Annotated in this window: 54 protein-coding genes and 1 tRNA gene; 24 read left to right on the top strand and 31 right to left on the bottom strand. The window is 63.6% G+C overall.

Going from position 1 to position 45,258, the window contains the following annotated elements; all coding sequences use genetic code 11:
* Positions 1-878 precede the first annotated feature (878 nt).
* From DES45_RS23535 to DES45_RS23550, 4 genes are all read left to right on the top strand, one after another.
* Positions 879-1,112 (top strand): hypothetical protein, encoded by a 234-nt coding sequence (locus DES45_RS23535; protein WP_114773210.1) that lies wholly within the window; start codon positions 879-881, stop codon positions 1,110-1,112.
* On the top strand, positions 1,096-2,211 hold the full coding sequence (locus DES45_RS23540) for an AAA family ATPase (protein ID WP_170151616.1): 1,116 nt from the start codon (positions 1,096-1,098) through the stop codon (positions 2,209-2,211). The genes DES45_RS23535 and DES45_RS23540 overlap by 17 nt, the downstream gene beginning before the upstream one ends.
* 127 nt (positions 2,212-2,338) lie before the next feature.
* On the top strand, positions 2,339-2,734 hold the full coding sequence (locus DES45_RS23545) for a hypothetical protein (protein WP_114773214.1): 396 nt from the start codon (positions 2,339-2,341) through the stop codon (positions 2,732-2,734).
* A gap of 43 nt (positions 2,735-2,777) precedes the next feature.
* Positions 2,778-2,987: a hypothetical protein gene (locus tag DES45_RS23550; RefSeq protein ID WP_114773216.1), complete on the top strand. Its 210-nt coding sequence runs from the start codon at positions 2,778-2,780 to the stop codon at positions 2,985-2,987.
* A 53-nt stretch (positions 2,988-3,040) separates the two neighbouring features.
* Here DES45_RS23550 and DES45_RS23555 read toward each other — a convergent pair whose 3' ends face one another.
* Positions 3,041-3,679, bottom strand: coding sequence for a hypothetical protein (locus tag DES45_RS23555; RefSeq protein WP_147282492.1), 639 nt, complete (start codon positions 3,677-3,679; stop codon positions 3,041-3,043).
* A gap of 250 nt (positions 3,680-3,929) precedes the next feature.
* Here DES45_RS23555 and DES45_RS23560 point away from each other — a divergent pair, with 250 nt between their 5' ends.
* The 8 genes from DES45_RS23560 (at position 3,930) to DES45_RS23600 (ending at position 10,513) form a co-directional block, all read left to right on the top strand.
* Positions 3,930-5,138: a phage portal protein gene (locus DES45_RS23560; protein ID WP_114773220.1), complete on the top strand. Its 1,209-nt coding sequence runs from the start codon at positions 3,930-3,932 to the stop codon at positions 5,136-5,138.
* 2 nt (positions 5,139-5,140) lie between these two features.
* Positions 5,141-5,680, top strand: a complete 540-nt coding sequence (locus tag DES45_RS23565; RefSeq protein ID WP_114773222.1) for an HK97 family phage prohead protease — start codon at positions 5,141-5,143, stop codon at positions 5,678-5,680.
* A 7-nt stretch (positions 5,681-5,687) separates the two neighbouring features.
* Positions 5,688-6,851 (top strand): phage major capsid protein, encoded by a 1,164-nt coding sequence (locus tag DES45_RS23570; RefSeq protein ID WP_245571869.1) that lies wholly within the window; start codon positions 5,688-5,690, stop codon positions 6,849-6,851.
* A 29-nt stretch (positions 6,852-6,880) separates the two neighbouring features.
* A complete protein-coding gene (locus DES45_RS23575; protein WP_114773226.1) occupies positions 6,881-7,258 on the top strand; it encodes a hypothetical protein in 378 nt (125 codons plus the stop codon).
* 361 nt (positions 7,259-7,619) lie between these two features.
* Positions 7,620-8,210 (top strand): head-tail connector protein, encoded by a 591-nt coding sequence (locus tag DES45_RS23585; protein WP_114773230.1) that lies wholly within the window; start codon positions 7,620-7,622, stop codon positions 8,208-8,210.
* A complete protein-coding gene (locus tag DES45_RS23590; RefSeq protein ID WP_114773232.1) occupies positions 8,210-8,527 on the top strand; it encodes a phage head closure protein in 318 nt (105 codons plus the stop codon). The genes DES45_RS23585 and DES45_RS23590 overlap by 1 nt, the downstream gene beginning before the upstream one ends.
* A gap of 26 nt (positions 8,528-8,553) precedes the next feature.
* A complete protein-coding gene (locus tag DES45_RS23595; protein ID WP_245571870.1) occupies positions 8,554-8,937 on the top strand; it encodes a phage terminase small subunit P27 family in 384 nt (127 codons plus the stop codon).
* Entirely contained in the window at positions 8,906-10,513 is a 1,608-nt protein-coding gene (locus tag DES45_RS23600; RefSeq protein ID WP_114773236.1) for a terminase large subunit, read from the top strand. The genes DES45_RS23595 and DES45_RS23600 overlap by 32 nt, the downstream gene beginning before the upstream one ends.
* Before the next feature lie 33 nt (positions 10,514-10,546).
* Here the strand turns inward: DES45_RS23600 and DES45_RS23605 are convergent, their stop codons facing one another.
* The 5 genes from DES45_RS23605 to DES45_RS25320 form a co-directional block, all read right to left on the bottom strand.
* Positions 10,547-11,494 carry a DUF4339 domain-containing protein gene (locus DES45_RS23605; protein ID WP_114773239.1) on the bottom strand — a complete coding sequence of 316 codons (948 nt, stop codon included), beginning with the start codon at positions 11,492-11,494 and terminating at the stop codon, positions 10,547-10,549.
* 86 nt (positions 11,495-11,580) lie between these two features.
* Entirely contained in the window at positions 11,581-12,138 is a 558-nt protein-coding gene (locus DES45_RS23610) for a hypothetical protein (protein ID WP_147282493.1), read from the bottom strand.
* A 643-nt stretch (positions 12,139-12,781) separates the two neighbouring features.
* On the bottom strand, positions 12,782-13,597 hold the full coding sequence (locus DES45_RS24890; protein WP_147282494.1) for a short-chain dehydrogenase: 816 nt from the start codon (positions 13,595-13,597) through the stop codon (positions 12,782-12,784).
* A gap of 212 nt (positions 13,598-13,809) precedes the next feature.
* The gene (locus DES45_RS23620; protein ID WP_114773245.1) at positions 13,810-14,583 is read right to left on the bottom strand and encodes a hypothetical protein; all 774 of its coding nucleotides are present in this window, start codon (positions 14,581-14,583) and stop codon (positions 13,810-13,812) included.
* Positions 14,580-14,738: a hypothetical protein gene (locus DES45_RS25320; protein ID WP_170151619.1), complete on the bottom strand. Its 159-nt coding sequence runs from the start codon at positions 14,736-14,738 to the stop codon at positions 14,580-14,582. The genes DES45_RS23620 and DES45_RS25320 overlap by 4 nt, the downstream gene beginning before the upstream one ends.
* A 134-nt stretch (positions 14,739-14,872) precedes the next feature.
* Between DES45_RS25320 and DES45_RS23625 the strand changes: the two genes are divergently transcribed.
* The 5 genes from DES45_RS23625 (at position 14,873) to DES45_RS23645 (ending at position 18,133) form a co-directional block, all read left to right on the top strand.
* Positions 14,873-15,628, top strand: coding sequence for a hypothetical protein (locus tag DES45_RS23625; protein WP_114773247.1), 756 nt, complete (start codon positions 14,873-14,875; stop codon positions 15,626-15,628).
* A gap of 198 nt (positions 15,629-15,826) precedes the next feature.
* Positions 15,827-16,528, top strand: a complete 702-nt coding sequence (locus DES45_RS23630) for a hypothetical protein (protein ID WP_147282495.1) — start codon at positions 15,827-15,829, stop codon at positions 16,526-16,528.
* Positions 16,525-16,722 carry a hypothetical protein gene (locus DES45_RS23635; RefSeq protein WP_114773251.1) on the top strand — a complete coding sequence of 66 codons (198 nt, stop codon included), beginning with the start codon at positions 16,525-16,527 and terminating at the stop codon, positions 16,720-16,722. The genes DES45_RS23630 and DES45_RS23635 overlap by 4 nt, the downstream gene beginning before the upstream one ends.
* Positions 16,723-16,986, top strand: a complete 264-nt coding sequence (locus tag DES45_RS23640; protein WP_114773253.1) for a helix-turn-helix transcriptional regulator — start codon at positions 16,723-16,725, stop codon at positions 16,984-16,986.
* A 1-nt stretch (position 16,987) separates the two neighbouring features.
* On the top strand, positions 16,988-18,133 hold the full coding sequence (locus DES45_RS23645; RefSeq protein ID WP_245571871.1) for a tyrosine-type recombinase/integrase: 1,146 nt from the start codon (positions 16,988-16,990) through the stop codon (positions 18,131-18,133).
* A gap of 6 nt (positions 18,134-18,139) precedes the next feature.
* Here the strand turns inward: DES45_RS23645 and DES45_RS23650 are convergent.
* Positions 18,140-18,224 (bottom strand) — tRNA-Leu (locus DES45_RS23650).
* 152 nt (positions 18,225-18,376) lie between these two features.
* Between DES45_RS23650 and DES45_RS23655 the strand changes: the two genes are divergently transcribed.
* Positions 18,377-18,958 carry a YqaA family protein gene (locus DES45_RS23655; RefSeq protein ID WP_114773259.1) on the top strand — a complete coding sequence of 194 codons (582 nt, stop codon included), beginning with the start codon at positions 18,377-18,379 and terminating at the stop codon, positions 18,956-18,958.
* An 11-nt stretch (positions 18,959-18,969) separates the two neighbouring features.
* Positions 18,970-19,455 (top strand): disulfide bond formation protein B, encoded by a 486-nt coding sequence (locus tag DES45_RS23660; protein WP_114773261.1) that lies wholly within the window; start codon positions 18,970-18,972, stop codon positions 19,453-19,455.
* Positions 19,456-19,468: 13 nt separating this feature from the next.
* Here DES45_RS23660 and DES45_RS23665 read toward each other — a convergent pair whose 3' ends face one another.
* Entirely contained in the window at positions 19,469-20,038 is a 570-nt protein-coding gene (locus DES45_RS23665; protein WP_114773263.1) for an HNH endonuclease, read from the bottom strand.
* A gap of 207 nt (positions 20,039-20,245) precedes the next feature.
* Between DES45_RS23665 and DES45_RS23670 the strand changes: the two genes are divergently transcribed.
* Entirely contained in the window at positions 20,246-20,743 is a 498-nt protein-coding gene (locus tag DES45_RS23670) for a DedA family protein (RefSeq protein WP_114773325.1), read from the top strand.
* Here DES45_RS23670 and DES45_RS23675 read toward each other — a convergent pair.
* The 11 genes from DES45_RS23675 to lptM form a co-directional block, all read right to left on the bottom strand.
* Positions 20,740-21,747 carry a c-type cytochrome gene (locus tag DES45_RS23675; protein ID WP_114773265.1) on the bottom strand — a complete coding sequence of 336 codons (1,008 nt, stop codon included), beginning with the start codon at positions 21,745-21,747 and terminating at the stop codon, positions 20,740-20,742. The genes DES45_RS23670 and DES45_RS23675 overlap by 4 nt on opposite strands.
* 191 nt (positions 21,748-21,938) lie before the next feature.
* The gene (locus DES45_RS23680) at positions 21,939-22,820 is read right to left on the bottom strand and encodes a 3-hydroxybutyryl-CoA dehydrogenase (protein ID WP_114773267.1); all 882 of its coding nucleotides are present in this window, start codon (positions 22,818-22,820) and stop codon (positions 21,939-21,941) included.
* Positions 22,821-22,901: 81 nt separating this feature from the next.
* Positions 22,902-23,846, bottom strand: a complete 945-nt coding sequence (locus DES45_RS23685) for an electron transfer flavoprotein subunit alpha/FixB family protein (RefSeq protein WP_114773269.1) — start codon at positions 23,844-23,846, stop codon at positions 22,902-22,904.
* A gap of 15 nt (positions 23,847-23,861) precedes the next feature.
* Complete coding sequence (locus tag DES45_RS23690) at positions 23,862-24,611, bottom strand: electron transfer flavoprotein subunit beta/FixA family protein (RefSeq protein ID WP_114773271.1); 750 nt, start codon at positions 24,609-24,611, stop codon at positions 23,862-23,864.
* A 105-nt stretch (positions 24,612-24,716) separates the two neighbouring features.
* The gene (locus tag DES45_RS23695; RefSeq protein WP_114773273.1) at positions 24,717-25,424 is read right to left on the bottom strand and encodes a rhomboid family intramembrane serine protease; all 708 of its coding nucleotides are present in this window, start codon (positions 25,422-25,424) and stop codon (positions 24,717-24,719) included.
* Positions 25,425-25,434: 10 nt separating this feature from the next.
* Entirely contained in the window at positions 25,435-26,010 is a 576-nt protein-coding gene (locus DES45_RS23700) for a cob(I)yrinic acid a,c-diamide adenosyltransferase (protein ID WP_114773285.1), read from the bottom strand.
* 26 nt (positions 26,011-26,036) lie between these two features.
* A complete protein-coding gene (locus DES45_RS23705; RefSeq protein ID WP_114773287.1) occupies positions 26,037-26,630 on the bottom strand; it encodes an acyloxyacyl hydrolase in 594 nt (197 codons plus the stop codon).
* Positions 26,631-26,732: 102 nt separating this feature from the next.
* Positions 26,733-26,924, bottom strand: a complete 192-nt coding sequence (locus tag DES45_RS23710; protein ID WP_114773327.1) for a twin transmembrane helix small protein — start codon at positions 26,922-26,924, stop codon at positions 26,733-26,735.
* Between the two features lie 75 nt (positions 26,925-26,999).
* Positions 27,000-29,612, bottom strand: coding sequence for a TIGR02302 family protein (locus DES45_RS23715; protein WP_114773289.1), 2,613 nt, complete (start codon positions 29,610-29,612; stop codon positions 27,000-27,002).
* A gap of 185 nt (positions 29,613-29,797) precedes the next feature.
* A complete protein-coding gene (gene lysA / locus DES45_RS23720) occupies positions 29,798-31,066 on the bottom strand; it encodes a diaminopimelate decarboxylase (protein WP_114773291.1) in 1,269 nt (422 codons plus the stop codon).
* A 9-nt stretch (positions 31,067-31,075) separates the two neighbouring features.
* On the bottom strand, positions 31,076-31,315 hold the full coding sequence (gene lptM, locus DES45_RS23725; protein ID WP_114773293.1) for an LPS translocon maturation chaperone LptM: 240 nt from the start codon (positions 31,313-31,315) through the stop codon (positions 31,076-31,078).
* 224 nt (positions 31,316-31,539) lie between these two features.
* Here lptM and tlpA point away from each other — a divergent pair, with 224 nt between their 5' ends.
* Positions 31,540-32,199: a thiol:disulfide interchange protein TlpA gene (gene tlpA / locus DES45_RS23730; protein ID WP_170151620.1), complete on the top strand. Its 660-nt coding sequence runs from the start codon at positions 31,540-31,542 to the stop codon at positions 32,197-32,199.
* Positions 32,200-32,252: 53 nt separating this feature from the next.
* Here tlpA and DES45_RS23735 read toward each other — a convergent pair whose 3' ends face one another.
* The 8 genes from DES45_RS23735 to purC all read right to left on the bottom strand — a co-directional run bounded on the left by DES45_RS23735 (position 32,253) and on the right by purC (position 38,079).
* The gene (locus tag DES45_RS23735; RefSeq protein ID WP_114773297.1) at positions 32,253-32,579 is read right to left on the bottom strand and encodes a hypothetical protein; all 327 of its coding nucleotides are present in this window, start codon (positions 32,577-32,579) and stop codon (positions 32,253-32,255) included.
* A gap of 189 nt (positions 32,580-32,768) precedes the next feature.
* Positions 32,769-33,104, bottom strand: coding sequence for a Grx4 family monothiol glutaredoxin (gene grxD, locus DES45_RS23740; RefSeq protein ID WP_114773299.1), 336 nt, complete (start codon positions 33,102-33,104; stop codon positions 32,769-32,771).
* Between the two features lie 44 nt (positions 33,105-33,148).
* Entirely contained in the window at positions 33,149-33,385 is a 237-nt protein-coding gene (locus DES45_RS23745) for a BolA family protein (RefSeq protein ID WP_114773301.1), read from the bottom strand.
* A gap of 14 nt (positions 33,386-33,399) precedes the next feature.
* Positions 33,400-35,610 carry a phosphoribosylformylglycinamidine synthase subunit PurL gene (purL, locus tag DES45_RS23750; RefSeq protein ID WP_114773303.1) on the bottom strand — a complete coding sequence of 737 codons (2,211 nt, stop codon included), beginning with the start codon at positions 35,608-35,610 and terminating at the stop codon, positions 33,400-33,402.
* A gap of 22 nt (positions 35,611-35,632) precedes the next feature.
* A complete protein-coding gene (purQ, locus tag DES45_RS23755; RefSeq protein WP_114773305.1) occupies positions 35,633-36,328 on the bottom strand; it encodes a phosphoribosylformylglycinamidine synthase subunit PurQ in 696 nt (231 codons plus the stop codon).
* A gap of 7 nt (positions 36,329-36,335) precedes the next feature.
* Positions 36,336-36,575 (bottom strand): phosphoribosylformylglycinamidine synthase subunit PurS, encoded by a 240-nt coding sequence (gene purS / locus DES45_RS23760; RefSeq protein ID WP_114773307.1) that lies wholly within the window; start codon positions 36,573-36,575, stop codon positions 36,336-36,338.
* A gap of 67 nt (positions 36,576-36,642) precedes the next feature.
* Positions 36,643-37,179 carry a hypothetical protein gene (locus tag DES45_RS23765; protein ID WP_114773309.1) on the bottom strand — a complete coding sequence of 179 codons (537 nt, stop codon included), beginning with the start codon at positions 37,177-37,179 and terminating at the stop codon, positions 36,643-36,645.
* A gap of 111 nt (positions 37,180-37,290) precedes the next feature.
* Positions 37,291-38,079, bottom strand: coding sequence for a phosphoribosylaminoimidazolesuccinocarboxamide synthase (gene purC / locus DES45_RS23770; protein WP_114773311.1), 789 nt, complete (start codon positions 38,077-38,079; stop codon positions 37,291-37,293).
* A gap of 235 nt (positions 38,080-38,314) precedes the next feature.
* Here purC and DES45_RS23775 point away from each other — a divergent pair, with 235 nt between their 5' ends.
* Both DES45_RS23775 and DES45_RS23780 read left to right on the top strand, forming a co-directional pair.
* The gene (locus DES45_RS23775; protein WP_114773313.1) at positions 38,315-38,638 is read left to right on the top strand and encodes a DUF1476 domain-containing protein; all 324 of its coding nucleotides are present in this window, start codon (positions 38,315-38,317) and stop codon (positions 38,636-38,638) included.
* A gap of 86 nt (positions 38,639-38,724) precedes the next feature.
* On the top strand, positions 38,725-39,495 hold the full coding sequence (locus tag DES45_RS23780; protein ID WP_114773329.1) for an HpcH/HpaI aldolase family protein: 771 nt from the start codon (positions 38,725-38,727) through the stop codon (positions 39,493-39,495).
* Between the two features lie 4 nt (positions 39,496-39,499).
* On the opposite strand, the gene DES45_RS23785 is transcribed toward DES45_RS23780, so the two are convergent.
* Together DES45_RS23785 and DES45_RS23790 are read right to left on the bottom strand one after the other, a co-directional pair.
* Positions 39,500-40,180, bottom strand: coding sequence for an alpha/beta hydrolase (locus DES45_RS23785; protein WP_114773315.1), 681 nt, complete (start codon positions 40,178-40,180; stop codon positions 39,500-39,502).
* Between the two features lie 45 nt (positions 40,181-40,225).
* Positions 40,226-40,876 (bottom strand): DNA-3-methyladenine glycosylase family protein, encoded by a 651-nt coding sequence (locus tag DES45_RS23790; RefSeq protein ID WP_114773317.1) that lies wholly within the window; start codon positions 40,874-40,876, stop codon positions 40,226-40,228.
* Between the two features lie 14 nt (positions 40,877-40,890).
* Between DES45_RS23790 and gluQRS the strand changes: the two genes are divergently transcribed.
* The gene (gene gluQRS / locus DES45_RS23795) at positions 40,891-41,796 is read left to right on the top strand and encodes a tRNA glutamyl-Q(34) synthetase GluQRS (protein ID WP_114773319.1); all 906 of its coding nucleotides are present in this window, start codon (positions 40,891-40,893) and stop codon (positions 41,794-41,796) included.
* Here gluQRS and DES45_RS23800 read toward each other — a convergent pair.
* Together DES45_RS23800 and DES45_RS23805 are read right to left on the bottom strand one after the other, a co-directional pair.
* Positions 41,775-42,692, bottom strand: coding sequence for an AEC family transporter (locus DES45_RS23800; protein WP_114773321.1), 918 nt, complete (start codon positions 42,690-42,692; stop codon positions 41,775-41,777). The genes gluQRS and DES45_RS23800 overlap by 22 nt on opposite strands.
* A gap of 3 nt (positions 42,693-42,695) precedes the next feature.
* Positions 42,696-44,732, bottom strand: coding sequence for a M23 family metallopeptidase (locus DES45_RS23805; protein WP_114773323.1), 2,037 nt, complete (start codon positions 44,730-44,732; stop codon positions 42,696-42,698).
* Positions 44,733-45,258 lie beyond the last annotated feature (526 nt).

Consider the following 45,258-nt stretch of genomic DNA (forward strand, 5'->3'; position numbering starts at 1 on the left):
GACCATGAAGTCATAGTTGTCGAGCTTGAACGTGTCGTTGTCGTAGGTGGTCGGCTGCCACTGCGATGCAGAGAATGTCATGCGTTTGCCCCTTCATGAACCCTCTCTGAATGGAGGGTATTGATGAAGTATAATTGCAGGTAATTCTGTCTTTTCGGCCTGTATGAAAGGACTGCTTTTAGGATTTTTTCTTTGTAGGCCGAGGTGGGGTGCGTTCTTTCGATCTACGTCTTAAGAACAGGGATTCGAATACACATGGCCAAGTCGGCCTGTCTTGTGATATGAAGACAGATCCTTGCCAATTCAGGCCATGTTGTTCGCATGCTTAAGGTCTGTGGTTAAACCTTGGCGTAAATCATAAGTAAATGTGGCGTCAGCTTGGCAATAGAGCGATGAAGATCATGGAAGCATATGGCCAAGATTAGAAAATACGCTTTCGGCCCCTATGATCGGGCGTGCTACCAGCGGCGATTCGCTTGCGACTACGTCAGGTGACGTAAAGGCCAAAGTTCGCGCAGGTCCGTCAGGGCTTCTCTCCTGAAGGCGCGCAACGACATCACTTTTTGCGGATCGTCGGAATGGTGCCCCTGGCCGGGGCAGGTCAAACGAGAAAAAACAACAACTTACGGACAGTGGGACAGTCCAAATCTCCCACACGGTTCAAAGGCTTTTTGGCACGGTTGTCCCACCGTCGGATCCTCTAGTGGGCCCCCAAAAGAAAACCGCCGCACCGGCTGGACCCCGGAACGGCGGCGAAAAACCCCGGAAGCAAGATAGAACTTCCAAGGCCGAACATAGGGCCAAGGCTCCCCATCTGGCAAGTCTCATCCCGATTTGGAGTGACGACCGGCGCCACTTCCAAGGCTGGGAGGTGGCTTATGGCTAATCATATCAGCCACGGCACACCGGCCGCCTATCGGGAGTTCATCGCGGAAAGCCTGTCCATGGCACGGATCCAGGCCGAGCTCGGGGCGACCTACGCCGAGATCGGAGACGACGCCGGGCTCGAATATGCCATCCGGCGCATGGTGGCCTACACCCGCGCCGCCCTTGGCACCCTCAAAGACCTGAAAACCGAAAAGCATGGAGGGGCCGATGAACGCGCCGCTTAAGGACGACCCCTTCGCCGATATCGACCTCGGCCCTGTGGAGGTGGACGATTGGGCGCCAAGGCAAGCCGAAAAGCCTGCCAGGGTCCGATTTTCTTCCGCTTATCGGTTGCGGCAGAAGGAATTCGAACCGATCAAATACGTGGTGCCTGGCTACATTGCCGAGGGGTGCACGTTGCTGGCGGGCCGTCCGAAGCTGGGCAAGAGCTGGCTGGTGCTCGAGATGGGCTTGGCGGTGGCCATGGGCGAGTCCTGCCTCGGCGGTGTCCTATGCGAACAAGGTGACGTTTTGTATCTCGCGCTCGAAGACAACGAGCGCCGGCTGCAAAAGCGCATGGACAAGGTTCTAGGCCCGCTCGCTGATTGGCCTGAGAACTTCCACTATGCCACCGAATGTCCGCGGGCGAATGAGGGCGGGATTGATGCAATCCGGGATTGGATCAGGAGCGTCCGGTATCCACGCCTCATCATCGTGGATGTGCTGGCCATGTTCAAACCGGCCCGTGGCGACAAGGAGAACCTGTACGAGGCCGACTACCACGCCATCAAAGGCTTGCAGGCGCTGGCCTCCGAATACCGTGTCGCAATCGTCGTGGTCCATCACACCCGCAAAGGCGGCAGCGATGTGGACCCCTTCGAGAAGGTGAGCGGCACTCTAGGGCTCTCCGGCGCGGCGGACACGACCATTGTTCTCGACCGGGACAGCAATGGGGCCACCATCTACGGGCGAGGCCGCGACATCGAGGAAATCGAGAGCGCAGTCGAGTTCAACAAGGGCGACTGTCGCTGGTTCGTCCTTGGGCAGGCATCCGAGGTGCGGCGGACCGACGAGCGGTCCGCCATCCTTGCGACGCTCCATGATGCTGATGAGCCTATGGGTCCGCGCGAGATCTCCATCGCAACGAGTGCCGATCGGAACAACATCGATCAGCTGCTCTACAAGATGATGAAGGCTGGAGAGGTGCTTAAGGCAAAGCGCGGTCGGTACATCCATCCTGACAGGGCCGATCTTATCGAGACCCAGACGTCTCCCCCCAATAAGAACGATAAGAAGATAAGGAATGGAGAGGATGGCGCGGTGGAGGGCAGGGTGGATGACTAGCTCTCGATCTTACTTTCTTACCGATCTTATCGGGGCATACGCGCGCGAGATCAGAAACGGCTCAGATGGCGAACAGAGCAAGACTGCTTCGCGTGCTTCGCAAATCCTAATCAGTGAGGAGTAGACCATGAACCCCATCAACTCTGTCACCATCACTGGCCTGACACGTGTTCCTCAGCCCAAGCCAGGGAGGAATGGCTATACGATCCTGGCCTACTTCTCCGCCGAGGCTAACGGCTTCAGCCTCCAGGGCTGCGCCTTTGTGAGGACACCACGCCAAGGACTGACCGTGTGGCCGCCAAAGCTGGAAGGGCTGGATACGCGTCGCTCCCTCACCATCACCAATGACCAACTGCGCCAGGCAATGGTGCGTCAGGCACAAGCTGCCTACAGAGCGTTAGGCGGTAGTGATGGTGAATGGATCAGAGATGACGACGAGGACATGCCGGCACCAAGCCGCACGGATGTCGTGATCGAGGAGGATGCCGGCCTCCAGCGATACCTCTTGAACTGTCGCCCCTAGGTTGTGCTAAGCTTGGCTATCCTCGCCTAACAAGGGAATACAAATGACCGATACGACAAAGATCCAAGGACCAATCGAGATCAAGGACAACTCGAAAGAACGTGTCGCGTTTGATCTGTTGGCACTCATCCAACATGAAGACACTGCGCGACAAGACGAACTGCTGGAACTCTATGCGCGATGCCTTACCACGGTGCAAGTTCCACACCTTGGTCTTGAGGTGATCAAAAAGCGAGTGAAGGGCGGTTCGTAGCCTGAACGGCAGGGAGGGTCGGCGCGCTGCTGCCCTCCCTGGGGCGGGTCAGATCATGCTGGCAGCCTCAGTTTCGAAACAAGCTGCCGGAGTTCATGGGTGAGATCACGGAGTTCGCGTTCCAGTTTTTCCTGTTTGGCAAACGTGTCTCTGGCATGCTGCTGAACCTTTACAAGGATCGCAGCAGTGCGTTCTACAGTCTCACGCTGAGTGTCCTGTAAAAGGCCGATTGCGCTCGTCATGGCTTGGATATCTTGGGTGAGTTGAGGGCCAAGAATGACGGCATCCTCGCCAAACACCTTTTTCGCGCGCTCCCGATCCTCGGGGTGGTGCTCCAATAGGGCAGAGTGTCCTCCTGCGGCAGTCAGCCTGAACCGCACATCCTGATAGCGAATGCGATCGCAAGTTGTCTTAAAGCTTTTCCGTGCACTGTCGGCTGACTTCTCTTCTACGACTTCAATATCCTCGTCATCTGGGTACAGGCGGAAGTAAGGCTTCGTCTCAGAGCCGCCTATCATGATGGTGACACCTTCCCTATCAACCCTACGGATTAGTTCAGGAAGTGCCTCTCGCGCCGGTGTTAACTTGTAGAACAGAGACTTCTTCCTTTTCGGAGGGCTCTTCTTAGGAGCCTTCTTATTGGCAAGGAGCTTTGAACCAGTGGGAGTCTTTCGCGGGGCCATAACAGTCATCCAATTTGAGTCTCATTCGTACGAAGTACAAAATGAGTCCAATATTGCACGTTCGTCAAGCCCCCGGTCTTGGCAGACTTTGCTCCGCAGCAGCGGACCGCGCCCCCCTCCTTTCCGCGGGACACACTGGAAATTGAGCAGTTCTGGGGAAAGACTTTCGGCGCTGTCCTAAGTTGTCCGTAGTTTATGCGCCTAAACCCTTCTTAGGTAAGGCTTTCAGGCACATAATCTCTCTAGTTTCGGAGAGTTTATGTTCCACTGGCGCCGCAAGAAGACTGACGAGCAGGAGCAAAAGAATTGGACGCTTGCCGCGCCCGGTGAAGAACTCCTGGCCCTATTCGGGGCATTGCCTGGAACAGCTTCCGGCATTTCTGTCTCAGCCGAGAGCGCCCTTCGGGTGCCGGCTGTTGCCTGTGCCGTCCGCGTGATTGCCGAGGCGGTCGCGCAGCTCCCCCTGATCACCTACCAGCGCGGCGAAGATGGCTCGAAGGCACGGGCCACCGCACACCCGGCCTACGCCCTTCTGCACGACGACGCCAACGAATGGCAGAGCGCCTATGACCTGAAGCTCCAGCTTCAGACGGACGCCCTCCTGCACGGCAATGGCTACGGGTTCGTGAACCGCGTCGGCGGCACCGTCCGCGAGATCATCCGCCTGGCGCCGACTGCCGTCTCCATCAACACCGAGACCGGGGCGCCCCGCTATGCCCTCACTGAGGGCAAGAGCCAGCGGGTGTTCATGCCCGACCAGATCATTCACATTCACGGCCTTTCGACGGACGGCTTTATCGGCAAGAGCCCGGTACGACTCGCAGCCGAGGCCATTGGCATCGCCATCGCGCAGGAGCGGCATGCAGCCCGTCTCCTCGGCAACGGCGGCCGGCCCAGCGGCGTCCTGAAGCTGGCCGGAAAGCTTTCGAAAGACGCAGTTGCCCGCATCCGGGCCGCCTGGAACAACGCCCATTCCGGCGACAATGCAGGCGGCACGGCTGTCCTCGAGGAGGACATGAGCTTTGAGCCTCTGAGCTTCAATTCGGTCGACATGCAGTTCCTGGAGCTCAACAAGTTCCAGATCGAGCAGATTGCCCGCATCTTCCGCGTCCCGCCGCACCTCCTGATGGAGCTTGGACGCGCCACCTGGTCGAACTCGGAAGAGATGGGCCGCGTCTTTCTCACCTACACGCTCATGCCCTGGCTGAAGCAGTGGGAGGGAGCCCTTCGCCGCGCCGTCTTCACGAAGGACGAGCGGCAGAAGTTCTTTGCCGAGTTCCTGGTGGACGATTTCCAGCGCGCCGATCTCGCAGCCCGCGCCAGCGCCTATCAGCAGCTCATCGCATCCCGGGTGATCAACCCGAACGAGGCCCGCGCCATGGAGAATCGTCCGCCCTACGAAGGCGGCGACGAGTTCATCAACCCGAACGTCCAGGCCGCCTCGGACACAACTTCTGAGGAGCCTTAGGAATGAAGATCGAAAGCGGTTTCACGCTTGAACTCGACACGAAGGCTGTCTCGGACGGTGGCGAATTCGAGGGCTATGCCAGCGTGTGGGGCAAGGTGGATCTCGGCCGCGATGTCGTGCGCAAGGGAGCCTTCACGAAGTCCCTCCAGGCCCGCCCGGCGAACAAGGTGAAGATGCTCCGGCAGCACTTCATGGATGAGCCGATCGGCGTGTGGACAGCCATCTCCGAGGACAGCCGCGGCCTGCACGTGAAGGGCCGCCTGATCCGGGACACAACGAAGGGCGCCGAGACCTATGCGCTGATGAAGGAAGGGGCCTTGGACGGCCTCTCCATCGGCTACCGCGCCCTCAAAGACACGATCGATCGCCAGAAGGGCCTTCGATACCTCGATGAAGTGGATCTGCGAGAGATCTCCATCGTGACCTTCCCCATGCTCCCCGATGCGACCGTTTCGGCCGTCAAGGGCGAGCACGATCCCGAGCGGGCGCGATCCATCGTTGCCGCTCTCAACCGCGCCACGGCGGCGCTCCGCTCTCTGTGAGGAACACATGAAGCACTTCTCTACCCGAGCGCTCGAAACCAAGAGCGCAGCCCTTGAGATCAAGGAAGAGGGCGGTCCGGACGACGTTCCGGCCGCCATCGCAGCCCTGCAAGCCACCTTCGAGGAGAAGATGGCCGGTCTGCAGAACGAGGTGAAGGCCGCGAAGGACCGCGCCGACGAACTGGAGACGAAGCTCAATCGCCCGGGCACCGGATCGACCAAGACGGATGACGATCAGGAGCGCAAGGCCTTCGAGTCCTTCCTCCGTCGCGGCATCGAGCGCATGCCGGCCGACGAGGTGAAGACCCTCACTGTCGCCAACGATCCATCCGCCGGCTACCTCGCTCCGGAGACGATCGGCGCCGAGCTCTTCAAGGACATGGTGGAGTTCTCGCCCATCCGGAACTATGCCCGCGTGGTGCAGATCACCGGCCCCGAGATCCGCTATCCGCGGCGCGTCTCCGGCACGACGGCCTATTGGGTGGACGAGATCGAGGACCGCACGGCCTCCGAGCCTGTCTTCGACCAGATGAGCCTCACGCCCTGGGAACTGGCGACCTTCACGGAAGTGTCGAACCAGCTCCTGGAGGACAATGCCTACAATCTCGAGGAAGAGCTCCGTCTCGATTACGCCGAGTCCTTTGGCAAGAAAGAGGGCGCCGCCTTCGTCGCCGGCACGGGCACCAAGCAGCCGCGGGGCATCCTCACGGCGACGGGTATTCCGGAGATCATCACCGGGAAGGCCGATGGCTTTGCGGCCACGGACCCGGCTGATGCCATCGTGAAGGCCTACTACGCCCTGCCGTCTGCCTATGCGCAGCGTGGCGCCTGGCTGATGAACCGCAATACCATGGGCATCATGAGCCAGTGGAAGGACGGCCAGGGCCGCTATCTGCTGATGAACCCGGTCACTGAAGGCACTCCGTCGACCCTCCTGGGCCGTCCGGTGATCGAGGCAGTGGACATGCCCGATGTCGCGGCGGGAGCCTTCCCGATCGTGTTCGGTGATTGGTCCGGCTACCGCATCGTGGACCGCATTGGCCTCTCTGTCCTGCGCGATCCCTACACCCGCGCCCGCAACGGCATCACGACCTTCCACGCTCGCAAGCGTGTGGGCGGCGATGTCACCCATCCCGACCGCTTCGTGAAGGTGAAGGTGGCGGCCTCCTAAGGCCGCTTCCCCTCACAGGAGGACAGCCCATGCGTGACAATCGCAGCAACATCAAAGTGGTCCCTGTGATCGAGCCGGGTGTCTATTCCGGCAAGGCAGAGGGCAAGTCCGTCGACACGGCCGGCTATGACTCACTCACCTTCGCCATCTCCATGGTCGAGGGCGGCAGCTCCGGTGGCTTCGAGCTTGCTATGGAACATTCCGACGACGGTAAGGAATGGGAACTTGTCCGCCCTAACAACGTGCTGGGCGAGGCCGGCCTTGATGCCCCGTTCGGCTACACCGGAGGCACCACGGGGCATCGCCGCTATGTGCGCCTCTCCCTGGCGCCGAAGGGCAAGAGCACGAAGGGGACCGGTATCGCCGTGATGGCCATCCTCGGGCATCGGCGCGGGCCTAGTTCATGACGATGCGGGCGCCCCGGATTTGCAGTTGCGGCCACAAGATTGCTGCCGGGGGCGCTTGCCCTTGTCAGGCCGGGCGCGAACGGGAGAGGCAGCGCCGTGTCGACGCGCGCCGTCCCAGCGCTCGGGAACGGGGCTACAACAGCAAGTGGGAGCGAGAGAGCAAGGCCTTCCTCGCTCTTCCCGAGAACAGATTTTGCGCCTGCGGCTGCGGCAAGCCCGCCGACATGGTGGATCACAAGCAGGCTCATAAAGGCGACAAGCGGCTCTTCTGGAGCCGATCGAACTGGCAGCCCATGAACCGCCGCTGCAACAGCCGCAAGGCCGTCCTGACTGAGGGTGGCTTCGGCCGGAGGATTGAACCATGAGGCTTCAGCTCATCACCCCGCCGGCGGTCGAGCCAGTCACCCTTGATGAGGTGAAGGATCATCTGCGCGTCACCAATGATCTCGAGGACGATCTCCTCTCGAACCTCATCACCACGGCACGGCAGAAGCTGGATGGCCCGCGCGGGCTCCTGGGACGAGCGCTGATTACCCAGACATGGACGGCCACTCTGGACGGCTTCCCGCGGGTGATCGATCTCCCCTTCGCTCCTGTGAGTGCCGTGAGCGCCATCACCTACCGAGACACAACTGGGATCGAGCAGACCCTCGCAGCCGACGCCTACATGGTCGCGGGCCTTCTCGATGATCATCTGACAGCCATCAGCCCCGTGTGCGGTAAGTCCTGGCCCTTCATCCCGTACTCCCCGGGCAGGGTCTCCGTCACCTTCACGGCCGGCTATGGAGATGCGCCGGAGGACGTTCCGGAGCCTATCCGCACCGCGATCAAGATGCTTGTCGGGCATCTTTACAAGAACCGGGAGGCCGTCACGGTCGCATCCGGCTCCATGATGGAGACGCCGATCGGCTGGCAGGACCTGGTGGCTGATTACCGGATCCGGGGGTTCTGATGCGCGCAGGCCTCATGGATCGGCGGATCTCGATCGAGCACTACACATCCGTTCCGGACGAATACGGGAACGAGGTGCCGACCTGGGCCGAGATGGCAAACGTCTGGGCCTCTGTGCAGCAGGAGACCGGCCGGGAGTTCATCCAGGCCTCCGCCATTACCCCGGAGCGCCGCGTGGTCTTCCGCATCCGCTGGATGGATGGCATCACCACGGCTCACCGGATCATCTATGACAGCCGGCAGCACGACATCCACGAGGTCAGAGAACTCGGCCGCCGTGAAGGGATCGAGCTTCACACCACTGCGACAGGTGCCTGATGCGCGGTCGCAAGCCAAACCTTCAGATGATCGAGGGCGGCCTCTCCAAGGTCCCGCGTCCGCCGGCTTGGCTGCCGGATGAGGCGAAGGATGAGTGGAAGCGCATCCTCCCGAGCCTGATCAAGCGCAAGGTTCTCACCGATACCGACATGGGCACTGTCGAGGCTTACTGCCTCGCAGCCGGGACCGTTCGCCGCTCCCAGGCAACTATTGCCCGGGAAGGCGACACTGTCGAGACAAACACAGGCACGAAGCGCCACCCGGCTTTCCAGACCATGTTCCAGAGTCTGACCGAACAGCGCCGCCTTGCTGCGGAGTTGGGCCTCACGCCCGCTTCACGCATGAAGGCCGGCAAGCCACCCGAGGGAGAAGAGGGCTATGACGACCCTTATTCCGACTTGGGTATTTGACGACAGCCCCATCCCGGATCCTCAAGGCCGGGCCGAGCGCATGCTTCGGTTTGCGGACCTGTTGCAGCATCCGAAGGCAGACGGTCCCGACAGGCGCCCTCTCAAGTCCAAATGGCAGCGCCGGATCATCGAGCGGATCTATGGCCCCTCCGACGAGAGCGGCAAGCGCCAGGTGAAAACCGTCTTCGCTCTCCTGCCTCGAGGCGCCCGCAAGACCACACTCGCCTCTGTCCTGGCTCTCGGCCACACCATCGGCCCGGAGCAGCGCCCGGGCGGTCAGGTGGTCTCGGCCGCCAGCGACAGGACACAGGCCCGCCTTGCCTTTGATGAGGCCTCAGACATGATTCGCGCCGATCCGCGGCTACTGGATGCAACCCGGCTCCGGGACACGAAAAACCGGATCGAGCACAAGAAGAGCCGGAGCAACTATGTCGCCATCTCGGCAGACGGTGATGCGCAGCACGGCAAGACACCTGTCTTCGTGTTGGCGGACGAGCTCCACGTGTGGCGCGGCTTCAGCCTTTGGAATGCTCTGAAGACTGGAGTCTCCAAAACACCCGGCTCCCTCACCATCGTGATCACGACGGCCGGCGAGCGCCCGGAAGGGATCTGCTGGGAGCTGTTCCAGTATGCCCTCAGGTGCCACAACGACCCGGCAAAAGATCCCTCTTTCCTGCCGATCCTGTTCCAGGCTGATGCCCGCGCGGATTGGGAAGACGAAGAACTCTGGCGCCTGGTCAATCCAGGCTTGGACGAGGGTTTCCCCGATCTCGACGAGCTGCGGGCCGAGGCGCGGCTTGCCCGCGAACTTCCAAAGCTCCGGGAAGGTTTCAAGCAGACACACCTCAACATCTGGTCGGACGGCAGTGCGGCCGGCTGGGTGGAGATGGCGATCTATGACGAGGCAGCCGATCCGATCGACGAGGATGCCCTCGAGGGCGAGGCCTGTTGGCTCGCGGTCGACATGTCGAAGAGCTATGACCTCACTGCCATTGTGGCGGCATTCCCGCACGAGGACAGCGGCTGGCAGGTTCTGACGTTCCCCTTCCTCCCGGAGGCAGCTTTCAAGCGCCGGGCGCAGGAACTGCCGGACGTTCCCTGGCAGCAATGGCGCGACGAAGGTTTGCTCACTGTCATCCCGGGCGACCTGATCGATGACACCGTGATTGAGGCCAAGATCCGGGAGCTTTGCGACACCTACGACGTGCAGGAGATCGCGTTCGATCCGAAGTTCGCCGCAAAGATCATGGGCAACCTCATTGCGGACGATCTGCCGGCGGTCGAGCTGCCGCAGCGACCTATGACCATGGGGCCGTTCTACAACGAATTGCAGAAAGCCATCATCGCCCGCCGTTTCCGTCATGGCGGCCACCCGGTGCTCCGGTGGTGCGTGCAAAATGCCGTGCCGATCTACGGCGACACCGGGCTCCCTTACCTGTCGAAGCGCAAAAGCACGCAGGCGATCGATTGCATCGTGGCGGCTGCCATGGCGACGGGCCGCGCCGATGCCAGGAACGGCGGGCCATCCATTTACGAGAACCTTGAGGAGCGCCCGATGGGACTCTTGGTGATTTGAGGAAAGGTAAGAACAACACCGGCTGTTGGAGATCTATTGCACTCGAATTCCCGTGTTGCGGAGCACAGCAGAAGATAAGTGCCGGCTCATCTCGGAAAGGACCATTTGAGAAATGGCCGCAATTATCAGAACCCCAAGAACGGCAAGCACTCTATGTAACGGCTTGCCAGCCGTCTTGCGCCAAGTAAGAACCAGCAACTGCGTCACAACTCCTGTGGCAGCGCCCCCAACAATAACCGTGCCGACAACAGGGTTGTGGGATGCAACAAATACGCCAAATATCACCAGTAATATCAATCCATATAACCAGTTGCTCCCGATGAAATACTTCGTGAACGCAGACTCCGGCTCATGGCTTATTGCTATTTCGTTATTATGTCTGTTCTGGATCGCGCCAAGTGCATCAGATCTACCTTGATTTTCTAGGTGCGCGCTTTTGTTTGCGTGCGAAGCAGACAAATCTGGCGGACTAAAAAGCCCTTGCACGTCACTCGCCTTTTTCCATTCGAGCCAACCAGCTCTCCATACCAAGGTAGTGGGTGCAATCTTATGAGCCGAGATCAGATGCACAAGTTTAGTAAATTCGTAAGGTCCCTTATTCTGACCTTCATGCTGAACGTACCAAAATCTGTCTGTGTGAACCTGCTCGAGCGTCTTCGATGCTTCATGTGATCCTTGTCCTTCGAGTTTCACCAGCACTGCTGGGGGCTCCTCCTGAGAAATCTCAGCTACAGCCCCATGTGCCGACTGGCTTTCAAGTTCTGATAGCCTATCCTGAATTCTGATCTGTAGCCTAACAGCGGCCGGAGTGGACTTGGGAGCTAGTGCGGCTTCGATCTGGCGCAGGATGTCCGGATTAGCCCAATGAAGATCTGCGAGTTCTTTCAGATTCACGACGGGAAACTTTGTCAGTCTCGTATTGCCCGTACCCTCAGGCGAGCCGGTTATATTACTGACGGGATTGTCACTCGTGGAAGACAAGTTTTCTCCTTGCTTTGTCCTAGTCCAAAGGTGCCTAGGCCGGGATTAGTCCGCAAGGCTGCCCGGCCTCTCTCATGTGTGCTCGCTTACTGAGCCTGTTGCTGAGAACTGCCGGCCGCCTGTGCCGCTTGAGTGGGCTGAGAGGCCGCTCGCCTTACATCTGACTTGGCGATTGCGTCGGCAACGGCATCGCCCGGCTTCCGGCCTCTATCAAGGGCTTCCTTGAGATCGTTCATGGTCTGCTGGATGCCGGCCGTGTCCGGATGGTTATTCAGCGGAGTAACCCGTTCGAATGCTGAGCCTGGGTTTGTGACGATGGCCGGATCGACAACCATGCGCGTGCCTCCTCCGATGGAGAGGTAAGTTGCGGTGAGCCGGGCCTTCGGAACCCCATCATAACGGCTTCCAAAGAACATGTGTGCCATCGCATTATTGGGTACGATCTCACCCACAACCTGGAGGTCCGTGTCCTTCGTAATCGTATAGCCACGATTGACCAAGTAGCCGGCCCAAGCCGACTTAACATCTGCCGCTGGCCGGGCGACCGTGATCTCGGGACGACCGCTGGCGGTCTGGTGCTGAACTGTCTGGCAGCCGGAAAGAACCAAGCCGAGCGCAACGGCGCCGGCGATAGTCATACGCATTGTTTGCCCCATAGCCGAAAATCGGTCCGGCTAGGAAAGGATAACCTAGGTCGACTCCGCAACAGCAAAGCATGCCTGATGAGGCGTGCACGTGTAGGTTTTGTTTCGGGTGGCGCACACATGCCACACTTGAGAGGCCTGCGGGCATTTCTACGAACTCACGAGGTGCCCTGGCCGAGGTGTCGGAAGAGGAAACCGGCCAGGGCACCTGCGGCCCCAAGGGAGGGCGCCGCAATCCAGAGCTAGGCCAGCAGTTCTATTGATCAATGAGGCAGTGCGAGAGGGTTTTTGTTCGGCCAAGCTGAAACCCTTCTCCCAATCAGCCATTCCATAGCCGAGGGCTAGCGACATCCGGCCTTCAAGGACCAGGGCCTCTTCACTTACTTGGAAGAGCGGGTGGCGAGGCCTTTCCCTTGGAAGGGGCCGACCTCTTTCAGGTGCCTTGAGCTGAACTGACCGCCCTTGAACGGGATGAGCAGGTGGCCCGGTGGGTCGAACTTACAGAACTCAAAAACCTTTCGTCTCAAGTTGAGACGAAAGCAGGTGGGCGCGGGAACAAGGGTGGCCTGAACGAGGCAAGGATCAGCCCACAAGACTGCTTGGTCTTCGGGATGGTCACGGTGCTCGCAGGATCTTCAAAGCCCTACTTCCTAGTGCGGCTTGCCGATATGTCTGCGTTCAGTTTGTTTATAGCAGTCGAGAGAGCTTTCCTCCGCTCCTCCTCCTTCCGGAGGCGCAGGTCTTCTTCGAGGATTATTTCAATCGACTCTTTCATAAGTGGGAAGGCAGAGCGGCAGGCCTCTTCGGAGAGTTCATGAACTCCGACGCTAAGTATTCCATAGATCGTCTTATGCTCTACCAGGAATTTCGGCAGGTAATCTTGCAACATATCGATCTTATCAACGACTTTTGATCTGCGATATTGCTCTGCGTCAACTTGATCTTTGTGGAGTTCAAATCTGCGATCTAGCAGACGCTCAAAAACCCGGCGCAAATAAACGAACGAACCAATGCCAACACCGTGAGCAGCTAGGCCTATTGCTTTACTGAACTCATGCCGATCAGTTTTGCTAAGCTGCTTTACAAGCGGTGCAGCATCCTTCTGCGCGATATCGGCCAATGATGGAAACTGACCAATTTTAGTAAAAGTGTCATTAGACTTGAGCACAAAAGCGAGGACACTGTGATCGGAATTCCTCCGACACTTATAGTTTAGATCGTACCTGCCGTTACCATGTGTACCCCCATAATGGGGCCCACTGCGCTCGAATATACTTTCGTTGTTGCAATGCGGGCAAAATGCATCGAACGGGTTTGCCTCGTTCCTGAGGGTCCGAGAAAAATCTTGAGGGTTCTTGAGGGTGGTTTTCTGGTAAAGCGGAACCTCGAATATGAACTCTTGCATATCAGAAGCTTTGTGGACTGTACCATCAACACCTTCGTTGCTTTCTTCCGTCACGCTCTGCCCCATTGGTTTCACATGATCCTAGCGGGCGGGGAAACCTAGATCAACGAGTCCTCACTGTAGAAGGCTCTACCGAGCATAGGCGCGCGAAACCCTCCCGCCTTGCTGGGCGGTGATTTCCATAGTGTGGATTCACTACTCTCAAACCCTTGTGGCGCTTGGGTTTGAGGGGCAGGTGACCTCAAACTTGAGGAAAGTGATTCAGCCTACTTAGCTCTTGCTTTTGCAGCGTCGCGCTTCAGCCTGAAATCCACGAGCGTTCCCGGATCTGGGTTGCCAAACTGTACGTGGCTAAGCCTTCCACCAACGTGGACAATTTCGCCGCCCAGATCTCTATATGTCTCTAGCAGCCCCTCGAGCAAAGAAATCATGATATCGGCTGGCGCATCCTTAAGTACAGCTGGCTCGAGTTCGACTCTCAGAGTGGCATAGACTGAGATAACGTCTCCTGCAATCGAAGGTCCTAGCAGGCCGATTTTTGAAATGTTCTCGTCAAATACTGTAGTTCGAAATCGTGGGAAGCGATATTCAAATAGGCTTGTGCTCTTCGCTTGTAGGAGCTTTTCGTACATATGCTTCTGCACGACAATCGACTGTATCGTGTTGTGTACTTGGCGATGCAGAGCAAAAAGCTCCGCGTGTACTGAAGCTGCGAGCACTTTTGTTTCGCGATCCGTCTGCCGCTGTGCTTGCTCGTCCGCGAGCTCAGATTGATGAATACGGGCATCTCGGTCGAGCGTCGCACGGTGCTCCTGCGAGGCAATGAGGTTTTGAAAACCACGCCGCGTCTGCCACGCGATCGTGCCGAGGCCTACGATGCCCGCAATTAAGGTTGCTACTGGCTGAGGAAGCGCTGCCAGGATCGAAAGCAGATCCCGTTGGTTGGCAACGAAAAGCAGCAGGTTGAAGAGTAGCAAAATGCCCAGGACGGGGACCCCCCACCGCGATTGGGTCCATCTGGGCCGCACCCTATCGCTCACTTCAGGTAGCCCTTTTCCTTCAAGTACTCGATCAGGAGTTTTTCCATGAGGGACGCAAGAGAACGACTGTCATCGGCGGCAGCCTTTTCCCCGGCAGCTTTCACTGATGGTCGCATGCGGACCTGGAAAACAGCAGTCTTCTTCTCGTCTTGCATTTTGTATATCGGTCCGGTTGACAATCCACCTGTATGCTGATTGTATCCCTAAGCGACATACAAACGCAACGGCCGCGCTGGGTGTTACGAGCACCCAGCGCGGCCTGACCATTCAACGCTATTAGGAGCGCTTCATGGCTACCCAATTCCATATCACACGTCGCTCGATCCTTGCAGGCCTCGGCGCCTCAATTCCGATGGCTGCCGTTGCGGCGGCGCCGGTCTATGCCGAAAAGCATCCCGACGCGGATCTCCTGGCGCTCGGTCGCCAGTGGGAGGCAAGTGCGGCGGCCCTCGACGCGAACCGCAAGGCCTTCGATGCCGCTGAAGCGCGCTTCGAGCAGATCGCGCCTGACCACCCTGAGGAGTTGTTCGAACAGAAAGGCGACTTCTCTCTTGGGATCGTAGGCGCTCGCGACCATCAGAACGGCCGACGCTGGTATGTGAACCGGATCGATGAACTGAGGGCCAAGCCTCGCCTTAAACAGGATTGGAGCCAAGTCACAGAAGGCCCGAACGGAGAGCAGGTCTGTGCATGGGTTCCTGATCCGAACGCACAGGCGCGGGCCGACGAGATCGTGGCGGCCTATGACCTATGGGTGGCAGCCCGCGTGCGAGCGGAAAAGGAGGCCGGTCTTACGGCAGCCTATGCCGAGGAAGAGCGCTTGGCGAAGATCGATAGTGACCTTCGCCAGCGGATCGCACTGATACCCGCCCGCACCATGGAAGGCTTGGCCGTCAAGGCCCGTGTCTATGCCTGGTTCATGGGTGGCGAGGACGAGATTGAGAGCGAGTTCGCCCGGCACCTTGAGATGAATGGCCCGACAGACGAGACGATCATGCTGGCTATGGTCCGGGATCTGCTCCGCATGAAGGCGTATTCCGCCTAGCCAGCAGGGAGAGTGTCCGAAGTTGTCCGCAGTTTAAGATAACAGGCTGTTATCTCGCTCTTGCCGCGAAGATAACAGGCTGTTATCTTTAGGCTCATGGTAATCGAACTCTTCCCCCCGATCCTCTACGATCCTCAATTCTCGCGGGATGACGTCCTCAGGGTTTGCGACACCTCGAGCGGCACCCTAAAGGGCATTTTGGACCGCAAGCAGGTTACGCTCCGCAGCGAGCATAACCCTGGCACAGGCCGTCGCCGGATGTTCACTGGCGGCGACATTCTGAAGATCAACACTGCCATCATCGCCAGCGGGATCGGCTTCCCGCTACGGTGGGTCTACATCCTGGCTGATCAGGTTGAGCGCCGGGCGAGTGGCAGGCTGACAGGAACCTCCCTCGAGGGATGCCGGCATTTCGCCATGGCCTTCCATCCGAATAAGGCGGGTGATGATTGGGCCTTCGTTCCGATCAAGGACGGCCAGGAGGCTTCGCCCCTCCCGATCGCCTGCCAGGTTATCGACGTGGATCGCTTGATCGATGAGACGATCGCGAAGCTGAATGCTGTCGTCAATGAGGAGCCCATCCCATCCTTCGACGTTCCAGAGCCCAAGTTCGAGAACCCTTATTCCCCGGAGCATGACTTCTTCGGGATCTGGACGAAGGACGATCAAGGCCGGAACTGCCTCGTGGGCCTGAGCTTCGATGAGACCGCGGAGTACAAGCGGCTGGAAGCCCTATGGATCCAAGACGTCTCACAGGATGACGAGGGCCGCAAGGTGATCATGCAATCGGGGGAAGAGACCCGATATCGCGAGCTCCGGAAGCGGCATCAGCGAGCGCATGAAATCTCCCGCTTTGGTCTTACCGAAGACGGCTATTTGCCGACGGGAGACGGAGAATGAGCAGTGACCGTCTCATCCGCGGCGCAAAAGTCATCGGTCGGTCGCTCGGGATCTCCGAGCGCACCGCTCGCCGCTGGGCAGCCAAGGGCATTCTCCAGGCTCACAAAGTCAACGGCAGAACAAGCCCGCTCACTGCGAGGAAATCAGACATCGATCGCCTGAAAAGCCACCTCGCGTATGAAGAGGGTGAGTAAATGTCCCGACGTGAAGCGCATCCCACTCCCGTTACGTATGCCAGGTTTGAGATCCGGCCACGCCGGTTCCTGCGGCGTGAGGATGCCGCCTTCTACATCGACGTCAGTCCGACAAAGTTCGACCAGATGGTTGCAGATGGCCGAATGCCCAAGCCGTGCCGGATAGATGGCTGCGTGCGGTGGGACATCCGCAAGCTAGACATGGCTGCTGATCTGATCTCCGATCCCGAAGAGGCCACCAATGGCCGTGAGATCGAGATCTAATATGCCCCACAGATTGCCCAAGTACTGCACTGAAGACGTGGACCGCCATGGCAATCCCCGCATCTATTTCCGGCGCCCTGGCCAGAAGAAGATCAGACTGAAGGGCATTCCGTGGTCCGAACCCTTCATGGAGTCCTATCGGCTCGCGGTCGAGGGCAAGCTCCAATCGGAGCCATCTGCCAAGCGCCCGAAGGCAAAGCCGAACACGGTCCGGTGGCTTGTCGAGGAGTACTTAGGCTCCGCATTCTTTTCAGATCGCTGCCCGTCGCCGCGGACCCGCAAAATACGGCGCCGCGAGCTAGAGGCGCTGTGTGAGAAGGCTGGCGACGAGCCGATCTCGAGCATTACTGCGAAGGTCATCCGCAAGGGCATGGACCGCCGGAAGGACAAGCCAGAGGCAGCAAACACCTTTTTGAAGGCCCTGCGCGGGCTCTTCGCCTTCGCCGTTGATTACGAGCACATTCCAGCCGATCCCACTGCCAGCGTGAAAAAGCTTCGGAGCCACAATCCTGAAGGCTGGCACACGTGGACCGTCGAAGAGGTGCGTCAGTACGAGCAGCGCCATCCGATTGGCACCAAGGCGCGCCTCGCGCTTGCGCTGTTACTCTATACCGGCGCACGGCGCTCGGACGTGGTTCAGTTGGGTCGGCAGCATATACGAGACGGCCAACTGAAATTCCGTGTCTACAAGAACCGGCTCAGGAAGCACGTCGAGATTGAGATCCCCGTGCTGCCTGAACTGCGGGAGGTCATCGACGCCACCTCTGAGAAGGGCGATCTGACCTTCATGATTTCGGATCATGGCCGCGCGTGGGCGAGCGGAGACAGTTTCGGCAATAAGTTCCGGGACTGGTGCACTGAGGCCGGGCTGCCTCATTGCTCACCGCATGGCCTACGCAAGGCCGGCGCGACGATCGCAGCCGAGAACGGGGCGAGCGAGCCCCAACTCATGGCGATCTACGGTTGGTCTGATCCGAAGATGGCCGCTCTCTACACACGCAAGGCAAACCGGAAGCGGCTTGCTGGAGATGCCGCGCACCTCATGGTGCCGCGTCAAACCGAGAACGAAACTGTCCCACTTTCGGGCTCGGTGGAAAACAGTGGGACAAAGACCCCGAAAAATACGAGGAAAATCAATGCGATCTAAAGGCTATGGTGCCCCTGGCCGGGATCGAACCAGCACTCCTTGCGGAACTCGATTTTGAGTCGAGCGCGTCTACCAATTCCGCCACAGGGGCAAGGAAGTGCCGAGTACCATGCCCGGCGAAGCATGGTCAATGCGGGAGATGCGAAGGCGCGCCGCAGGCAAGCCTCTCGCCAGCGGCGTCCGCTTGTGCTCAAAGGGGCGCCAGAACCGCCACAGACGATCCGGACACGGCCACGGTCTCCCATGCTCAGACGCCTCTATGACTGGACCCTCTCCCTCGCGGCCCGGCCCTCGGCGCCCTATGCGCTGGCCGCCGTGTCCTTCGCGGAGAGCTCCTTCTTTCCCGTGCCGCCGGACGTGATGCTGGTTCCGATGATGCTGGCTCGCCCGGACCGGGCCTGGGCCTATGCCCTGATCTGCACCGTCTCGTCCGTCATAGGCGGGGTCTTGGGCTACATGATCGGCCTGTTCCTCTACGACTCCATCGGAAGCTGGCTGTTTCAGGTCTACGGACTCGCGGAGGGAGCCGAGACCTTCCGGCATTCCTATGCGGAATACGGCCACTGGGTCATTCTCCTGAAGGGCCTCACGCCGATCCCCTACAAGCTCGTCACCATCACGTCGGGCTTCGCCGGGTACAGCCTGTTCTGGTTCGTGGTGCTCTCGATCGTCACCCGGGGCGCCCGCTTCTTTGTCATCGCCCTGCTGATGACCCGCTTCGGGCCGGTGATCAAAAGCCTGATCGATCGTCACTTCAATCTGATCGCGGGGCTCGCCATCGTGGCCCTGGTGGGCGGCTTCGTGGCGTTCCGGTATCTGTTCTGAAGGAGGCGCCGATGCGGTTCGGTCTCACCTTGCGCCAGTCGGCCCTTGCCATCGCCCTGGGGGCGGCGGCGACGATCGGGGGCGCGCTCGTCTTCGAGCACGGGCTGGGTTATGTCCCCTGCAAGCTCTGCCTCATCCAGCGCAATCCGTATTATGCCGCCATCCCCCTTGCCTTGGTGGCGGCGTTGCTGCCGCCTCGTTGGACGAGGGCCGGTCTCTGGCTGCTGGCGCTCGTGTTCCTCGTCAGCGCGGGGCTCGGGGCCTATCACGCCGGCGTCGAATGGGGCTTCTGGGCGGGGCCCAGCGATTGCGGCGGCGCGCCTGCATCGGCTGCCGGCAACATGGGCGACTTCCTCAACCAGCTGCAGACGACGCGGGTCGTCAGCTGCACGGAGGCAGCCTGGCGTTTCCTGGGGTTGTCGCTTGCGGGATGGAACGTGGTGATTTCGTTGGCGCTCGCGGCCTTCGCGGCCCTGACGGCGCGTAACGGGCGGTGAGCCTAAGGAAGGCCTACGGCTCGAGTTCGCTGTCCCAGTAGAGATAGTCGAGCCAGCTGTCGTGCAGGTAGTTCGGCGGGAAAAGGCGTCCGTTGGAATGCAGGTCGTGAACGGTCGGGGCGAAGGGATTCTGCCGGGGCCACATCTCCACTTCGCGGGGCAGCCGGTCGGCCTTCTTCAGATTGCAGGGGGCGCAGGCGGCAACCACGTTTTCCCAGGTCGTTTGTCCCCCCTTCGACCGGGGGATGACATGATCGAAGGTCAGGTCCTCGCGGGCACCGCAATATTGGCAGGTGAAACGGTCGCGAAGAAAGACGTTGAAGCGGGTGAAAGCCGGGTGCCGTGAGGGTTTGACGTAGGTCTTGAGCGAAATCACCGAGGGGAGGCGGATCTCGAAGGTCGGACTTCGCACGACCTTGTCGTATTCCGAGACGATGTTCACCCGGTCGAGAAAGACCGCCTTGATCGCATCCTGCCAGCACCAGATGGACAAGGGGTAGTAACTCAAGGGCCGGAAATCGGCATTGAGGACGAGGGCCGGGCAGGCCTCCGGTCTCACAACAGGCTGGACGTGTATCGTCACCTCACCTCCTCACAGCGAGAAGATCTGCACCCCGTATGTATTAAGACTAGGTCACTGTGACATTGTTGTGAAGCGCAGATCCTCGGTCGTCGGTGCCGCACCCACAAAAAAAACGGCAGATGAAATGCCTCATGTCCGATGATAGGAAGCCTGACCTTCCTCCCGCTCCTGTTTTACGGGAAATCGATGAGCATCCTTCAGCAGGGCCTGGCCTGGATCGAGCCTGCCGTCGCCGCCTACGGGGCCTTCGCGCTCTTCCTCATCATCTATCTCGAGTCCTTCGGGGCGCCGTTGCCGGGAGAAAGCGCTCTGCTTGCCGCGTCCCTGCTGGCGGTCCGGGGCGATCTCGCCATCGAGCATGTGTTTCTGGCCGCCTGGTTCGGCGGCGTCCTCGGGGACAGCACCGGCTACCTCATCGGACGCTTCGGCGGACGGCTGCTGCTTCAGCGCTTCGGGCACCTCGTCAAGCTGACGCCGGAGCGCTTGGAGCACGTGGAGGATCTGGCTCGCCGGAGAGGCTTCGTCATGGTCATGACGGCGCGCTTCGTCGTTCTGCTCCGTCAGCTCAACGGGGTCGTGGCGGGCTCCATCGCCATGCCCTGGCGTCACTTCGTGGCCGCGAACATCCTCGGGGCGGCTCTCTGGGCCGGCCTCTGGAGCTTCGGTCCCTACTTCTTCACGGACCTGTTTCACCGCTGGATCTAAGGGGCGGGCTTGGGGCCGCGGGCCGCCTTCAGGCGGGCCAGCTCCTCCCGGATCGGCCCGAAGGGGCCGTAGACGTGCTGCTCCCGGCTGAAGCCGTCCGCATAGGGGCCGTAGGGCGCGTCGACGGGCTTCCGCAGCCTGTCCGGGAAATCCTTGTCGAGATCCGCCTTTTGGGGGCGCGGCTGCGAGACCACGAAGGCCGCCACGTCCCAGGCCTCTTCAGGCGAAAGGCGCGGCAGGACATAGCTCACGCCGTTCGGCATGTTGAAATGCACGAAATTGGCGATCGTCGTGAGGCGGTTCATGCCGGCTCCGTCATTGAAGCTGTCGGGTCCCCAGAGCGGCGGGACCATGTAGCCGAGATCGGCCACGGAGGCGTCCCGACGAAGGCCTTCGCCGTTCGCACCGTGGCAGGCGACGCAGGTCCGCTGAAAGATCTCCCGTCCACGCTGCGGGTCGGCGGCGCGGTCGAGCTCGGGCATATGGCCGGCTCCATACCCGGTCAGGGTCTCGCCGGGCCTCACGCCGGAGGACAGAAAGGCGATGTAGGCCACCATGGCCCTCATCTCCGGCGCATCGGCCGGCAGGGGGCGCCCGTTCATGCTGCGGGTCATGCAGGCGTTGAGCCGCTGCTCGAGGCTGATAGCCTCGCCTTGTTCCGCGTCATACTGCGGAAACTGGCCGAGGAGCCCCCAGAGCGGGTTGCCGAACTTCTTCGCGCCGGCGTCGAGATGGCAGTTGCGGCAGGCCAGGTTGTTGCCGGCATAGCGCTTGGCCGGATCGGCCACTCCGGGGCCGATATGGGCATAGGTGGCCGTGATCAGGTCGCGGCCTCTCCTCACCAGACGCCCCTGATCGTCGTCCGGCAGGGAGCCGATGTCGGGCACGTTCCAGAACGGGTCGGGGGAGGGGGCATGCGTTTGTGCGAGGCCCTGGCTCGAAGAGATGGCCACGCCGGCGAGCACCAGGGCGGCGGCTGCCGCACGCAGCGAATATTGAAACATGGCCCCACGCCCCTTTTTCTGCTTTGCGCAGGATAAAGGGGACGCCTCCGGGCGAACAGATGGGGCGGGAAGAAATCCTTAAGCATCGGACCCAAAAGTGGCTCCACTTTTGGAACCGGTTCCGATGCTCCACTCTCTCAGCCGCGCATCGTTGAGAGCGGAAAACCGGGGCCACTTTTCCGCACGATGCGCTAGCGGGTCGGAACCGGCTTCTCGCCGCGATAGTCGTAGAACCCGCGCTTCGCCTTCCGGCCGAGCCAGCCGGCCTCCACGTATTTCACCAGAAGCGGGCAGGGCCGGTACTTGGAGTCGGCCAGCCCCTCGTGCAGCACCTGCATGATCGACAGGCAGGTGTCGAGGCCGATGAAATCGGCAAGCTGGAGCGGGCCCATCGGATGGTTGGCGCCGAGCCGCATGGCGGTGTCGATTGCATCGACCGAGCCGACGCCCTCGTAGAGGGTGTAGATCGCCTCGTTGATCATCGGCAGCAGGATGCGGTTGACGATGAAGGCCGGGAAGTCCTCCGACACGGTCGCGGTCTTGCCGAGCTTGCTGATGAACTCCTTGGCCGACTCGTAGGTCGGGTCCTCGGTCGCGATGCCGCGGATCAGCTCGACGAGCTGCATCAGGGGCACCGGGTTCATGAAGTGGATGCCGATGAACTTCTCCGGCCGGTCGGTTGCAGCGGCAAGGCGCGTGATCGAGATCGACGAGGTGTTGGTGGCGACGATCGCGTCGGGACGCAGGGACGGGCAGAGATTGGTGAAGATCTTGCGCTTCACCTCCTCGTTCTCGGTCGCGGCTTCGATCACGAGATCGCAGGCCCCGAGGTCGTCGTAGGTGGGGGCCGGCTGGATGCGCTCGAGCGCCTCGCGGCGGGCCGCATCGGTGATCACCTCCTTGGCGACCTGACGGGCCATGTTGCCGTTGATCGTGGCCAGCCCGGTATTGATGCGCTCCTCGGAGATGTCGTGGAGCCGGACGTCGAAACCTGCGAGCGAGCAAACATGGGCGATGCCGCTGCCCATTTGACCGGCGCCGATGACGCCAACAGTTCTGATCGTGATACCCATCTGCCTGCTGCCTCGGGCGTCCCTGTGCCCTCAAAACAATCCGGGCGGGAGACCCGCCCGGTCCAGTGTCTATTCCTGACCCTATCGACCCGCTTTGGTCAACTCCTCCTGGAGTTGGGGCAGGATCGTGAACAAGTCACCGACGAGGCCGTAATCGGCCACTTGGAAGATCGGGGCTTCTTCGTCCTTGTTGATCGCGACGATCACCTTCGAGTCCTTCATACCGGCCAGGTGCTGAATGGCGCCTGAAATGCCGACCGCGATGTAGAGGTCGGGCGCCACCACCTTGCCGGTCTGGCCGACCTGCCAGTCGTTAGGCGCATAACCGGCATCCACGGCGGCGCGCGAGGCGCCCATGGCGGCTCCGAGCTTGTCGGCGATCGGCTCGATGTACTGCTTGAAGGCATCGGCCGAGCCGAGCGAACGGCCGCCCGAGATGATGATCCGCGCCGAGGTCAGCTCCGGCCGGTCGGATTGGGCGATCTCTTCGCCCTTGAACTGCGACACGCCTGGATCCTCGGCCGCGCCGACGGTCTCGATCGGAGCGGAGCCGCCCTCACCGGCCGCCGGGAAGGCGGCGGTGCGCACGGTGATCACCTTCTTGGCATCCGTCGCCTGCACGGTCTGAATCGCGTTGCCGGCATAGATCGGCCGCTCGAAGGTGTCGGGCGAGACGACCTTGGTGATGTCGGAGACCTGCATCACGTCGAGTAGGGCCGCGACGCGGGGCATCACGTTCTTGCCCGTGGTGGTGGCGGCCGCCACGAGGGCATCGTAGGAGCCGGCCAGGGATACGATGAGCGCGGCGGTCGGCTCGGCGAGCTGGTGCTCGTAAGGAGCGGCATCGGCGAGCAGGACCTTCTCGACGCCTCCGAGCTTGGCGGCGGCTTCCGCGGCGGCGCGGGCATTGGAGCCGGCGACCAGCACATGCACGGGAGCGCCCAGAGCCGTGGCGGCCGAGAGGGCTTTATGGGTGGCGTCCTTGAGGTGAGCGTTGTCGTGCTCGGCAATCAGCAGTGTGGTCATTGTTCTTGTTCTCCCTTAGAGCACGCCCGCTTCGACCTTCAGCTTCTCGACCAGCTCGGACACCGAGCCGACCTTCACGCCCGCCTTGCGGCCGCCGGGCTCGGCGGTCTTGAGCACCTTGAGGCGCGGGCTCACGTCGACGCCGAGCGTCTCCGGCGAGGTCTCGTCGAGGGGCTTCTTCTTGGCCTTCATGATGTTGGGCAGGCTGGCATAGCGCGGCTCGTTGAGACGCAGGTCCGTGGTGACGATGGCAGGCAGCTTCAGGCCCACCGTCTGCAGGCCGCCGTCGACCTCGCGGGTGACGTCGATGGAAGCCTCGCCCACGTTGACCTTGAACGCGAAGGTGCCCTGCGGCCAGCCCAGGAGGGCCGCCAGCATCTGGCCGGTCTGGTTGGAATCGTCGTCGATGGCCTGCTTGCCCATGATGACGAGGTCGGGCTTCTCCTGCTCGATTACGGCCTTCAGCAGCTTGGCGACGCCCAGCGGCTCGACGGTTGCGTCGGTCTTCACCAGGATGCCGCGGTCGGCCCCCATGGCGAGCGCGGTGCGGATGGTCTCGCCGGCCTGCTGCGGGCCGATCGAGACGGCCACGATCTCAGTGGCCTTGCCCTGCTCCTTGAGGCGCACGGCTTCCTCGACGGCGATCTCGTCGAACGGGTTCATGGACATCTTGACGTTGGCGAGCTCGACGCCCGACCCGTCGCCCTTCACCCGGATCTTCACGTTGTAGTCAACGACCCGCTTCACGCACACCAGAAGCTTCATGCGTCTGTCCTCATCGAAAGGTCAGCTCCGGGGCCGGTCCTCGACCTGCTCTCCGGATAGATAGGGAAAAAGATGGAACGGACCGTAGCGGTCGGCTCCCGATTGTCAACGCGGTGCCTGAAGTTCCTGCGCCTCCACCCGCGCCAGGACGGGGTCGTAGCGGTGCCGCATGAAAGGAGTCAGCGCCGCGCCGACCACGAAGCCGCCGAGATGGGCGAACCAGCCGACGCTGTCGTCGCCGCCCAGAAAGGCGGCGAGGAATTGCAGCACGAACCAGAACCCGATCGCCCAGTAGGCCGGAAGCCGTAAGGGGATGCCCTTGAGAAAGAGGCCCCAGATGCGCACGCGCGGGTACAGGATGAGATAGGCCGCGACGACGCCCGAAACCCCACCCGAGGCGCCGATCAGCGGACGGTGCGAGTCCGGCTCGATGAAGGCATGGGTCAGGCTCGCGGCGGTTCCGCAGACCAGGAAGAACACCAGGAAGCGGAGGTGGCCCATGGCGTCCTCCACGTTGTCACCGAACACCCACAGGAACAGCATGTTGCCGATCAGGTGGAGCAGGGATCCGTGCAGGAAGATGTTGGTGGTGAGCGTCAGGGATTCCGGCACGAACGGAAAGCCGGGCGGGAGCACCTCGATGCCGAACAGGACGGCGGGGATCATCCCGAACCCCGCCACCGTCGCGTCGGGTCCGATCGGTCCGTAGAACGTGAGGAGATAGGCGACGGTGCAGGCGACCAGGAGGGACCGCGTCACGACGGGCGTCTTCAAGTGCCGCAAAGGAACGCCGTCATGAAGCGGCAGGAACATGGTCCGATCCTCAGCGATTCTGGCCCGGCACCCAGAGCACGTCGAGCGCACCCTTGTCGTTGATGTAGCGTGACGCCACGAAAAGAAAATCGGACAGGCGATTGAGATACTTCACCGCCTCTGGCGAGACCTTCTCGTCGGGCCGTCCGGCAAGCTCCACCACCCGGCGCTCCGCGCGACGGCAGACGGTGCGGGCCAGGTGCAGGGCCGCGGCGGCGGGTGTTCCGCCCGGCAGAACGAAGGAGCGCAGCGGCGCCAGATGCCCGTTCAGCTGGTCAATTTCCTGTTCGAGGCGATCGACCTGGCCTTGCGTGATGCGTAGGGGTTCGTAGGGGAGGGGCTTGTCCGTCTCCACCGTCGCCAGGTCGGAGCCGAGATCGAAGAGGTCGTTCTGGATGCGCGCGAGCATCGAGTCGATCTCGTGCCCGGCGGTGTGGAGCCGGACCATCCCGAGGCAGGCGTTCGTCTCGTCGACGGTGCCGAAGGCCTCGATTCGAAGATCATGCTTCGCACGGCGTCCGCCGGCGGCCAGCGCCGTCGTGCCCTGGTCGCCCGTGCGGGTGTAGATGCGGTTGAGGACGACCATTCAAGGCCTCGAGAGTTGGTGTTCCGTTAGAAGGAATACCCAACCCGCGCGCCGATATTCGTCAAGCCCCGATTCTCCGAGCAGGAGCCTGCATTCGACAGATGCTCGACGGTCGCCATCAGGCTCCAGTTGGCCGAAAGCCGAACGCCCACCGATCCGGACTCGCGGAAGAGCGGCGAACATCCGAGCTGCTGGTGCTGGTCCAAGGGATTCGGCGAACGGCCCTTGCCGTTGTGCACGGCGCCGCCGAGGCTTCCTTCCACGAAGAGGCTCGGCGTCAGGTCGACGGTCCAGGACAGGCCCGCATAGGCGAAGCTCGTCATGCCGTCCACGTTCAGGCTGCCGCCCACGTGCGGACGCGGAATGAAGTAGCTCGTGAACAGATCGGACGCCGTGAACGGCTTGGCGAACAAGATCTCGCCGGTGAGGTTCGCGGATCCGTCCCGTCCCTCGGTGCCCCACGGATCCTGCGCCGAGAGGCCGAATCGGAACTCCGACAGGAAGCTCGATGGAGCAGAAGGCGCGTTCCCCGCCAGTCCCTTGTCGTCGGCTCCCAAGACGCCTGTCGCTCCCACGGATGCGAGCATGAGGCTGAGGCCCAGGACTGTGCCGACGCGCATAAGAGATCCATCAAAGAAAAAGGAAACGGCCGCCGAATGGGCCGAATATGACTAATGACCTGTATAGAGAACAATGGCGGAAAAGTGTCAATATGGAGCAAGCTAGGCGGCTCTCCACCAGATCACGCCCATGATCACCACAATGGCGATGAACTGAAGCAGAACACGCAGTCGCATCAGTTGCTGCGACCGGTTGGCGCTGCCGCCGCGGAGCATGTTGAAGAGCCCGAGAAGCAGCACGAAGGCCACGGCGAGGACGGCCACGGGCACGAGAAGTTCGACAAAATTGTTCATGACGATTCCATCGGAGAAACGGGCCGGACCGTGGCCCGAACCCGTCATCGGCGCAAGTAGGCTTGTTGGCGCGCGTCAGTTCCGGCGGAGCAGCCTGTCGAAGTAGTCGAGCTCCTCCTGGGGCCGCGTCGGATCCCCCAGCTTGCGGCGCAGTTCCTCGAGGATGCGCTGGGCCCGTTGGGCCGCCGATTCGCCGGCTTCCGGTACGTGAACGCGACCGTCGGAGAAATCCCGGTTCCGGGTCGGGCGCCCGAGCGGGTCGTTGTCCCGCTGCGAAGCCTGTCCCCGTCCCTGAGGATCGCCCTGGCCCGGCTGGTCGCCGGCCTGTTGGTTGCCGTCGCCCTGCTGCATCTGCTGCATCTGCTGCGCCATGCCCTGCATGCCGCGGCGCAGGTTCTCGAGCGCACGGCCCTGGGCGTCGACGGCCGGGCCGTCCTGACCCTGGCCGAGGGAGTTCTCGGCCTCGCGCATATCCTGCTCGGCCTCGCCCAGTCCCTGCTCGCCCTGCATGCCCATGCCCTGCATGCGCCGCTGCAGCTCCTCCAGGCGTTCCCGGAGAGCCTGCTGACGCTGCCGGAGGCCGAGCGGATCCTGCTGATCGCCGCCCTGGCCGTCCTCGGCCTGCTCCTGGCCTTCGCCGTTCTGCCCCTGTTGGCCTTGCTGCCCTTGCTGTCCCTGCTGGCCGCGCTGGCGCTGACCCTGCTGCCGCTGCCCTTGACGCTGCCGGTTGCGGTCACCCTGCTGCATGCGCTCGTTCTGGCCCTGCCGGAAGGTTTCGTCGCGCAGGTTCTGCTGTTCCCTGGCCATGTTCTCCAGATCGCGCATGGCCTGGTTCATTTCCCGTCCGAGGGGGTCGCTCATGCGGCTGTTCGGCTGCGCGGTCTGCAGGTTTTCCAGGATGTTGCGCAGCTGGTCGAGCAGGCGCTGGGCCTCGGCCATGTCCCCGCGCCGCATGGCGTCCTCCATCTGCTGGAGCATGCGGTTGAGGTCGTCCTGCGAGATCACGCGGTCGGGCGCTTGCTGGTTCTGCGCCTGGTCCTGGTTCTGCTGGTTCTGCTGCATGCGCTGGGCGAACTCGCGCAGGAACTTGTCCATGGCCTGCCGCAGCTCGTCCGTCAGGCGCTTGATCTCCTCGTTGGTCGCGCCGCGTTCCATCGCCTCCTTCAGGCGGTCCTGGGCGGCGCGCAGCTCGCGCTCCGCATCGGACAGCCCACCGTCCTCGATCTGGAGCGCCATGGCCCAGAGCCACTCGGCCACGTCGAGCAGGTTCTGGTCGGTCTTGGCCCGGCGCAGGTCGTCCGCCGCGGTCCGCAGCCCGAGGAACACGCCCCATTGCGGCGTGAACTCCTCCGGCGCGATGAGGAGCGCGTCGAGGGCGGTCTGCACCCGCTTCCGGTCGTCGGGAGCCAGGACGAGGCTGCGCCGCTGCTCCACCAGGGCCTTCGCGAGCGGATTGGTGAAGGGGCGCTGCGGCAGGGTGAAGCTGACCGCTTCGCTCACGCCCTCCTGGCCGGCCTCGTCCTTGGCGCGAAGCTTGATGGTCACCTTGGCGCCGGCCCAGGGATGATTGGTGAGATCGACGGGCGAGCGGGTCTCCGGGGCGTTCTCGTCGTTGCCGGGAGACGCGAGGTTGATCTGCGGCGCCGCCACGAGGGACCGGCCCTTGCCGCTCTCGGCCTTCTCGACGAGACCCTCCGTGGACGCGATGCCGTAATCGTCCTTGCCCTTGTAGCTCAGGGTGAAGGTGCCGCGGGCATTCACCTCCGGAGGATTGGCGAACGCGATGGTCGGCGGGTTGTCCGGGATCGCCTCGATGGTGAGCCGAGTGGTCTGGGCGAAGCCCGTGCGGATCGCCAGCTCGGCGCTGCCGTCGAGGGTGAAGCGCTCCTCGCGCAGGTCCGTGCGCTGGTTGCCCTTGGGCGGCAGGGGGGTGAGCCCGCTCCCCGGCGTGACCTCGGCGTTGCCCTCGCCGGCGATGCGGACGACGACCGTCGAATGGATCGGCGCCCGCAGGTTCTGGCCACGCGCGAGGTCGATCATCAGAGGCGGCATCCGGGTGTAAAGCGGCGGATCGATCCAGCCGTCGATGCGGAAGGCAGGCCCCGAGGCCTCCACGTGCCTCCAGTCGAAGGCCGCGGCCAGGCGCGAGCCGATTTCCGGGCCGGCCACGAAGGCGCTCGCCACCAGGGCCAGGATGCCGGCCGCCCGCAGGGCGTAGCGGTCATGGCGCGGCATGTCTGGGCGCGGGGGCGCCACGCGCATCCGCGCGACCGTCTCCTCGGCCCGCTTGCGGTGAAGCGCCCACAGGGCGCGCGTGCCGACGTCGCTGCTCCCGAGCGCCAATTGGTCGTCGAGCACGCGGGCCGGTCCATGATCGAGGCCCGTATCCCGGTCGAGCCGGTCGAGGGCGCTGGTGCGGCTCGGCCAGCGCAGGCGCAGGAGCGGCCAGAGGGAAACCAGGAACGCCAGCAGGAACGCGCTCAGGCCCAGGCTGCGCCAGAGCGGCGACAGGTCGAGCCAGAGGCCGAACCAGGAGAGGGTCAGGAACAGCCCGATGATGGCCAGCGGCAGCCAGATCCGCGGCCAGGCCCGCTCCCACCAGAGAGACCAGCGCGCGCGCCCGACGAGACGCGAGAACCGCCTGTCCAGGGGGCTCTGCGCCGGATTCGGGTTCGGGCCTTCGCTCATGCCAAAGTCTCCCGCCAAGCGGTCCTCGCCTCAAGCCCCCGTTCAGAAGCTAGCACGCAAGCCCCCGATGACCAGCGGTCAAATGGGCACAGAAGTGCCGCCGACAGGGCTTAATGCGCAAGGACCCGATCACGTCCTCGTCATGTGACGGGTGGAGCGTGGAGATTTGAAGGCGCGGGCGGGCGTCACGCCAGCCAGTTGGGGGTCCGGTCGAGCCCGATCAGGTCCTCATAGCTCGGACGCGGACGCACGACGGCATGGTCGGGTCCATGGACCAGCACTTCGGGAACGAGGCGGCGGGTGTTGTAGGTGTTGGCCTGCACGGCTCCATAGGCGCCCGCCGTCATGATGGCCAGAAGATCGCCCGGCTTCACGGCCGGAAGGTCACGGGACAGGGCCAGATAGTCGCCCGTCTCGCAGACCGGGCCGACCACGTCGGCGATCATGCGTCCGCCGTTCGGGTCGGGCTCGGCGACGGGGCGGATATCGTGATGGGCTTCGTAGAGGGTCGGGCGGATCAGGTCGTTCATCGCCGCATCCACGATCACGAAGGTCTTGCCTGCCCCTTCCTTCACGTAGATCACCTGCGTGACCAGGATGCCGGCATTGCCAGCGATCATGCGCCCCATCTCGAAGACGAGCTTGAGGCCGAGGTCGACCGTATGCTTCTTGATGATCCGCGCATACGCCTGCGGATCCGGCGGGGGCTCGTTGTCCTCCCGGTAGGGCACCCCGAGGCCGCCGCCGAGGTCGATGTGGTGCAGCCGGTGGCCGGCGCCCATCAGGTCGCGGGCAAGCTCCGCCAGCAGGGCGGTGGCGTTGTCGAAGGGCTCCAGGTCGGTGATCTGGCTGCCGATATGCATGTCGACGCCGGTGATCGCGAGTCCCTTGAGCTTCGCCGCCCGGTCGTAGACCTCGCGGGCCCGGGAGATCGGGATGCCGAACTTGTTCTCGGACTTGCCGGTCGAGATCTTCTTGTGGGTCTTGGCGTCCACATCCGGATTGACGCGGATCGAGATCGGCGCCCGCATCCCCTTCGACACCGCAACCTCGGACAGGGCCTCGAGCTCCGGCTCGGATTCCACGTTGAAGCAGAGAATGCCGCTGTCGAGCGCGAAAGCCATCTCGGCCTTCGTCTTGCCGACGCCCGAGAACACGATCCGGTCGCCCGGAATCCCGGCGGCGAGCGCCCGCCGCAGCTCGCCCTCTGAGACGATGTCCATGCCGGCCCCGAGGCGGCCGAGCGTCTTCAGGACGGCTTGGTTGGAATTCGCCTTCATGGCGTAGCACACGAGGGCGTCCGTATCCGCAAAGGCCTCGGCGAAGACCCGGTAGTGCCGCTCCAGCGTGGCCGTGGAATAGCAATAGAACGGCGTTCCGACCTCGGAGGCGAGGCGGCGCAGATCGACGTCCTCCGCGTAGAGGACGCCGTCGCGATAAGCGAAATGGTGCATCGGGCGGCCTTAGAGCAGCGGGTCGAGGATAAAGGGCTTGTCGGGAATCGTGTAGCCGCGATTGGGCTTCGAGCGGGGCGTGCCGACCGGGGAGGGGAGTGTCGCCTGGCCTTCCACCTGGGGCGTCGCGGCCTGCGCCGACGGGTCCGGCGGCGGCTCGAGCGCACCGCGGCGGCCGCAGGCCGACAGGCTGAGAAGGGCGAGGCCCGCGATCAACGCAACGCGGGGAAGGGGTAGGCTGGACGACATCACATGCTCCGAAACGTGGCCGCACCATAACGGGAACCTTCCTTCGAGGCGAGAGGGAAGGTGAAGGGCCGAGGCGCCCTGTCCTCAACGCGGTTAAGCGGAGGGTCCAGATCCGCCGTCGAGATCGATCCGCGATTCTGCACCACGGGATCGTGAAAGGGACTTGAGTCCGTTCGGCCATTCCAGACTTGAGGATGCTGCCGAAAAGCGGCACACCGGCGGGCATGTCGCAAGCATCCCGATCCCTCGCGTCCCGCACCCTACCGCTGCTGATCGGCGTCGTCGCCCTGGGCGGCATCGGTGCGGCGGCTGCCTGGTATGGCCTGTCGCAGCATGGCGCCACCGCCACGGCATCGAATGAATGCGCGATCGCCAAGCCCATGGCCGACAGGCTGAAGCCTCTGGCGAAGGGGGAACTCGCCGCAGTCGGCGTCAGCAACGCGCCCAAGCCGCCCCCGGAGATCAGCTTCGCCGGGCCGGACGGGCAGCCCAGAACCCTGTCGGCCTTCAAGGGCAGGACGATCCTGGTGAATCTCTGGGCCACCTGGTGCGTCCCGTGCCGCCAGGAGATGCCGGCCCTCGACAAGCTCCAGGCGGAGTTCGGGGGCTCGGACTTCGAGGTCGTGGCCGTCAACGTGGACACGCGCAATCCCGACAAGCCGAAAGCCTGGCTCCAGGAGAACGGCATCCGCAACCTGGCCTATTACGCCGACCCCGGCGGCAAGCTGCTCCAGACCCTTCAGAAGTCCGGCCATGTGGTGGGGCTGCCCACCACCTTCGTGGTCGACGCATCGGGCTGCGAGGTGGCGCTCCTGAAGGGCCCGGCCGAGTGGGCTTCGCCGGACGCCTTCACCTTCGTGCGCACCGCTCTCGGGAAGCCTTGAGCATCGGACCCAAAAGTGGATTTGCACTTTTGGGCCAATCCGATGCTTTCTCTCTAGGCCGGGAAGGCGCCCTGGCCATCGGGAATTCCGGCCTCGCCGGAGAAAGCCGGCTTCAGGAGCCGCCACGGCCGGTCCATGGCCTCGCGGGCCTCGCCCCGCTGCAGGCGGCGCGGCGTTCCGTCGGCCAGGATCTCCTCGATCACCAGGAACCCGAGCGCCTGGAGCATCGTGGCCGCCGTCTTGGTGGCGACGTCGTCCGCCCGGATGGCGAGCGAGCCCGCGGCATAGATCCGCTCCAGCAGGCTCTTGGGATGGTGCTGCGCCGCCTTCGCCTGGCGCGGCCTGAACGCGACGACGTTCGCGGCCTCTTTCTCGAACATGACAAACCCCACTCTTCCGGCCGCTTGGTTCTTGTTGTTGCGGCGGCTCCGCATGCGGAGAAATATTATTATGCCAAAACCTTAGCCATTTATGGAATGCGACAAAAATTCGAGGGAGGACCCGGTTCCCGGGCAACAAAAAAGGCGGGGTCCATGCCCCGCCTTCGGATCGTCAGGAGCTCGGCGCCCTCAGGCGTTCTGCTGAACCTGAATGCCCTTGTCGGCGAAGAGCTGCTGCAGCTCGCCGGCCTGGAACATCTCGCGGGTGATGTCGCAGCCGCCGATGAACTCGCCCTTCACGTAGAGCTGGGGAATGGTCGGCCAGTTGGAATAATCCTTGATGCCCTGGCGGACGCCTTCGTCCTCGAGCACGTTGACGCCCTTATAGGGAACGCCGAGATAGTTCAGGATCTGGACGACCTGGCTCGAGAACCCGCACATGGGGAACTGGGGCGTGCCCTTCATGAAGAGCACGACGTCGTTGGACTTCACTTCGTTGTCGATCACCTGACGGGCGTCAGTCATAGTCTTCTCCTGTTCCGCGGCGTTCAAGGCGCCGCGTCTTCGTCTCAATTGTCGGGGGCTTGCGTCGTCAATGCAAGGGCATGGAGCACGCCGCCCATGCGGCCTTGCAGCGCTGCATAGACCATCTGGTGCTGCTGGACCCGCGACTTGCCCTTGAAGGCCGCCGACGTCACCGTGGCGGCATAATGGTCGCCGTCGCCGGCCAGGTCCCGGATCTCGACCGTCGCATCCGGGATGGCGGCCTTGATCATGCTCTCGATTTCGCGGGCATCCATGGGCATGCTGGTTCAGCTCCTCAGGCCTTGCCGGCCATGTAGTCCGGCAGCCAGGCTTCATGGGCCGCCTTCAGTTCCTTGACCGATATGGCCTGCTCCCCAGGCAGAATCAATGAAGACCCGCCGGTCACGCCGAGCACGACGGCCGGAACGCCGATGGCGCCGGCCTCGTAGAGGATGTCGGCCGCCACATCGGCATCGACGGCGATCACGTACCGGCCCTGGTCCTCGCCGAACAGGAAGGCATGGAGCGGCAGGTTCTCCGGATAGGCCGTGATCATGGCGCCGATATTGCCCGCCATGGCCATCTCGGCGAGGGCAAGCGCAAGACCGCCGTCCGAGCAGTCGTGGACGGTGTCCACCTGGCCGGAGCGGATGAGCTGGCGTACGAAGTCGCCGTTGCGCTTCTCGTGAACGAGGTCGACCGGCGGAGGCGCACCCTCCTCGCGGCCGCAGATGTCGCGCAGGTAGATCGACTGGCCGAGCCACCCTTGAGTGGCGCCGATGAGGATGATGGCATCCTCGTTGCGCTTGAAGGCGACCGAGGCGTTGACCGTTACATCGTCGAGGAGCCCGACGCCGCCGATGGCGGGGGTCGGCAGGATGCCCTGGCCGTTGGTCTCGTTGTAGAGCGAGACGTTGCCCGACACGACCGGGAAGTCGAGGGCGCCGCAGGCCTCGCCGATTCCCTTGATGCAGCCGACGAACTGCCCCATCGATTCGGGGCGCTCGGGGCTGGCGAAGTTCAGGTTGTCGGTGATGGCGAGCGGCAGGCCGCCGACCGCCGTGATGTTGCGCCAGGCCTCCGCGACCGCCTGCTTGCCGCCCTCGAACGGATCCGCCTCGCAGTAGCGCGGGGTCACGTCGGTGGTGAGCGCGAGGCCCTTTGGTCCGTCCTCGACCCGCACGATGGCGGCGTCGCCGCCGGGCGTCTGAACGGTGTTTCCGAGGATCAGGTAGTCGTACTGCTCCCAGACCCAGCGCTTGGAGCACTGGTCCGGCGAGCCGACGAGCTTGAGCAGCGCCTCGGCCTCCGTCATCGGGGCCTTCACGCTGCCCGGCGCGATCACGGGCTGCCTGGGGCTTTCCACCCACGGACGATCATAGACCGGAGCCTCGTCGCCGAGCTCCTTGATCGGCAGGTCCGCCTTCACCTCGCCCTCGTGCTTGATGACGAAGCGCAGGGTGTCGGTGGTCTTGCCGATGACCGCGAAGTCCAGGCCCCATTTGTGGAAGATGGCTTCTGCCTGTTGCTCCATGCCGGGCTTGAGCACCATGAGCATGCGCTCCTGGCTTTCGGACAGCATCATCTCGTACGCCGTCATGCCCTCCTCGCGGCAGGGCACCTTGTCGAGGTCGAGCTCGATGCCGAGATTGCCCTTCGCGCCCATCTCGACGGCCGAGCTGGTGAGGCCGGCCGCGCCCATGTCCTGGATGGCGATGACGGCGCCCGACTTCATGAGCTCCAGGCAGGCCTCCAGCAGGAGTTTTTCGGCGAAGGGGTCGCCGACCTGCACGGTAGGGCGCTTCTCCTCGGACGCATCGTCGAACTCGGCGGACGCCATGGTGGCGCCGTGGATGCCGTCGCGGCCGGTCTTGGACCCGAGATAGACGATCGGGTTCCCGACGCCGGTCGCCTTGGCATAGAAGATCTCGTCGGTGCGGGCGAGGCCCACCGCCATGGCATTGACGAGGATGTTGCCGTTGTAGCGCGGGTGGAAGCCCACGCTGCCGCCCACCGTCGGCACCCCGAAGGAATTGCCGTAGCCGCCGATGCCGGCCACCACGCCCGAGACGAGATGCGGGGTCTTCGGATGATCCGGCTCGCCGAAGCGCAGGAAGTTGAGGGACGCGATCGGGCGCGCCCCCATGGTGAACACGTCGCGCAGGATGCCGCCGACGCCCGTCGCCGCGCCCTGGTAGGGCTCGATGAAGGACGGGTGGTTGTGGCTTTCCATCTTGAAGATGCAGGCCAGCCCGTCGCCGATGTCGATGACGCCGGCATTCTCGCCCGGCCCCTGGATCACCCACGGCGCCTTGGTGGGCAGTCCGCGCAGGTGAATGCGGGAGGATTTGTAGGAGCAGTGCTCGTTCCACATGGCCGACACGATGCCGAGCTCGGTCAGGGTCGGCGTGCGGCCGATCAGCTGCACGAAGCGGTCGTATTCGTCAGGCTTCAGCCCGTGCTCCTTCACCAGCTCCGGGGTGATGGCGACGTCGTTGCGGATCATCGGGGTCTCGCGGTTTGATGGGTTACGCCGCTTTGGCGAAGGAGACGAGGCTCTCGAACAGGCCGCGCCCGTCGGTGCCGCCGACCAGGTCTTCGACCAGGTTTTCCGGATGGGGCATCATGCCGAGCACGTTAAGCTTTTCGGAATAGATGCCCGCGATGGAGTTCATCGAGCCGTTGCGGTTGGCGTCGGCCGTCACGTGGCCGTGGGCATCGCTGTAGCGGAAGGCCACGAGGCCTTCGCCCTCGAGACGCTTCAGGGTCTCCTCGTCGGCCGTGTAGTTGCCCTCGCCGTGGGCGACGCAGACGTCGATCGCCTGGCCCTGGGCATAGGCCTTCGTGAACGGGGTGTCGTTGCGCTCGACCTTCAGGAACTGCCGGTGGCAGATGAACCTGAGGTTGGCGTTGCGCATCAGGATGCCCGGCAGGAGGCCGGATTCGCACAGGATCTGGAAGCCGTTGCAGATGCCGAGCACGAGGCCGCCGCGGGCCGCATGGGCCCGGACCGCATCCATGACGGTGGCGCGGCCCGCGATGGCGCCGCAGCGCAGATAGTCGCCGTAGGAGAAGCCCCCCGGCAGCACCACGAGGTCCGTGCCCTTCGGCAGCTCTGTCTCGGCGTGCCAGACCTTCTGGATGTCGGAGCCGGCCATCCGGAGCGCCCGCACCACATCGCCTTCGCGATTGGAGCCGGGGAAGACGATGACAGCGGATTTCATGCCTGCCTCACGCGATCTCGATGCGGTAGTTCTCGATGACGGTGTTCGCGAGAAGCTTCTCGCAGGCGGCCTTCAGTGAGGCCTCGGCCTGGCTCTTGTCGGCCGTGTCGAGCTCGATGTCGAACACCTTGCCCTGGCGGACGCCGCCGATGCCCTCGACGCCGAGGGACTTCAGGGCGCCTTCAATGGCCTTGCCTTGGGGATCGAGCACGCCGTTCTTCAGGGTCACGGTGACGCGGGCTTTCATGGGATCCTCGGCTGTATGGAAAGATGGCCAACGCCATAAAGCCAATGGCCGCAAGAGACAACGCCCCTCAGGAGCCCAATTCGCGCTCCGCGACGTCCCGCACGGTCGCCCGGACGTTCTCAGGGTCCTCGCCGATGACGAGAACGACCGTCAGGCCGTCGCCCTCGGGCCTGCCGAGAGCGGCGCCGTAAGCCGGGCGCTTGCCGCCGTCGGCCGGCGCGAGGGTGATGGCGAAGCCGTCGTAGGGCCCGCCCTTCAGGCGCTCGACCGACACCTGCGCCCGCACCGGCTTGTCCCGGCCGGCGGGCGAGCGCAGGGCGCGGGCCAGGCGCTCCGGGTCCTTCAGCAGGGCGCGCGTGATCTCGGCATCCTTCCCGGTGAGACGGATGACCCCTGCCGCGAGGCCGGGACGGCATTCGGGCGGGGCGCAGAACGACAGGGCCAGCGGCTCGGCCCGATCCTCCGCGAGCCACTTGCGAAGGGGCAGGGCGCCCCAAGGCTCGCCGGGCGGGAGGCCTGCGACCGGGCGGGGGACATAGCCGCAACTGGCCAGACTGAACGCGACGGCAAGGGCAGCGGAACGAAGGAGCAGGCGGAGCGGCATGGCTTTCTTCTCTAGCGCCAAACCAGGCAGAAGGTCGATGGGAGGCGAGCGCCAACGAAAAAGCCCGGCCAGGAGGCCGGGCTCGAACGTTCGCCGGAAAGGCAGCCCGCCTTACTGCACGAGGCGCGGGCCGTTCGGGTTCTCGTTCTCTGACATGATGCCGAGACGGCGGGCCACCTCGGAATAGGCCTCGACCAGCCCGCCCATGTCGCGGCGGAAGCGGTCCTTGTCGAGCTTGTCCTTGGACTTGATGTCCCAGAGGCGGCACGAGTCGGGAGAGATCTCGTCGGCGACGACGATGCGCATCATCTCGCCTTCCCAGAGGCGGCCGGTTTCCATCTTGAAGTCGACGAGGCGGATGCCGACGCCGAGGAAGAGGCCGGACAGGAAGTCGTTGACCCGGATGGCCAACGCCATGATGTCATCGATCTCCTGCGGGGTCGCCCAGCCGAAGGCCGTGATGTGCTCCTCCGACACCATCGGGTCGTTGAGCGCATCGTTCTTGTAATAGAATTCGATGATCGAACGGGGAAGCTGCGTGCCTTCCTCCAGTCCGAGGCGCGTGGCGAGCGAGCCCGCCGCCACGTTCCGGACCACCACCTCGAGAGGGATGATCTCCACCTCCCGAATCAGCTGCTCGCGCATGTTGAGGCGGCGGATGAAGTGGGTCGGCACACCGATGTCGTTCAGATGCTGGAAGATGTGTTCCGAGATCCGGTTGTTGAGCACGCCCTTGCCATCGATCACTTCATGCTTTTTGGCGTTGAAGGCGGTGGCATCATCCTTGAAGTGCTGGATCAGCGTACCGGGCTCAGGGCCTTCGTAAAGGACCTTCGCCTTGCCCTCGTAGATGCGACGGCGACGATTCATAGGTGTGTACCGAGGTTTGAGAAAATCCATTGCCGTGGCTCCTTAAGGGTGAAACTGCCAGACCCGCGGCTGGCGAGAGCACGGCTTTCGCCGCCGCCCCGCTTGCGGCGCAACCTATCCGATCCCTGGCATAAGCACAACGCGGGCCGTGCGCTGCATCAAGATGGCGGTTCGACCGGACCCTGCTTTAAAGGTGGGGACTACTGGCGGCAACGCGAGTGCGCCTTTATATCGCAGAAAGTTCCATCGCAAGGAGAGAATGCCGATGACCAGCTTCGACGACCGCAGAGACGCCTTCGAGAAGAAGTTCGCTCATGACGAAGACCTGCGCTTCAAGGCCACGGCTCGCCGCAACAAGCTTCTCGGCCTCTGGGCTGCCGAGCGGCTCGGCAAGAGCGGCGCGGACGCGGAGGCCTATGCCAAGACCGTCGTCCTGGCGGATTTCGAGGAGGCCGGCGATGCGGACGTGATCCGCAAGGTGCGCCAGGACCTCGACGCGGCCGGCAAGTCCGTCGACGACGCCGAGCTGGCGCGCGTCATGTCGGACCTGATGGGCCAGGCCGTCGAGCAGATCCAGGCCGGCCGGTAACCCGGGTTGCCAAACGTAAAATAATAGTGTGATCGGCGCCACCAGGGCGCCCAAGAGCCGCCGCAAGGCGATAAGGTAGGGGCATGATGCTCACGAATCCTTCCTTTCCCGACCGCCTGAAAGGCGGCTCTCCCGTCCTGGCCGCCTGGTGCGGGTTGCCGGATCCGGCAATCCCCGGCCTCCTCGCCCGTGAGGCCTTCGACGCCGTGGTGATCGATCTTCAGCACGGCGCCATCGATTTCGCTCCGGCCATGAGGGCGGTTCCCCTCATCGCGGCGGCCGGCAAGCCGGCTATGGTCCGCATCCCGGTCGGCGATTTCGCGTCGGCATCCCGTTTCCTCGATGCAGGGGTCTCCGGGGTGATCGCCCCCATGATCAACACCCTCGAGGACGCCCGGCGCTTCGCCGGCGCCATGAAGTTCCCGCCGGTGGGCGAGCGGAGCTGGGGCCCTCACGGGGCGCTCGCCCTCTCGGGTCTCCAGCCGGCCGATTACTTTGCTTCCGCCAACGGTCTCTCGGTGGCCTTCGCCATGGTCGAGACGCGCGAGGCGCTGGCGATCATCGACGACATCCTGGCGGTGCCCGGCATCGACGGTGTCTTCATCGGACCGTCGGACCTCTCGATCGCCCTGTCCAAGGGCCGCAGCATGAACCCGACGAGCCCGGAGGTCGAGGGCGCCCTCGACCATGCCCTCGCCAGGGTCCGGGCCGCCGGCAAGCTCGCAGGGGTCTATGCCGGCACCGGCGAGCGTGCGGCCGAGCTCGTGCGCAAGGGATTCGATCTGATCTCCATCTCCAGCGACACGGCCCTGCTCAGGGCCGGCGCCCAGGTGGCCCTCAAGGCCGCCCGGGCCTGAGGGCTCAAGCAGGGGAGGGGAGGCCGAACGCCTGGGCGAGGAAGAGCCCGCCCTGGCGCAGCCCCTCCTCGTCGATCCCGTGGGCCAGCCCGCGGGAGAGATGCCACTGGCAAGGGATGCCAGCCGCAGCCAGCACCTCCTTCGAGAAGAAAAGCATTTCAGTGGGCACCACATCGTCCCGATCCCCATGGACGAGCAGGACCGGCGGCTTCGACCGGATCGCGGCCGCAAGGCTCTCCGGCCCTTTTCCGGCCTCCAGGACCACGAGCCCCGAATATCCGACGATCGCCGAAGGCGCCGTCTCGCGCCGCAGGCCTACATGCAGGGCCATCATGGTTCCCTGGCTGAAGCCCACGAGGGCGAGTTTCGAGGCCGGCAGGCCGTGCCGCGCCAGTTCGTGGTCGAGAAAGACGTCGAGGGCGGGAGCCGCCTGATTCACGCCGCGCCAGGTCTCACCCGGATCCCGGAAGGTCAGGGGAAACCACTGTCGTCCGACAGGGGCGTCCTCGTAGGGATCGGGGGCATGGGGCGCCACGAAGGCCGCATCGGGCAACCAGGATTGCCATTCACGCCCGATGTCGATCAGGTCGCGTCCGTCCGCGCCGAGGCCGTGCAGGAAAACCACAAGCTGCCGGGCATGACCCGACCGGGGGGCCAGGCGCGGAGCATCGTCGAAGGTCGTCATGGCAGGAGAGCCTCAAGGATTCGAGGGCACGACGGGGGCTTCGCCTCAGGAGACGGGGCTGCCCTCCCGGGATTTGGCGATCCGATAATAGGCCCAGAGCACCTTGGCGGCCACACCGCGCCAGGGGCGCCAGCTTTCCGCCATGGCGGTCAGTTCCTTCGCGCTCGGGCGGCGCTCCAGGCCGTAGGCGAGGCGGGCAGCCTCCTGGACCGCGAGATCCCCGCCCGGGAACGCATCGGGATGACCGAGGCAGAACAGCAGATAGATGTCGGCCGTCCAGGGGCCGATCCCCTTGACGGCCGTCAGCAGGCCATGGGCTTCGTCGGCGGGGAGGTCGTGCAGCCGGCCGAGCGGCAGGGCTCCTTCCACGACGGCAGCCGCAGCGGCCCGAAGGGTCCTGACCTTGCCGGCGGAAAGCCCTGCGGCACGAAGCGCATCGTCCGAGAGGGCGAGGAACTGGTCAGGCGAATCGGGCTCGTAGAGCTCCTTCACCCGCCCCCAGATCGCCGCCGCGCTGGAGGTCGACAGTTGCTGGCCGACGACGATCCAGGCCAAGCCCCCGAACCCGGGCGGCCGTTTGCGGAGCGTGGGGGCGGCGCCCGCGGCCACGAGATCCCGCATCACCGGATCGGCCTCGGTCAGCTCCGCGAGCCCCCTCTTGAGAACGGCCTCCGATTCGAGGAGGGTGGCGGTCATTCTAGTCCTCTCCCATGCAGGCCTCCGTGACGAAGCCGGTCTTTCGATTCGCTCCCAGCCCGAACGGGCGGCTTCATCTCGGCCATGCCTATTCGGCCCTTCTCAACGACGATTTCGCGCGGCGGTTCGGCGGGCGCTTCCTCCTGCGCATCGAGGATATCGACCTGACCCGCTGCCGTCCCGCGTTCGAGGCGGCCATCTACGCGGATCTCGCCTGGCTCGGCCTCGCGTGGGAAGAGCCCGTGCGCCGGCAATCGGAGCATTTCGCCGATTATCGCGCCGCCTTCTCCCGGTTGCAGGGGAGGGGGGTGGTCTATCCCTGCTTCTGCTCCCGCAAGGACATCGCCGAGGCCGTCGCCTGCCGGGAGGCGGGGGGAGAGCCCTGGCCGCGGGACCCAGACGGGGCGCCGCTCTATCCGGGCACCTGCAGGAGGCTGCCGCCGGACGAGGCCGCCCTGCGGATTGCCGCGGGAGACATCCATGCCTGGCGGCTCGATATGGGCCAGGCGCTCCTTCTCTCTCCAGGACCGCATAGCTATGTCCGCTTCGACCGATCCATGCGCGAGGAGCCTTGCCGGGCGCAGCCCGGCCGCTGGGGCGACGCCGTCATCGTCCGCAAGGACACGCCGACGAGCTATCATCTCTCCGTCGTGGTGGACGACGCCCTCCAGGGCGTGACCCATGTGGTCAGAGGCAAGGACCTGGAGGCGGCGACCGACCTGCATGTCCTGCTCCAGGACCTCCTTGGGCTGCCCACGCCTCTCTATCATCATCATGACCTGATCCGCGATCCGGAAGGCGACAAGCTCGCGAAGAGCCGACGGTCGGAGGCGCTCGTCGTTCTCAGGGATCGCGGCGTCTCGGCCGCGGAGCTGAGGGTGCGGCTGGGCTTTCCGGCTCAGCCGATGCCGAGCACGTAGAGCCAGATCAGCGTTGTGCCGAGCGCCAGGATGGTCGACAGGGTGACGGTGCTCGACGCCAGGGCCACGCCCTCGCCGTAGCGCTCCGCGAACAGGTAGGCGTTGATGCCCGAGGGGCAGGAGGCGAACAGCACCGCAACCCCGGCCCAGACCGGCGGCATGTCGAACACATACGTGGCCAGGAGCAGCACGATCAGCGGGTGCAGCACCAGCTTGAAGGCCGAGATCAGCGTCGGCAGCTTCCAGCCCATCTGCAGCCCGTAGCGGCGCAGGGCGATGCCCATGGAGATCAGAGCGCAGGGGACGGCGGCGCTCGCCAGGAGCTCCACGATCTGCCAGCCCGGCCCCGGAACATACGGGGCGACCGGCCGGAAGGCGGAGCCGGCCAGGATGCCGACCACGATCGGATGGGTCGCAAGCCGCCGCAGGATCGTGAGGGGCGAAGCCTGTCGCCCTTCGGCCATGATGGTCGCCAGCGTCATGGTGACGGGCAGGTGAACGGCGATCAGGAGGAAGAGCGGCACGGCGCCTTCGTCTCCATAGGCCTTGAGGATCATCGGCACGCCGACGAAGACGGTGTTCGCCTGGCCGGCCGAGAAGCCCGCGACGACGGCCGACACTCCCTTGAGCCCGAACAGCCGCCGGCCGAGCAACATGGCGAGCGCCCACACGACCGCGACCCCGGCGAAATAGGAGATCCAGTAGCCCCAGGGCTGCACCTCGGGGATCTTGGCCCGGACCAGGGTATTGAAGATCAGGCACGGGACGGACAGGCTGAAGACGAATTCCGAGAGCCCGTCTCCCATCCGCTCCGACACGAAGCCCGTGCGCCGTCCGAGATAGCCGATCCCGATCAGGCCGAAGACCGGCAGGACGATCGCGAGCAGATCGAGCATCGGCTAACGCAGTTCGGCACGCTGGGAGAGGCTGGCCGATGCCCCGGTCGCATGGGTCATGAGCTCGTCCACCTGCTCGCGCTGGCGCTTGAACTCGGCGAGGCCGCGCCCCTCGAGCTCGCGGCCGCGGGGGAGGCGGATCTTGAGCGGATCCACGAAGCTGCCGTTGATGATCACCTCGTAGTGGAGGTGCGGACCGGTCGACAGACCCGTATTGCCTACATAGCCGATCACCTGGCCCTGCTGGACCTTGGTGCCGGCCACGATGCCTTTGCCGAAGGAGGACATGTGGGAATAGGCCGTCACATAGCCGTTGGTGTGCTGGATCTCGACGCGGCGGCCATAGCCCCCGGAATCCCATTGGGCCTTGAGGACGGTGCCGTTGCCTGCGGCCAGGATCGGGGTGCCGATCCGGTTGGCCCAGTCGACGCCCGTGTGCGGGCGGGTGTAGCCGAGGATCGGGTGATTGCGCGATCCGAAGCCGGAGCGGAGGATGCCGTCGGTGATCGGCTTGCGGAGCAGGAACTTCTTCAGGGAGCGGCCGGCTTCATCGAAAAAGTCCACCGTTCCGTCGTCGCCCTGGTAGCGATAGACCCGCCGTGACTCGCCGCCGACCGACAGGGCCGCGTAAAGGACCTCCGGCGGCCCGTCCTCGTCGTCGGATCCGAAGAAGATCTCGAAGCTGTCGCCGGGGGACACCCGGCGCTGGAAGTCGAGATCGTATCCGAAGATCCGCACCAGTTCCTCGACCGTCTGGCGCGGCAGGTCGTTCTTCATGGCGGTCTCGTAGAGGCTCTCGTAGAGCCGCACGCCGCGTCCGTCGTCCTCCGCTTCCTCTTCCTGCGCCACGGCCGTCCTGGAATCGGCCCGATCCTCGGGCGGCGCGACGGACACGAAGAGGCCGCGGTCGTTCGTGGCCGCGATGGCCTCGATGCCCTTCTCGCCGAAGACGAGCACGCGGACGATCTGCCGGGGATCGCCGAGCAGCGGCCCGGGCGCGATGAGGACGCGCAGGCGCTGACCCTCCCCGAGCGCTGCGACCTTGATGCGGGCCGAGAGCGCGTTGGTGATCGCCTGGATCTGGTCCGGCGTGGCCCCGTAGGAGCGCAGGGCCGTCTCGAGGGTTTCGCCCTTCTTGAGGATGATCTCCCGTTCTTCCACGAGGGGCCCTGCGGCCCTCTGGTCGACCTTGGGAAGACTGGTCACGTTCTCGGGCACCACCCGCACCTCGATGGTGCTGAAGGGCGCATCGACGATCCGTGCATAGCCGAGGGCGTCCCCAAGCCCGTCCGGCTGCTTCAGGGTCCGCGAGAGCATCTGCTGCGCCGGAATGGGGACGGCGCTCTGCCGCCCCGCCTCCGCGGAGAGGCGGCGGTCCTCCTCCAGCATGGCGAGCACATCGTCGTCGCTCAGCGCCGGGGCGCTGGCCTCGATCGCGATCGGCGTCAGGTCCTGCCGGACGACCGAGACGTCCGCGTCGGCCACTTCCGGCTGAGGCTCGGGCGGGCGCTCCTGAGGCGCGTCGGCGAACAGGCGCATGGGATTGAAGGGCGGAATGTCTGTCGCGTAGGTCCCGGTCGAGAGGGACAGGTTCGTGGCGATCCGCACGAACTGGCGCACCTTGATGGCTTCCCGATCGCCGTTGCGGATCGTCATCGGGGCCTTGAAGCTCTGGCGGGCCAGCACCGTGTTCTCGGTAAGGTTCAGCCGATCCGCCTTGCGCGACGCGCTCGAGGCGTGCTCGCGGTCGTCGCCACTCCGGACGGGCCCCAAGGCCGCCCGCTCCGGGGGATTGGCCGACGTGGTGGCGCCTTCGAGCGCTATATAGATTGAGGCCCCGATCAGTACCGCGCCGGTCACGCCCGTCAGGACGCTCGCGCCGAGCCAACGGACATTGACCCCGCGCCTGTCGATTTCAGATGCGTCGCCGCCGGAGGGGTTGAGCGGCGGCTCATGCCCCAGATCGATTCCGGACGACGCGCGCGAGATCTCCCTGCGGGAGCCCGTCGTGCGATCATCGTCGGAAGGGATATGGCTCATCGACACCAAGCGGGTAGGTTATGAAGATTATCGTTATGAAGACGAACTCGAACTGCGCTCTAGCACGTTTGAGCGCGCCCGCACAGGCTGACGCAGCGTTCCCTCCGGCAGGGAGCCGCCGCAAGCCTCGCGGTTGCTTTCACCCTCAGTGTGTCCGCAGTGAGGCAACGATATCTGAAGCGAATTCCGGCGTGCACCGGGCCGTGGAAAACGCGGCTGTCAAAAAAAGTTCACATCCGTGTTGACACCGCGAAACGGGTGAGCTTATAAAGCGCCCATCGACGGCGGCACTGACTGGTTCGCCTCGGTGCCTCTCTGAGAACCGTGAAGGTTGGCCCGGTATCGGCCGGGACGACTTTCTGTTTTTTCGGAGATCCTGTTTCCGGACAGGGTGTCGGCAGCTTCTTCGGAAAATGATCTGAAGAAAGTAGTTGACACTGGGGATTGATGAACTTATATCGGGTTCATCGGCGGCGCGGTTCTGATGGGCTTTGCGCTGAGATCTCCTACGGACAAGCTGACTTCC

The sequence above is a fragment of the Microvirga subterranea genome (assembly GCF_003350535.1).
Taxonomy (GTDB): domain Bacteria; phylum Pseudomonadota; class Alphaproteobacteria; order Rhizobiales; family Beijerinckiaceae; genus Microvirga; species Microvirga subterranea.

Coding starts and splice junctions, on each gene's coding strand:
- DES45_RS23625 (WP_114773247.1), top strand. CDS start 14,873: ATGGCTACCCAATTCCATATCACACGTCGCTCGATCCTTGCAGGCCTC.
- DES45_RS23710 (WP_114773327.1), bottom strand. CDS start 26,924: ATGAACAATTTTGTCGAACTTCTCGTGCCCGTGGCCGTCCTCGCCGTG.
- purL (WP_114773303.1), bottom strand. CDS start 35,610: ATGATCCGCAACGACGTCGCCATCACCCCGGAGCTGGTGAAGGAGCAC.
- DES45_RS23775 (WP_114773313.1), top strand. CDS start 38,315: ATGACCAGCTTCGACGACCGCAGAGACGCCTTCGAGAAGAAGTTCGCT.
- tlpA (WP_170151620.1), top strand. CDS start 31,540: ATGTCGCAAGCATCCCGATCCCTCGCGTCCCGCACCCTACCGCTGCTG.
- DES45_RS23685 (WP_114773269.1), bottom strand. CDS start 23,846: ATGACCACACTGCTGATTGCCGAGCACGACAACGCTCACCTCAAGGAC.
- DES45_RS23535 (WP_114773210.1), top strand. CDS start 879: ATGGCTAATCATATCAGCCACGGCACACCGGCCGCCTATCGGGAGTTC.
- lptM (WP_114773293.1), bottom strand. CDS start 31,315: ATGTCGTCCAGCCTACCCCTTCCCCGCGTTGCGTTGATCGCGGGCCTC.
- lysA (WP_114773291.1), bottom strand. CDS start 31,066: ATGCACCATTTCGCTTATCGCGACGGCGTCCTCTACGCGGAGGACGTC.
- DES45_RS23575 (WP_114773226.1), top strand. CDS start 6,881: ATGCGTGACAATCGCAGCAACATCAAAGTGGTCCCTGTGATCGAGCCG.
- DES45_RS23705 (WP_114773287.1), bottom strand. CDS start 26,630: ATGCGCGTCGGCACAGTCCTGGGCCTCAGCCTCATGCTCGCATCCGTG.
- DES45_RS23715 (WP_114773289.1), bottom strand. CDS start 29,612: ATGAGCGAAGGCCCGAACCCGAATCCGGCGCAGAGCCCCCTGGACAGG.
- purC (WP_114773311.1), bottom strand. CDS start 38,079: ATGGATTTTCTCAAACCTCGGTACACACCTATGAATCGTCGCCGTCGC.
- grxD (WP_114773299.1), bottom strand. CDS start 33,104: ATGACTGACGCCCGTCAGGTGATCGACAACGAAGTGAAGTCCAACGAC.
- DES45_RS23555 (WP_147282492.1), bottom strand. CDS start 3,679: ATGACTGTTATGGCCCCGCGAAAGACTCCCACTGGTTCAAAGCTCCTT.
- DES45_RS23790 (WP_114773317.1), bottom strand. CDS start 40,876: ATGACCGCCACCCTCCTCGAATCGGAGGCCGTTCTCAAGAGGGGGCTC.
- DES45_RS23640 (WP_114773253.1), top strand. CDS start 16,723: ATGTCCCGACGTGAAGCGCATCCCACTCCCGTTACGTATGCCAGGTTT.
- DES45_RS23680 (WP_114773267.1), bottom strand. CDS start 22,820: ATGGGTATCACGATCAGAACTGTTGGCGTCATCGGCGCCGGTCAAATG.
- DES45_RS23745 (WP_114773301.1), bottom strand. CDS start 33,385: ATGCCCATGGATGCCCGCGAAATCGAGAGCATGATCAAGGCCGCCATC.
- DES45_RS23660 (WP_114773261.1), top strand. CDS start 18,970: ATGCGGTTCGGTCTCACCTTGCGCCAGTCGGCCCTTGCCATCGCCCTG.
- DES45_RS23585 (WP_114773230.1), top strand. CDS start 7,620: ATGAGGCTTCAGCTCATCACCCCGCCGGCGGTCGAGCCAGTCACCCTT.
- DES45_RS23645 (WP_245571871.1), top strand. CDS start 16,988: ATGCCCCACAGATTGCCCAAGTACTGCACTGAAGACGTGGACCGCCAT.
- DES45_RS23565 (WP_114773222.1), top strand. CDS start 5,141: ATGAAGATCGAAAGCGGTTTCACGCTTGAACTCGACACGAAGGCTGTC.
- DES45_RS23655 (WP_114773259.1), top strand. CDS start 18,377: ATGCTCAGACGCCTCTATGACTGGACCCTCTCCCTCGCGGCCCGGCCC.
- DES45_RS23690 (WP_114773271.1), bottom strand. CDS start 24,611: ATGAAGCTTCTGGTGTGCGTGAAGCGGGTCGTTGACTACAACGTGAAG.
- DES45_RS23675 (WP_114773265.1), bottom strand. CDS start 21,747: ATGTTTCAATATTCGCTGCGTGCGGCAGCCGCCGCCCTGGTGCTCGCC.
- DES45_RS23805 (WP_114773323.1), bottom strand. CDS start 44,732: ATGAGCCATATCCCTTCCGACGATGATCGCACGACGGGCTCCCGCAGG.
- DES45_RS23610 (WP_147282493.1), bottom strand. CDS start 12,138: ATGCGTATGACTATCGCCGGCGCCGTTGCGCTCGGCTTGGTTCTTTCC.
- DES45_RS25320 (WP_170151619.1), bottom strand. CDS start 14,738: ATGCAAGACGAGAAGAAGACTGCTGTTTTCCAGGTCCGCATGCGACCA.
- DES45_RS23550 (WP_114773216.1), top strand. CDS start 2,778: ATGACCGATACGACAAAGATCCAAGGACCAATCGAGATCAAGGACAAC.
- DES45_RS23765 (WP_114773309.1), bottom strand. CDS start 37,179: ATGCCGCTCCGCCTGCTCCTTCGTTCCGCTGCCCTTGCCGTCGCGTTC.
- DES45_RS23780 (WP_114773329.1), top strand. CDS start 38,725: ATGCTCACGAATCCTTCCTTTCCCGACCGCCTGAAAGGCGGCTCTCCC.
- DES45_RS23700 (WP_114773285.1), bottom strand. CDS start 26,010: ATGGTCGTCCTCAACCGCATCTACACCCGCACGGGCGACCAGGGCACG.
- DES45_RS23600 (WP_114773236.1), top strand. CDS start 8,906: ATGACGACCCTTATTCCGACTTGGGTATTTGACGACAGCCCCATCCCG.
- DES45_RS23635 (WP_114773251.1), top strand. CDS start 16,525: ATGAGCAGTGACCGTCTCATCCGCGGCGCAAAAGTCATCGGTCGGTCG.
- DES45_RS23735 (WP_114773297.1), bottom strand. CDS start 32,579: ATGTTCGAGAAAGAGGCCGCGAACGTCGTCGCGTTCAGGCCGCGCCAG.
- gluQRS (WP_114773319.1), top strand. CDS start 40,891: ATGCAGGCCTCCGTGACGAAGCCGGTCTTTCGATTCGCTCCCAGCCCG.
- purS (WP_114773307.1), bottom strand. CDS start 36,575: ATGAAAGCCCGCGTCACCGTGACCCTGAAGAACGGCGTGCTCGATCCC.
- DES45_RS23785 (WP_114773315.1), bottom strand. CDS start 40,180: ATGACGACCTTCGACGATGCTCCGCGCCTGGCCCCCCGGTCGGGTCAT.
- DES45_RS23560 (WP_114773220.1), top strand. CDS start 3,930: ATGTTCCACTGGCGCCGCAAGAAGACTGACGAGCAGGAGCAAAAGAAT.
- DES45_RS23595 (WP_245571870.1), top strand. CDS start 8,554: ATGATCGAGGGCGGCCTCTCCAAGGTCCCGCGTCCGCCGGCTTGGCTG.
- DES45_RS23800 (WP_114773321.1), bottom strand. CDS start 42,692: ATGCTCGATCTGCTCGCGATCGTCCTGCCGGTCTTCGGCCTGATCGGG.
- DES45_RS23540 (WP_170151616.1), top strand. CDS start 1,096: ATGAACGCGCCGCTTAAGGACGACCCCTTCGCCGATATCGACCTCGGC.
- purQ (WP_114773305.1), bottom strand. CDS start 36,328: ATGAAATCCGCTGTCATCGTCTTCCCCGGCTCCAATCGCGAAGGCGAT.
- DES45_RS23545 (WP_114773214.1), top strand. CDS start 2,339: ATGAACCCCATCAACTCTGTCACCATCACTGGCCTGACACGTGTTCCT.
- DES45_RS23570 (WP_245571869.1), top strand. CDS start 5,688: ATGAAGCACTTCTCTACCCGAGCGCTCGAAACCAAGAGCGCAGCCCTT.
- DES45_RS23695 (WP_114773273.1), bottom strand. CDS start 25,424: ATGTTCCTGCCGCTTCATGACGGCGTTCCTTTGCGGCACTTGAAGACG.
- DES45_RS23590 (WP_114773232.1), top strand. CDS start 8,210: ATGCGCGCAGGCCTCATGGATCGGCGGATCTCGATCGAGCACTACACA.